Origin of the sequence: Micromonospora sp. DT68 (genome assembly GCF_049847245.1) — a bacterium.
GTDB lineage: Bacteria > Actinomycetota > Actinomycetes > Mycobacteriales > Micromonosporaceae > Micromonospora > Micromonospora profundi.
Window position 1 is genome coordinate 1 of record NZ_JBNCNZ010000013.1, and the last position, 57,671, is coordinate 57,671.

Consider the following 57,671-nt stretch of genomic DNA (forward strand, 5'->3'; position numbering starts at 1 on the left):
TTCGTCCTATCTGGAGCAGCGACACGCCGCTGAGCGCCTGCTCAGGAGCCCTTGATCACGATGAAAATGGCTCATTGTCGCAACGGTACAGATCCCGTCGGCCTGTCGGTCCGGTCGAACGCGTACCGCCTGCTCGACGGCTGGACAGGTGACCGTCTGCGGTGTCGAAAGGTCTCAGTCCTCCGCGTGACTGTGTTGCCGCTGGTTTTTCGCGGCATCGAACTCGATGTCGGGGTGGTTGTGTCCGCGGTCTGCGCAGTGCCGCCGCAGTTCGTGCAGGTGTTGAAGCATGCGGGCGGTGGCGGGGTGGGGGTGGGCGCGGCGGTGCGTGGTGATGGTGTCGGCGAGGAGGTGTCGGGCGGCGCCGCAGTGGCCGAGGTCGCGCAGGACGAGGGCGAGGGTGGCCTGCGTGGCGAGGGTGGGGTGGGCGTCCCGCCGGCGGTGACGGTGAGTTGGTCGGCGAGGTGCCGGTAGGCGTGGTACGCGCGTTGGTGATGCCCCGCCTGCCGGTGGGCGGGGGCGAGGGTGTGCAGGGCGGCGAGGACGGGCTGGCCGGAGGGGGCCGTGCTGGTCTTCGTCGGTGTCCAAGGGCGCACCGACGTGGAGTCGACGGCGGCGGTCCTGTCGGGCACTAGTCGTTGACTTCCGATAGGCCTAGCCGGAGTTCGACGCGCTGCAGTCGACCCGAAATCATCGGCTCGGCATTTGATCAGCACCCTGCGCTACACAGGGCTGACTGCAGGTGGCGCAGTTGGGTAAGGTCGGCTCCAGAGATCGCGGTCCATCGGTCCTGGGGAGACGTTGGCATGGAGTCGGTGGCGTCGGCGTTCGGTCGGGCGGTGACAGCACATCGGGAGGCTGTGTCGCATGTAGAGGCCGCCAGAGTGCGTCTGCGCGACCGCGCTGGCGAGGATGGCGTCTCGACGCAAGCCCGCGAGGAGGCGCGGCGGTTCGCCGCGAGGATGCAGCGGCTCGCTGAGGGGTTGACGCCGGGCTGGCTCGGCTGCCGGCTGTCTCATGCCGCTGCCGACCTCCCAACCGGCGCCGACGCCGCACTGGGACGCCCGATCCCCGTTCGGCTGGGAGACGCGTCGCCCGTCGTCGGCAGCGCGTTCAGTGTCGTGGTGCCGTTCGTGGGCGCCGGTCATCTGGCGGTTGACAGTGATACCCGTGATCCGTCGGTGGCGCGCTGGCTGCGTGGCTTACTGCTGCGGGTGCTCGCGGCGCTACCGGATGGCGCGCTTCGCGTCGCGGCCGTGGACGGGGCGACTCTCGGGGCGGTGTTCGGCCCGTTCCGGGCGATGGTCGATGCGGAGGCGTGGCGGCGGCCCGCAATCGACCTGCCCGGCCTTCAGCAGGTGCTGACCGAGGCGGAGGAACGGATCGAGCGCGCCCAAGCCGGCGAGACGGACCCCTCGGTACTGCTGGTGTGCTGTGCGGCCCTGCCCGAGGGCGCGGGTCGTACGGAATGGTCGCGACTGGCGGCAATCGCCCATGCCGGTCCGGCGGCCGGGGTGTTCTTGCTGCTCGCTGGCTATCCACCACCGCAGCATCCGGGGCTCAACGCGGCACCCCGCCTGGAGAGCACCACGCATCTGACGGCGGTCGGCGGCGGGTTGTTCGCCGTGTCCGACCCGCCGGGGCCTTACCGGTTCAGCTCTGACGGGTCCGGGTTGGCGGTGCCGATGCGGTTGGACGCTGGGCCTCCAGACGATCTGGTGGAGGCGGTCTGCCGCAAGTTGGCGAAGTCGGCGCGGGTGCAGGCGTCGACGGACTTCGCGGCGCTGATGCCGGCGCAGATTTGGCAGGAGTCGTCGGTCGGCGGGCTAAAGACCGTGGTGGGCCGGGACGGCCGCAACGAGTGCGTGTTGGCGCTCGATGACGCGACACCGCACTGGTTGGTGGGTGGTCGTACCGGGTCGGGCAAGACGGTGTTCCTGCTGGACGTGCTCTACGGCCTGGCGTCGCGCTACTCGCCGGACGAGCTTGGCCTGTACCTGCTGGACTTCAAGGAGGGCGTGTCGTTCGCCGAGTTCACCCCGACGGCGGTGGACCCGTCCTGGATTCCGCACGCCCGCACCGTCGGTATCGAGTCAGACCGGGAGTACGGGCTGGCGGTGCTGCGGACGCTGTCGCGCGAGATGACCCGGCGGGCAACCGAGCTGAAGCGGGCCGGGGTGACCAAACTCGCCGACCTACGCATCGGCCGGCCGGACGTGGCGATGCCGCGGCTGCTGGCGGTGATCGACGAGTTCCACGTGCTGTTCGAGGGCAACGACGCAGTCGCCCGGCAGGCTGTGGCCCTGCTAGAAGAGCTGGCGCGTAAGGGGCGCTCGTACGGCATCCACCTGATCCTGGCCTCGCAGACCATCTCCGGGGTGGAGGCGCTGTTCACCAAGACCGAGTCGATCTTCGGCCAATTCCCGCTGCGGGTCGCCCTCGCCGGCGGCGGCGGCATCCTCGACCAGCTCAACGACGGCGCGGACAACCTGCCCATCGGTGGCGCAGTCATCAACTCAGCGGCCGGGATAGCGGGGGCGAACCGGGTCATCCGCTTCCCCAACGCCGACGCAGAGTCGGTGAGCGCGCAGCGGCACCTGCTGTGGGACGCTCGGCCACCGGGCGACGCCCCGCCAGCAGTGTTCGCCGGCTACGCCGAGCAGCACCCCGACCAGGACCCCACCTTCGTCCGCCTGACGCCGGACGTGCGCCGACGGCGAGCCCTGGTCGGCCGAGCCGTGGATGTCGGCCTGCCCACTGCCGGGTTCACCCTGGACGCGACCCCGGGCAGCCACGTAGCGGTGCTCGGCACCTCGTCGGTCGGGGCCGACGTCCTCTTCGCGGCCACCGTCAGCTTGGCCCGCCAGCACGCCCCCGGCACCGCCAGGTTCCTCGTCGCGCCGTTGGTTGCCGCAGCCGACGAGGCCGCCGACGCCACTGTCGGCGCGATCACCGCAGCCGGCCACTCATACGAAACCGTCAGCGCAGCCCAGCTCCGAGCGCGACTGGCGGACCTCGCTCAGGCGACCGCTCCCGGTGGTGGGCAGACGACCTATCTGGTGATCTTCGGCGCGGACATCGCCAGTAGTCTCCTCGCCGCCAGCGACCCCACCACCTACCGCTCCGGACACGACGACCTCCGAGATGTGTTGGCCAATGGGCCCACACAAGGTGTCCACCTGCTCGGCTGGTGGCGCACCGTGAGCCGGTTCACCGACGACCTCGGGCCCACCGGTGGCAACGAGGTCGCCTGCCTCGTCGCCCTCAACCTTCCCGGGAACGACTTCGGGGCCCTGCTCGGCGACTACGCATCCGAATGGCAGTCCCGCCCCAACCGCGCTCTACTGATTGATCGGCACGACAACCGCCGCGCCCTCATCGTTCCCTACGTGCGCCCCGGCACCCTCGACCAGATCGACGACATGGAATGACAGACCAGCCCGTCACCCCGATGCCCCGCGACGGCGGCTGGGCTGCCTACACCGATCACTCCCGTCGCCTGTCCGCCCTGCTGCACGACGAACGCGTCCGCTCCGAGCACCAGGGCGCTACCAGCCGCAACGGACAGGCCGCCGTCGACCAGATCACCTACCGGCTGGGGGCTCAGCGACAACACCTTCAACAACTCGCCGTCTCCCTGCGCCTGCCCGAGCCACACATCGGAGGTATAGCGCCCGGTCCCATACCTGACCCCGCCGAGGCCCTGCGCCGGGCCGCAGCAGCCGCTGACGCGGCTGACGCCGCCGCGGAGAACGCCCACCGGCGGGCGGCTCAGCCACCGCTGTTGCCCGGGCTGACGCCGCTGGCCCGCAACGCCCTCGTCTATGCCGCTGCGGCGATGCTGGGCACCTTCGCGTCGCTGCTGATGTTTGCCGTCAGCCCCGACACCGACCTCGACCGGATCCCTTGGCAGCTCGTGCCCTGGTCCCTGTGTGGGCTGCCCGCGCTGGCCTTCTTCGCCGGCTATCTCACGATCAGCCTCGTCGGACAGCCGCGCATCGGCAGCGGTGGCACCCGGTCCGCGCGGGCCGGTGGAGTGATCTGTTTTGTCGGCATGCCGATCTTGTGGTTCATCTTCATCGCCGCGACCAGAGGCTGAACCGCAGACGCATCTGCCACCAACGGCGGTGCGTTGGACACCACGAATCAGGGGAGGAACATCCAGTGGCCACCATCGGAGACATCAAGGCGGGCCTGGCTCACGGCAAGTCCGAGGCCGAAAAGGCACTCGCCCAGCTCGCCGGCGTCAACGCCCAGGTCGACAAGGCCATCGCCGTGCTCCAGGCCCTCGCCGCCGGCACCCAGCAACCCGCCGTCATGGGTGCCATAGGCAAGCTCAGCGCCGCCAAGCAGAAGTTCGGCGAAGGCGCCGGCCTGATCCAGGCCGCATCCGCCCAGACCGACAAGTACAACGCCGTCCTCTGACACCGAATCCCGGAAGGTTCCCTCGATGCCCACCGTCATTGTTCCTGTCGGCCTCAACCTTGGCCCCTCGTACCGGTACGCCACTCCGCCTGACTCTGAGCCGGAGTTCTACCGGGTCAGGCTTGGCCAGGAGTTCGCACAGCTGACCATCGACGAGTTCAAGGTGTGGGGACGAGCTTTCCTTGACCCTGAGCGTCACTCCCGGCTTGAGATCAACCGAGGAACGCTGCGCGACGATATCGATGCGTCTGGCGACGGTCCCGCAAAGCCGGAGCACATCATCGAAGGACTCCTGGAGCGGGGATTGCTCATCGAGTTCGACCCGGACGACTCGCTCGAGAGAGCGTTTAGGCAGCTCAAGCTGTTTCCCACCGCCGAAGGCATGGGCAACACGCCGGACGAGCCTGCTTGGGAGCGCATCGGCCACAACGGGCAGCCTCTGTTGAAGGTAAGCGCGACGGTCTACGGGATCTGGGCGTTCTCCAACATCGAAGAGTCGCTCTGGGCCGCCTGCTCTGGCCTTGCTGAGGACGCCGAGCAGGGCAGAGCCGACGGCGAAGAGCTTGACGCCTTGACCGCGGACGAAGCCGCAAAGGCGATCGCCGGCAACGTGCCGCTACTCGTTTCTGCGGGCTGCGCAGTTCTCGACAAGACTTCCTAGCGATGGGATGGCGTCGGCAGACTAACCGGGCCGGAACCTCCGGTTCCCGCCTCGGCAACGTAGGACGGTCAGCCGGACGCGCGCTGGTGGATACAGCGGTGGAATCAGCGCGGGAAGGCATCACCAAGGTCAGCGAGAAGGTCGGGAAGGTGGCTGGCGCTGGGATCGCGGTGGCGGCCACTGCGGCAGTCGATGCCGCTGGCCACCAGCCCTCGCCCTTGGTCGCGGTGGGTGCGGCGTACGCCGGCATGAAGGTCGGTGGGTTGGTCGGCCGTGCCATGAACGCCGGGCTGGATCGGATCACCGCTGGGCGGGGTGGTGGTCCGATCGGTTCGGTGATGGCGGAGTTGAGCATGGTGCTGCAGACGCTCGATCAGGTGGGTCGGGGCATCGCGGAGGTTGTCGACTCGGTGAACAATGCTCAGGCCCACTTCCAGAAGGTCAGCCGGGGCGGCGGGAACAACCTGCTGAACAGCGCGGTCCGTGCGTGCCGGCAGGCGCCTGTTCGCCTTGAGGAGGGTGTAGACGAGGTCAAGCAGGCTCAGGACCTCGTCGGTAAGCACTTGGTGGCGGTGGCGACGGCTGGTGGCTGAGCGCCGCCAGCCGCCCGCCGCTTTAAAGATGTCGTCGAGCCCGAACGGTCAGTGGGCCTGCGGATCGTGTGGTGCCGACTCATCGGATTGCGAAGGTGGCTGGCCGTCGGGATGGTCGAAAATGGTTTCGCTTTGCTCGTCGTGAGTCGGCTCGACCTTCCGCTTTTCCTTGGCGGGCTGCTGAGGGAGGTCGATGCCGATTGCTCGCGCGTACTCGGCGAGGATGCCGCCTGCTTCGGCGAGCAGCCATGAGCCGTCGCGGAGCTTGACGATTCCTTGGGCGTAGTTGCCCAGTGCCCGGTTGACCAGTGGGTTGGTGGCCCCGGCGGTGAGAGCGCGGAACTCGGCTCGGGCGTTCTCGGCATCCTGGATGACGACCTTGGCAAGGTCCTGCTGCTGGCCGATGGAGACGTGCAGGTCCCGCAGCGCGGCGGCGATGTTGGGCAGGGTCACGGTTGATACCTCCGGGTGAGGCCGGCCGCGGAATCAGGGCTGGCGGTGAGTCGGCGGGCGTTGATGAGTTGTGGGCGGGTGGCGCCGGGCGTTCTGCGGGGTAGGCGGCCGTAACGCGTGAAGGTGGCGGCGGCCTGCTCGTTCGTGGGGCAGGGGCCAACCAGACGGCAGCGCAGGCAGTAGCCGGTGGCGCTGGAGGTGACGTGCTCGGCGAGCGTTCGCTGGGCGGCGGTGAGCTGATCGATGGCCGCCTCCGACAGGTAGATGGTGGCGGCCATCTCATGCCTCCGGTCGCGGGAGGGCAGCCACGCGGGCGAGCACTTGCCGGAAGCATCCTGCCTGGCTGTGCGCGTTGATCTCGATGCCTTCGAGCCACACCCACTGGCCGTCGTACCAGGTGCTTAGGTCAAGGCGGACGTGGATGATTCGCAGCCAGAGCGGACCGCAGCTGTGCTGATAGTCCTGCTCACGTAGGTGCACAGCGTCGCCGGGCGCGACCGTCACCTCGGGTATGAGGGGTGTCGGGATCACAGCCCGCCCATCCAACCCGTTTGGCCCGGATGTGGCCGGGATCTGCGGCTTCCGCAGGCGGGGCAGTTCAGCACCGAACCGCACCGTCGGCACCACCGGGATTTGATCTTGAACAGGAACAGCCCAGCGGCGAAGCCGAGTACCGCAACCGCCACCAGGGCGAGGGATGGGACCACTGCGTTGCCTCCCTGACTCGGCCCCTCAAGGGACGCAGCCCGCTTCGGGTGACGGGCTGCGTCCGTCAAGAGGCGTCCGAGACCGGACGAGCGGCGGGCCCCGGGAGCGCGAGCCCACCGCCGCACCGCGCGGCTTTCGGGCCGCACCGGCCTGACATGCTCAAGCCCATAGTGCCTATGCACTAGTGAGAATGCAAGGATTGCATTCGCAAGTAAGTCACTTGCCTGGCCTGCCTAGAGGTTGCATCCGCATGGCGGGCACACTCTGACTACGACAGGAGCGAAGGGACATGGAGTTGTCAGCTCGACGGCAGCCACCCACCGTGCGCCTCCGGCGGCTCGCTGCGGAGCTGCGTGGACTGCGCACCGCGGCCGGCCTCACCCGCGACGAGGTCAGCGAGCAGACCGGCATCAACCCCGCCACGCTCTATCGGATCGAGACGGCCAAGGTCCGCCCACAGCGGCGCACCCTGATGGCGATGCTCGACAAGTACGGCGTCACCGACGAAGACAAGCGCAGCGAACTCATCGCCCTATCGAGTCAGGCCGCACAGCTGGGATGGCTCCAGGCGTACGAGTCCGAGCTTCCCGAGCTGTACACCACGTACATCAGCTTCGAGGCCGAGGCCCGATCGGTCCGCAACTACGAGTCCCTCTTCGTCCCCGGCCTCCTCCAGACCGAGAACTACGCTCGGGCGGTGATCCGCGGCGTCCTACCGTTAGCCACGGACACTGACGTTCAGGCCCGAGTAGACGCGCGGATACAGCGACAGGTTTCACTTCGCAAGACGGAGCCGCTGCGTGTCTGGGCAATTCTCGACGAGGCCGTCCTGCACCGGCAGACCGGCGGCGCTGAGGTCATGGCCGCGCAACTGGAAGCCCTGGCGGAAGCAGCCGACCAGCCGCACGTGACTCTCCAAGTCATCCCATTCACGGCCGGCGCCCACGCCGGCATGCCGGGCTCGTTCGTCGTCATGGACTTCCCCGACCCGGCCGACCCGGCCTTGGTCTACGTCGACAGCATGGCCGGCGATCTGTTCCTGGAGCGCGAGGCAGACGTACGCCGCTACGCCACCACGTTCGAACACCTCCGCGCCACCGCGCTGGACCCCACCAACTCGATCAAACTGATCAAGGCCCAAGCCGCCGTGATCGATCAACAAGGAGGTACGGGATGAACCAAGCTGACGCGTCCCGCGCCCAGTGGAGAAAGAGCAGCCGATCGAGTGGGAACGGTCAGTGCGTCGAGGTCGCCGACTTCGACACCACTGTCGCGCTGCGTGACAGCAAGGACCCCTCGGGTCCGGTACTCGTCTTCGAGCGCGCCGCATGGGCGAGTTTCTTGGCGGGCGCAAAGAACGGCATCCCGAGGTCGTAGCAGGGCGATCCGGGTGGCAGTAGGCGCGGCACTTGCGCCACCAAGTCGGTCGTCCGTCGCACTGACCAAGATCGCGGGTAGCCCTCATGCTCCCGCTGCCATTGTCGGCTCCGCCTGAAAAGTTCAGCATCGACGGCCATCAGGTCGCCATCTTCTGGGGCCGTCGCGGGAGCTTCGCCCCGCCCCACAGGCAGCCCGGCTGAGCGGACCTGATGCCGTCCTGCTCATGGTCATCCGTAAACCACCACGCTGGAAGGCGGTACGGATCGGCCTCGCGCCCCTCGATGCTTTCGGACGTGAGAAGGCAGGCGATCGTCTGATCGACTAATTGGACGTAGGTGGCGAGGACGCTCCGGGCGATGCTTGTGTTCAACGTCCGGCCCGACCATCGCGCCTCGCCGCTCCGCCGACCGGGACCCGCGTCGCTGCCCATGCCTTCGTAGGACGCCGCTGCCATCTTGTCTGGTAAGACCCGGTGCGCCACGCCGTTGCGTAGCTCGATGAAGTCGTCCAAGCGCTTCGATATGTCGTCGTAATTCTCGACGGCGCTCAGCTCAACAGGGGATCCGAGCCGCTTCCCAGCAGCGCTGTCGAAGAAGTTGAGGATCAACGCGCCGGGAAGTTGGAGCGGGGCAGGACACTGCGCCGTTGCCTGAGCCAAGATTCGTGCGGCCTTCGACTGCTTGTTCCGCCAGCCCAGCCGGCCGACAGTCTCCCGCTCGCTCACGGGGAAGCTGACGGCGGTGCCGACCTCGTACACCAGCCGCTCCCATGTCGATACAGCCAGCATCACCACCAGCGGGTTCAGCACCCCCCGCGGCTGATCACCACCGCCCGGACGTTCATTGTGAATCAGTACGAGATCTATTGCGTCGCCCAGCGCTCCACGAGCCCTCAGGCATGCACGCACTACTGGTGGTAGAGCGTCAACCTTCTCGTTAGTCAAGTCACCACGGATCGATCCGAACGGCATCGGAACATGATTCCAGGTCGCCGCCGATCGTGTAAGCCCGTGCTCCTGCCGGCCGTGTCCGTCCTGCTGTGTTCAGTAGACGTTGGTTGTGACTCCTTGTGGCCTCACCTGACATCACCCGACTCATTACCGGCATGCCCTTATGCCACCACCACGGCCGCGAAGTCTACGGCTCCGCTTCCACCCACCCTCATCTCGATCATGGAGTACACCTTGACCACGCATCACGCCTCTTCCGCGCGAAACGCAAGAGCCCTCGCTTTCGCGAACCCCGAACCTGACGGATTCGGCCTTGACCTCCCGTTGCGGGTCCGGCCGACTCTCCCACTTGGCGTCCCGCTTCAACAGGACCCCCGAACGGACCCTCTGGTTCGGCTCACAGCCCAGGTCAAAGCCGCTGTCAGCGCCATCTGTCGTGATGCGACAGACCCTCCGACTGGGTCTCTCCCCCCTGGGATGGTGATGGCGCATGCCTGATCAGCTGCTTCGTGTGCAGTCCCAGCTCACCGGCCGCGACCTGGTCCTGCTCGGCTGGCTGGCCGATCACGGTGTTCTCACCTCCTTCCAGATCGCCGATGCCCTGTTCCCCTCGGTCGATTACGCCCAGGAACGCCTGCGGGCCCTGATGCAGAAGTTGGGGGTAGTGGACCGGTTCCGGCCGCAGAAGCCCGACGGCGGCTCCTACCCCTACCACTACGTGCTGGCGCAACTCGGCGTCGAGGTCGTCGCCGCGCAGCGCGGCGACGACCTGCCGCGCAGGGACCAGGCCCGGCGGAAGCGTTGGCACCTGACGAGGCGGGCAAACCTGCCGCATCTGCTCGGGGTCAACGGCTTCTTCACCGCCCTGGCCGGTCACGCCCGCACCCATCCCGGCAGCGAGTTAACGCGCTGGTGGCCGGCTGGACGTTGCCAGCAGACGGGGGCCTTCGCCGAGCCCGACGACGATGTCGCGGCCCGCGCTTATACGCCGAGGTCGCGGCCGGATGGGCACGGCATCTGGGTCGAAGGCGACCGCAGGGTGCCGTTCTTCCTGGAGTACGACCTCGGCACCGAACGGCCGCTTTCCCGACTGGTCGACAAGATCGACGGCTACCGGGAACTCGCGCACGCCACCGGCCGGATCTGGCCGGTCTTGTTCTGGCTGCACTCCCCGGAGCGGGAGCGGCACCTGCATCAGGAACTCGCCGCCGCCGGGACCATCTACCCGGTGGCTACCGCCGTGCACGCCGAGGTCACCGGCGTCACCCCGGCCGAGGCGATGTGGTGGCTGCACCGCTACCACGGGGCGTCGATGCGTTTGGCCAACCTCCCTGTCGGAGGCAGCCGCAGCGAACAGGCCGGCTGACCCACAGCGGCGGACCCATCCCCGGTGACCGGACACGCGCCCACACAGGCGGCGACAAGGGCCATCCCGCCGTTGACCAGGCGGCCCCGCGGCGCGCGTGCGAGCGGTAACTGTCCGCGCCGTTCTCCCGTCGAGGAAGGGCGGACGGTACCTCTGCTCTCGCCACGACAGCAAGCCTTCGAAACTGTCAGCCGCTCTCCGACCCCTGCGTGAGTTGTCGTGAGTCGCTGACAGTCCGAATCGTCTGCCGGTGACAGCGCTGCGAGCTATCGTCCGCGCCCCTCACGCCAGGCAGCCGTGACCGCCGCAGCGGGCTCTTCCACATCAATCGGATCATCGCGCGCATTCGCGCAGGAAAGGAAACCGCATGAACGAAGGACTCCGACCCCAGCAGCGACACACGCTTTTCGGAGGACCGTGGCCACCGCGCCCCATGACGACGAAAATGCCGTCCGGAGCTATCCTGACGACCCGCATTCCGGTACCGCCACCAATAACGGCGGTGCGAGAACCACCTCGACCGGCGGAAAGGAAACGACGATTCCGATGCGTATCGCACGCGTCGACACCATTCCCATGACCGCCGAAGACCTCGAGAACGCCGCCGAAGCCCTCGCCGTCCTACTCAACCAGTTCTGGCGCGAACACCCCGACCTCGCCGCCTGAAACCCTCGCCCGACACCGGGCGGCCCACCCGCGCGTGGGCCGCCCGTCGGCCGAGCCACCCCAACCCCGCACGGAGGAACCACCCTCATGTCAGGCAAGCCCACCCCCACCAGCGCACCGAAGCGACGCGGCCGACGCGCCCCCACGAGCACCCAGCCCGACACGTCGACCGGCCCGTGCCGGGTGTGCATCTACATCCGGCGCTCCACCGACGACGAGCACCAGCCCTTCAGCCTGCTCGCCCAACGCACCGCCCTGCGTAAGTACGTCGAGAGCCACCCCGACTGGGTCATCGTCTGCGAATTCGAAGATGACGCCTCCGGCGCCACCACCGACCGCCCCGGCTTGAAAAAGGCACTCGACGCGGCGAAAGCCGGCATGTATGACGTCCTACTCGTTTACCGAGTAGACCGATTCAGTCGAAGCCTCGCTCATTTCATCGATCTCGCCGCCACCCTCGACGCCGCCAACGTGCGATTCGCCTCCGCCACCGAACCCGTCGACACCGGCGGTGCGATCGGTCGCATGATGCTGCAATTCCTCGCCGTGTTCGCTGAATTCGAACGCAACATGATCATCGACCGAGTGAAGAGTGGTATGACCGCGAAAGCCAGCAAAGGCCAATGGGCCGGCGGCAACCGCCCCTACGGCTACCTCGTCGACCGCGACACCCAACGCCTGGTGCCCCACCCCGACGAGGCACCCATCCTGCGTGACATCTTTTACCTCTACACGCGCGACCGTCTCGGCACCCGCGCCATCGCCACCGAGTTGAACGCCCGCGGCGTCCCCAACCGCACCGGCAAACAATGGTCCGGACACACCATCAACCGGATCCTGGACAACCCCGCCTACCTCGGGGACATCGCCTACCGCGACATCCTCGTCCCCGACGCCCACGACGCACTCATCGACCGGGACACCTTCCGACGCGCCCAGGACATCGCCAACGCCCGAGGCGACGTCCAAACCCAGCGGGCCATGTCCGACTCGGACTACTACCTCACCGGCCTGTTGACATGTCCGCAGTGCGGACAGCGCTACATCGGCACATCCGCCAAAGGCCGGACCCGCCGCTACCGCTACTACACCTGCTTCACCCGCACCCGCTACGGCAAACACGCCACCTGCACCGCACCCCGACTCCCCGCCGACGACCTCGACCACATGATCCTGCAGGCCCTGCACGACTTCTACACCACCGCCGAACCCGTCCTCGCCGCCATGATCGACCGCGCCCACGCCCAACACGACACCACCAGCGACGACCGGCGAGCCGAACTCACCGCCATCGCCCACCAGATCACCAGCACAGAGAACGCGATCGACCGGTATCACGCGGCGTTCGAGAACGGCACCATGGATGACGCCACCGCCGGACCACGCATCCGCGAACTCCGCCAGCGACTGGCCCAACTCCAGGCCCGGCACACCGAACTCGACGCCGGCCTGACCGCCCAGCCCGAGCCCCCGCCGCCCGGCACCGTCGCCCGCATCCGCGACCACCTCAGCGCCATCATGACCAGCGGCACCGCCACCGAACGCAAAGCCGCCATCGAAACGCTCATCGCCGAAGTCCAACTCACCGACCAGGGAGTCGTACCCGTGTTCAAGATCCCCACCGACACGACAATGCCCCCGCCCGAAACGGACGAGGGCACTTCAGGAGTACCACCGGTTCGCACAATGGTGCGGTCGGTGGGGCGGGCGGGACTCGAACCCGCGACCGAGGGATTATGAGTCCCCTGCTCTAACCGGCTGAGCTACCGCCCCTGACACCGCGCCGGATCTTATCCCGCCCGGTGGATCACAGGCCAGCAGTGATCCGGCCCCACCTCATCACCGCCGCCGTCGGTTGAGCAGCACGATGGGCAACGCGAGGATAACAGTGAGCAGCCAACCAACTGCGATGACGCCCCAGAACCAATTGTCGTCCGGACTGCTGTCTGCGGCGAACATGCCGATGGTCAGCAGCAGGCAGAAGCCGCCCATCAGCAGGGTGCCCAGGCTGCTGAGCACCATCACCGGAATCTCCCACCAGGAACGTCCGGCGGGCTCTTCCTGGTGAGCGATCGGCTTCGGTTGGGGGATCTGCTCCGGCGTGCGGGCCGGCATGGTGACGTGCCGGTCGGACGGCACCGCGGCGTCGATGGCCTGGATCGTGCCCGGGGGCAGTTCGAGCATTGTCGGCTCGATGTGCAGCACGATGGCGTCCGCGCCGATCAGCTGTCGGGCGCCGTCCGGCCAGGCGAGCATTGCCGAGCAGCTGTCGTAGCGAACGGTGAGCGGCCCGCTCGGGTTCAGGTAGGTCACCCCGTCCGTGCCGACGCGGAGGCCGCCGGCGCCCTGCTTCGCCCGGTACGTGGTGCCGTCGACGGTGTCGGCGGAGTGGGTGGGCGCGGCGACGAAGCCGGCCCAGTCGGCGCGGTGGCCGCCGGGCACCATCAGCAGCGCCGACGCCATCATCTCCCCCGCCACCTCGTGCAGGTCGGTGAGGTTGACGGCCTTCAGTTCGGCCCGGTGCTCGTCGATTGTGGAGTTCGGCTGCCCGGTCAGCACGTTGAGGGCGTACGACGGCAGCCGTGCGGCGTCCACCTCCGCGATGCCGAGAAAGTCCTCCCGCTTGGCGACTGTGGCGTCGAGGTCCGCCTGCTCGATCCGCCCGACCCGCATCTTGGCGAGGACGTCGATGAAGCCGCCGAGCACGGCGTCCTGCTTCTCCGCCAGCGCGTCGGCGAGGGCCCGCAGCGACGCGTACCCGTCGCCGCGCGGCTCGTACCCAGTGGTGGTGGTGTAGGACAGGCCGGCGTCCTGGCGCAGCGATCGGTACAGCTCGCGCTCCAGCACCCCGGAGAAGATGTTGGCGGCGGTGCTGCGGCGCACCACGGAGTCGAGCACCACGGCCCGGGAGCCGCTGACGAAGTACGCCGGGGTCTGCGGCAGTGCCGACGAGGCCACCGGTACGGGCTGACGGACCCCGGCGGGCAGCGCGAGTCGAAGTCCGGCGGGCACCCGTCCGCCGGCGATCCAGAGCACCGCGTTCTCCCGGGTGAACCACCGGGCCGCCCACTCGCGCAGGTCGTCGGCGGTGAGCGCGCCGAGGCCCCACTCCGGGTAGCTGGTCAACCCGAAGTCCCGGGCACCGTGTCGCCACAGCGGGATGTCGTCTATCGCGGCGGCGCCCCGGCTGCTCCACTCGGTGCGCAGGATCTCCTTCTCGACCTCCAGCCTCGCCAGCGGCAGGTCCTGAAGGTGTGCGCAGACCGCGGTGAGGAACGCCGCGATGTCGGCTTCGGAGCCCTGGGTGTGGAACATTGTGTACGCGGGGGCGGTCATGCCGTTGATGTGGTAGTCGGCCAGGCCGAGCGGCGCGAGCGCGAGGTGCTCGATGAGGTGGGTGATGCCGGCCCGGGCGAGCGTCTCGTCTGCGGTGCCGACCCGGAAGGTCAACCCGGCGTGCATCGGCCCGCCGGTGGGGGCGAGCAGCGTGGGCACCCCGTCCACGTCCAGGTGCTGGATCACGACTGGCCACCCTTCGCGTACGCCTTGGCGCGGTACTTCGTGAATCCTTCGGCCCCGTCGACGTAGATCCAGGGGAACTCACTGCCCAGGTTGCCGAGGGCGGTGAACTGGCTCGCGGCGGCGGACCATTGCTCGGTCAGGCTGAACATCAGCGCGAACATCGAGCGGGCCCAGACCCAGTCCGACCGATCGGCGAAGTCCGGGTGCAGCACGGATTTCTGGGCGGCCTGCATGATCTCGTCCACCACTGGCGTGCTTCGCAGGTATGCCGTCTGCTCCCGCGCGCTGTCGAAGTCGAGCCAGCGTTCCAGGTGCGCGTCGGCGATCAGCGCGGCGTTGGGCGCCCCGTCGGGTGCGGCCTGGGCGCACTCGCGGGCGAACGCGAACATCCGGTCCCAGTCGCCGCTCCACTTCGGGCAGAGCTGCTGGAGCAGACTCGCCTGTGCGGGCATGTGGTGGGGGTGGTGGTGGGCGAGCCGGTCGTAGCGGCGGCGCGCCTCGTTCTGGCCGAGTTCGAGGCCCCGGGCGAGGGTGATGCGTTGGGTCCACGCGGCCGCGTCGTCGGGGTGTCGGGCGGTGACGTCGATGAGCACCTGTTCGGCGCGGCGCAGGTGGTCATGGAACTGGTCGAACTGCGACCGGCTGACGTCCTGGGCTCGGGCGCCGCTGCGGATCTGCCATTCCGCACGGATGAGGTGGGTGCCGAGCAGTACGCCGGCGAGGGCGTCGGTGGGGTCCTCGTCGTACACCCGGCGCAGGAACATGTCGGTCTTGGCGTGGCTGCCGCCTTCCCCGACGAGCAGCGTACGGCTGTCCTGGTCGCGGTCGACGAACAGCGCCCGCACGGCGGGCCAGTCGGCGGCGTCGAGCGCCTTACGCAGGTCGTTGACCTCGGGGTACGCGGCACCGGCATCGAAGGTGGGAGCCGGAAGAGGTGCGGGCATGGCGGGGATCATAGGTGATCAACTAAGCCTCCGATGTCCCGCTTTTTCTGGCCCTCCGACGCCGGGCTACGTCGCGCGCAGCTCCTCCAGAACCGCCCCGGCGGCGCGCCAACCGCTGGCGAGTGCACCCTGGACGGACGGGCTGTCCCGGTGGTCACCGGCCACGAACAGCCCCTGCCCCAGCCCCACGGGTTTGCGCAGTCGCCCCTGCGGTGGCGGCGCGGCGGGCAGCGCGTCCGGGACGGCCACTGTGGTGAGGTGGGTCCAGTCGGCGGTGGATCGACCGTACAGCCGGGTCAGTTCGGCCCGAATGGTCGGCTCGGGCGGGGCGGTCGGTCCGACCACCGACGTGGCGACGAGGTGCCGACCGTCCGGCGCGTACGTCGGGGCCGCGTTGCTGAGCACCACCGTGTTGGCGACGATCTCCCGCCGGTCGCCGTCGACGAGCAGGATCGGTTCGTCGAGCGGCGGTTCGGGCGCACTGTGGTAGTAGGTGGTGTAGCTGTGCATGCGTACCCTCGCCAGGGCCGGAAGCAGCGCGGACGCGGCGGGCGGGTCGACGGCGACCACGACGGCCCGGCAGTGGATTTCGCCGTCCCGGGTACGGACCAGGCGGGGCGCGACCTGCGTGACCGGGGTGTCCAGGTCGAGCAGGTCGGCCGGCAGCGGGTCGGCGATGGCCCGGGGCAGCGCGGCCATCCCGTCGGCGGGCAGGCCGATCCGGCCGCGGGCGAAGGAGCGCAGCACCATCGCGAGCACATGGCTGGAGGTCGCCAGCTCGCGGTCGATGAACACTCCGGACAGGAACGGGCGCAGCAACTCCTCGATGATCGCGTCGGAGAGGCCGGCGCGGCGCAGCGCCGTCTCGGTGGTGGTCTCGGGCGCGGCGAGCAGCCGGGACACGGGCAGCGTGGCGCAGCCGGTGGCGAGCGCGGCGAAGCGCACCCGGTCGAGCAGCGAGCCGACGCCGGCGAGCGCGGTGCGTGGCCCGCCGGTCGGCTCGCGCAGCGGGTTGACCAGCCGCAGCAGGTGATCGCCCTTGCGCACCAGCACGCCGGAGGTGAAGTAGCCGAGGTTCAGCCGCCCGGTGTCGATAAGTGTGCCGAGCCTCGGGTACGCGGTGTTGAGCACCTGGAAGCCGCTATCGATCAGGTAACCGTCGACGACGTCGGTGGCTACCCGGCCGCCGAGCCGGTCGCTGGCCTCCACCAGCCGCCACGGCACGCCGGCGCGGTGCAGCCGGCGGGCGGCGGCGAGGCCGGCCAGGCCGCCGCCGACGATGACCACGTCCGTATCAGCCGGCATCGCGCGCCTCCCGCTCACCGTTCGCCCGGGACAACCGGCCCGGCCACCAGACTTTCGGCCCGATGTCGTACGCGAGCGCCGGCACCAGCAGCGACCGGACGACGATCGTGTCGATGAGTACGCCGACCGCGACAGCGGTTCCCAGCTCGACGAGCACCACAAGTGGCAGGACGGCAAGGGCGGAGAACGTCGCGGCGAGCACGATGCCGGCGGAGGTGATCACACCGCCGGTGACGGCGAGACCGGCGAGCACACCGGCCCGGGTGCCGCGCTTCACCGACTCCTCGCGGACCCGGCTCATCAGGAAGATGTTGTAGTCGATGCCGAGGGCGACCAGGAAGACGAACGCGAACAGCGGAAACGACGTGTCCACGCCGGGGAAGTCGAAGACGTGGCGAAACAGCAGCGCGCAGAGGCCGAGGGTGGCGCCGAAGCTGAGCAGGACTGTGGCGATCAGCAGCAGCGGGGCGAGAAGGGCACGCAGCAGCAGGGCCAGGATGACAGCGATGACCGCAAGCACCACGGGGATGATGACGTTCTGGTCGCGTCTGGCGGCGTCGGACGTGTCCACGTTGATCGCGGTGAAGCCGCCGACCACAGCGGCCGCGCCGGGCACCTGGTGGACGGCGACGCGCAGGTTGCGGATGGTCTGCTCGGCGCCGTCGCTGTCCGGCTCGTCGGCGAGCGTCGCCTCCAACTCCACACGCCCGTCGACGACCTTCGGCGGGGCGTTCGGGTCGGGTGGGCCGGTCTGCGGGCCGGCGGTGAGCGGACGGACCGCCGCGACGCCGGGCACCCCCTGCGCCACCTGTGCCACCTGTCGGGCGGTCTGCTCAGTGGTGAAGATGGTGGCCGGGCTGCCGGTGCCGGCCGGGTAGTGCCGGGCGATGACGTCCTGGCCGTCCACCGAATCGGTGCGCTGGGTGAACAGGTCGGACTGACCGAGGGCGGTGGCGCCGAGCTGCGTGAGACCGAGCGTGAGAACGGCAAGCACGACAGCTGTGCTCAGCCAGATCGGGCGGGCGTGCCGGGCCACGAACCCGGCGATACGGCTCCAGATGCCGTGCTCGGCCCGCGGGTCGGCCTGGTCCTCCTCCGGTCGGCGGGGCCAGAACGCCCAACGGCCGCCGAGCACCAGCAGCGCGGGCAGGAATGTCAGCATCACCAGCAGGGTGGCGGCGATGCCGATGGCGGCGACCGGGCCGAGTGCCCGGTTGGAGTTGAGGCTGGACAGCAACAGGCAGAGCAGGCTGACGATGACTGTGCTGCCGGAGGCGATGATGGCGGGCGCCGCGCCCTTCCACGCCGTACGCATGGCGTCCCACGGGCGGTCGTGCCTGTGCAGTTCCTCGCGGTAGCGGGCGATCAGCAGCAGCGCGTAGTCGGTGCCGGCACCGAAGACCAGCACTGTGAGGATGCCCTGAGCCTGCCCGTTGAGCTTGATGATGTCGGCGTCGGCCAGCAGGTAGACGAAGACCGACGCGAGGGCGTACGACATGCCGGCGGCCAGCAGCGGAAAGATCCAGAGCACCGGGCTGCGGTAGACGACCAGCAGGATGATCAGCACGACCACGAGGGTGACAAGCAGCAGTGGCCCGTCGATGGCGGCGAAGACCTCGATCAGGTCGGCGAGCAGGCCGGCCGGCCCCGCGACGTCCACGCTGAGCCCGTCCCGTTCGCCGCCGGCGATGTCGCGCAACCGCTCGACGACCGAGCCGATCTCCTCGCCCTCGGCGTCGTCCACAGGCACGACTACCTGGAGTGCCTGGCCGTCCTCGCTGGGGATCGGCGGCGGCAGCGGGCCGACCACGCCGGGCACCTGGGCGAACCGGCCCGCGTCGGCGCTCACCCGCTGGCGGTCCGCGTCGGTGATCCCCGAGGTCCGCTCGTAGACGACTAGCGCCGGGACGGTCTCGCGGTCGACGAACCCGGCAGCGAGGTCCTGGGCGCGGGTCGCCTCGGCGTCGGTGGGCAGGAAGGCGGCGTTGTCGTTTGTGGAGACCTCACTCAACCGCCCGGCGTACGGCCCGGCCACGCCACCGACCACGAGCCAGGCCAGCACGACGGCCACCGCGACAAGCGTGGCCCGGCCGAAGCCTCCTCGTCCGGACATCCGCACCATCCCAAATCGACGCATCAATCGACGCAGCCGGAGTCTAGGTCGACATCGACCATCCTGCCGGCCGAGGACGCCCAGAGAGGGGCAAACCGTCCACCAGCACCGATCGAGGGCCAGGGGGTAGGGCTGGGACGCGGAAACGCCCGCCGGCTGTCGGGCCGACGGGCGTTGATGTGGAGCGAAGCTCCCCCGATTGGACTCGAACCAATAACCTGCCGGTTAACAGCCGGCTGCTCTGCCAATTGAGCTACAGGGGATCGTGCACCGCCCGGACCCGGATCTCCCGGTGCCGTGCGACGGGACAAGAGTACAGGACATCCCCCGGTGATGGTCCAGTGGGTTGCGCCCCTCAGTCATCATGATCGGGTCGGGCAGGTAAGCGACACAGCACATTCGCAATAAGGGCAAATCGCCATCCCCACACAAGCAGGCTTGAGCGGGGAGCAGGATGGGTAGTTAGCTGCGGACAGAGGACGCAGGCGCGAATTGGTCGCTCCGACGGGGCAACCCCGAGGGGCGACGGCGCGTCAGGTACGGAAGGAGCCGCCATGCGCGGAAAGATCATGTTTCTTGGCGGGCTGGCTGCGGGATTCGTCCTGGGCGCCCGTGCCGGCCGGGAGAAGTACGAAGAGCTCGTGGTTCGGGGCCGCAAGGTGCTCGACCACCCGACCGTCCAGGAGGCGGCCGGGGTGGCGCAGGCCCAGGCCAACAAGCTCTACAGCGAGGGTAAGGACAAGCTCGGCCAGACCAAGCTGGGCGAGAAGCTGGGCACCGGCAACGGCAGCCAGGAACTGACCGCTGCCGACGACGCGTTCGCCGGCACGCCCGCAACGGTGGGCGCCAAGGCGGGCTCCGGTTCGTCGGGCACCAGCAGCACGGTCGGCACGACCTCCGGGTCGCCGTCGGCCACGACCCCCCGCTCCAAGCCGTCCGGCTCGGGCACCAACGGCAGCACGCTCTGACCAACCGCACGTCGACGGGCCGGTCGCCGCAAGGCGACCGGCCCGTGGTCTGTCCGGGGTACGGCTGACCGACGCCGACGCGCTCAGTCCCCGCCGCCGGTCAGTCCTTGCTGCTGAACGCGGCGTCGAAGGCCGCGCTCGGCGCGTCGAAGGCGAGCCGGCGGACGAACTGGAGCGCCTCCGGAGCACCGACGAGACGGTCCATCCCGGCGTCCTCCCACTCCACCGAGATCGGACCGGTGTAGCCGATCGCGTTCAACGCCCGGAAGCAGTCCTCCCAGGGCACGTCGCCGTGCCCGGTGGAGACGAAGTCCCAGCCGCGACGCAGGTCCGCCCACGGCAGGTGCGAGGCGAGCCGACCGCGCCGGCCGTCGCCGGTACGCACCTTCGCGTCCTTGCAGTCGACGTGGTAGATCCGGTCGGCGAAGTCGAAGATGAAGTTCACCGGGTCCAGCTCCTGCCAGACGAAGTGCGACGGGTCCCAGTTCAGCCCGAAAGCGGGCCGGTGGCCGATCGCCTCCAACGTCCGCTTCGTCGTCCAGTAGTCGTACGCGATCTCGCTGGGGTGCACCTCGTGCGCGAACCGCACCCCGACCTCGTCGAACACGTCGAGGATCGGGTTCCACCGGTCGGCGAAGTCCTGGTAACCGCGCTCGATCATCGACGGCGGCACCGGCGGGAACATCGCCAGCGTGTGCCAGATCGACGACCCGGTGAAGCCGACGACAGTCTTCACGCCGAGCTTCGCCGCAGCCCGCGCCGTGTCCTTGATCTCCTCCGCGGCCCGCTGGCGAACCCCCTCCGGCTCGCCGTCGCCCCAGATCCGGCCGGGCAGGATGTCCTGGTGCCGCTCGTCGATCGGGTGGTCGCAGACCGCCTGACCGACCAGGTGGTTGGAGATCGTGAAGACCTGAAGGTTGTGCTTCGCGAGCGTCTCCCGCTTGCGATCGACGTACGAGTCGTCGGCGAGCGCCTTGTCGACCTCGAAGTGGTCGCCCCAGCAGGCGATCTCCAGACCGTCGTAGCCCCACTCGGAGGCGAGCCGGCAGACCTCCTCGAACGGAAGGTCGGCCCACTGGCCGGTGAAGAGCGTGATGGGTCGCGCCATTGTCCTTCTCCCCTGATGTGATGGGGATTCCGTTGTGCGGACCGAGGCGAGGGTGACCGGTCAGACCGGTACGTGAGACCGAGGCGGAACACCGGTGGGTGCCGAGCGCACCTGGGCCCGGCGGGTTGCGCCTCCCACCGGGTCACCGGCCACCGTCACGGTCGCCGCCCCCAGCCTATTTCCGCCGCACCCGTCGCGAAAGCCCCGCGACGGGATCGTCATCTGACCATTTCCTCCGGCGCCGGCAGGACGGCCCGCACGGTGAAGCCGCCTTCGGCGCGCGGGCCGGCGGAGAACGTACCGCCGAGCCGCTCGGCACGACGGCGGACCCCGAGCAGGCCCCGCCCCGCACCCCGGGTCTCCCCCACCACCGCCGTGGCGTCGGCGCCGTCGTCGCGTACCTCGATGGTGATGCCCTCGGGGTCGTAGCGGAGACGGACCACGACCGGCGCGCCCGGGGCGTGCCGGCGCGCGTTGCTGAGCGATTCCTCGATGATCCGGTACGCCGCGACGTCGACCGGGCCGGGCAACGGACGGGGTTGGCCGGCCAGGGTCCAGCGCACCGGCTGACCAGCGGCGTAACCCTCCACGAGGGCGTCGAGCCGGTTCAGGCTGGGTGCCGGCCCGTCCAGCGGATCAGGTTCCTCGGCCCGGTGCAGCAGCCGGTACCCGTGCGCCCGCACCACCCGGCGCCACTGCGCGAACCGCCCCATGCAGCCAAGGTACGGCAGCAGGCTGTGAACCCCACCCGCCCCCGCCGCACCCCGCCCCCACACCCCGCCGATCTTGCACTTTGGGTCGCCGAGATGCCCGGTATAGCGGCAATGGTCCCGGCAGCAAGTGCAAGATCAACGGGGTGAGGGTGGAGGCTAGGGCAGGGTCCACTTCTGGTTGGCGGCGGCGTTGCAGGTCCAGAGGTGCACGATGGTGCTGTCGGCGGAGTTGTTGCCGCTGACGTCGAGGCACTTGCCCGACGACGGGTTGCGGAGACTGCCGTTGGACTGGGCGGCCCAGTTCTGCGCGGCCGTGCCGTTGCAGGTCCAAAGCTGGATCTTGGTGCCGTCGGCCGACGCGCCGCCGGAGACGTCGAGGCACTTGCCCAACGCCTTGATCGTCGAGTTCGGCGTCACCGTCCACGTCTGCGCCGCACTGCCGTTGCAGCTGTAGAGCTGGATCTGCGTACCGTCGGCGGTGGCCGCGTTACGCACATCCAGGCACTTTCCGGCCAGACCCTTGATCGGGCCGACACCGGGAGTGCCGCTGCCACCGCCCTTGACGAGGGTGAAGTCGTCCACGTCGAAGAGCCCCGTGCCGCTACCGCTGAACGTGAGGTAGAGATTCTGGGCGCCGGACGGGACGCCGGACAGGGTCGTGGTGACGTTGGCGAACGTCGTCCAACTGCCGGTGTTCGGCACCGCCACCGAGCCGAGCACCGGGCCGGTGGCCGAACCGGTACGCACCTGGATGGTGCCGCCCGCGCCGCCGGAGACGACCCGGGACGTGAACGAGGTGACCCCGGTCAGGTCCACTCCGTTGTACGCGGCCCAGTCGCCCGGATCGATGTAACCGATCGTCTGACCGCCGTTGGCGCCCGCCTTGGTGAACGCGGAGACGCCGTTTGCCGAGCTGAACGCCTCGGCCTGGACCGTGACGTTCCCGGGCTGCGGGGTGGTGCCCAACTCCTTGATCCGGATGTTGCGGAACGAGGCGTCGTCGCCGGTGCCGTGGTTCTGGATGCCGATGTGGCCGGCAAGCGACCGTACCGGATCGGTGTTGGTGAAGTCGTTGATCTTCACCCCGTTGAGGAAGATCTGTAGCCGTTCGCCCTCGACCAGCAGCTCGTAGGTGTTCCACTCCCCCGGCGCGTTGAGCGCCGCGTCGCGGGCCGCGATGTCGGCGGACTTGAAGGTGTAGACCGCGCCGGTGGTGCGGTCCGCCGCGTCGGTGGCGTCGATCTGGATCTCGTAGCCGTTGTCCACCGCCGACCACGGGTCACTCGACGGCGGGAAGCCGATGAACACACCCGAGTTGTCGTCGCCGGCCAGCTTCCAGTCCAGCTTCAGCGAGTAGTTCGTGAACTGCTTGGCGTTGTACCAGTACAGGCCCATGCCGCCCACCGACGTGAGGGTGGCGTCGGAGTTGGTGAAGCTGCCCGGCCCCGCCTGGGACCAGCCGGCCGTCGAGCCGTTGAACAGCGGGGTGTAGCCGGTCTCCGGCCGGCAGTCGGCCTTGCTGCGACCGGCCGCGTACCGGATGCCGCCGAGCAGGTGGTTGCGGAACGCGGGCTCGGCGTACGACGCCTGGGTGTGGCCACCGCCGGTGTAGAACGACCGGCCACCGCTGTAGCTCTTGCACCAGGAGTGCGGGTGGTCGGCACCCATCCCGCCACCGGAGTACGACGACTCGTCGAGGGTCGCCAGCACGTGGGCGGTGGACCGGGCGTTGGTCCGGTAGTTGTACCACTCGTCGGTGCGGGTCCAGGTCTGCGGCAGGTGTCCCGTCGCCGCGTGCCCACGGTCCTCCACCTTGACGTTCGCCTGCTGGATGGCCGGGTGCGAGGCGAACCACGCGCCCACCAGGTTGCCGTAGAACGGCCAGTCGTACTCGGTGTCGGCGGCGGCGTGCACGCCCACGTACCCACGACCGGAGCCGATGTACGACTCGAAGGCCGTCTGCTGGCTGGCGTTGAGGACGTCGCCCGTGGTGTTGAGGAAGACGACAGCCTCGTACTGGGCGAGGTTGCCGGTGGTGAACGCGGCGGCGTCCTCGGTGGCGGTGACCGTGAAGTTGTTCGCCGCACCCAGGTCACGGATGGTCTGGATGCCGACCGGGATCGCGTCGTGCCGGAAGCCTGCGGTCTTGGAGAACACCAGCACGTCGTAGGGGGCGTCGGCGGCGCTGGCGGGGGTGGCCGGGGTGGTGCAGGCGATGACGGCGAGGACGGCGGTGGCCGCGCCGAGGACGGGTCGCAGGAGTCTGCGCATATCGCTCTCCTAAAGACTGTTAGGAGGGGCCCCTTGTACAACACTAGGCGTTAACAAGGGGCCCTTCCTTTCAACTCAGGGCAGGGTCCACTTCTGGTTGGCGGCGGCGTTGCAGGTCCACAGGTGCACGGGGGTGCTGTCCGCGGAGTTGTTGCCGGAGACGTCCAGGCACTTGCCGGACGCCGGGTTGCGTACCGTGCCGTCGGCCTGGGCGGACCAGTTCTGCGCGCCCGTGCCGTTGCAGGTCCAGAGCTGAATCTTCGTGCCGTCGGCGGTGGCGGCACCGGAGACGTCGAGGCACTTGCCGAACGCCTTGATCGTCGAGTTCGGCGTCACCGTCCACGTCTGCGCCGCACTGCCGTTGCAGGTGTAGATCTGGACCTGCGTACCGTCGGCGGTGGCGGCGTTACGCACGTCCAGGCACTTGCCGGCAAGACCCTTGATCGGGCCGGTACCGCCAGTGGCGGGTGTGCCGGTGACGAGGGTGAAGGCGTCGATGTCGTAGAGCGCCCCGGTGCCCGTCCCTGCGAACGTCAGGTAGAGCGTGGTGGTGGCGGTCGGCGGGTTGGTGATCGTCCCGCTGACCGTGGTGAAGGTTTCCCAGCCGCCGGTCACCGGAACGGTGGCCGAGCCCAGGACGGTGCCCGTTGCCGAACCGGCGCGGACCTGGAGGGTGCCGCCCGCGCCCGCCGAGGAGACCCGGGCGTTGAACGCTGTCACGTTGCCCAACCGGTACGGCTGGAACGCGATCCAGTCGCCGTTGTTGATGTCGCCGACGGTCTTGCCGCCCTCGGCCGGGGTCTTGCTGAACACGTTTACCCCTGACGAGGTGCCGAAGAACTCGGCCTGCCGGTGACGCGGTGGCAGCGTGTGCTGGGTGTGCGTGGTCAGACCGCCGGCGTCGGTGTACTCCGCGTCGAAGATCGCGAAGATGTTCGCCGCGTCGTCGTGCTCACCGTCGACCGGGATGGTGATCGTGCCGGAGCAGCCGGTCTTCGAGGTGATCTGGTGCCCGTGCTGGTCGTGCCCGAGCACGTAGGTCATCTTGACCTTCGTGCAGTCGATGGTGCCGTCCTCCGGGTCGGTGACGGTGATGCTGTACGAGACCGTGTCACCGAAGCTGAACAGTTGCCCGTTGCCGGGGCTGTTGATCGTCACAGTGGGCGCGGTGTTGCCGACGTTGATCTGCACGCTGCTGCTGCCTGTGGCGCCCTGCGGGTCGCGCACTGTGAGCGTGGCGGTGTAGGTGCCGTTTGTGTTGTAGGTCTTCGTGGGGTTCGCCGCAGTGGAGGTGGTGCCGTCGCCGAAGTTCCACGAGTAGGTGAGCGCCCCACCCTCGGGGTCGGACGAGCCGGCCGAGGAGAACACGACAGTCAGCGGCGCCGCGCCGGAGGTCTTGTTGGCGCTCGCCGAGGCGCTGGGCGCCCGGTTGCCGCCACCGACGTAGTCGAAGCGGTAGAGCGCCGAGTTGGCGTCCCCGTTGAAGTAGCCGGTGCCGTAGTCGAGCACGTAGTACGCGCCGTCCGGCCCGAACGCGGAGTCCATCACCTGCTTGCCCACCCAGGGGAAGGTGTCGATGGTGCCCCGCGAGCCGTCGGCGTTGACGTGGATCGGCTTGATCCAGCCGCGACCGAACTCGGTGGCGAAGAACTGCCCGTCGAACGACTGCGGGAACTTGGTCGTGGAGGTCGACGAGGCGTTGTAGCGGTAGACCGGGCCGCCCATCGGCGACTCGGAGCCGCCGCCGAACTCGGTGGGGGTGCCGGCGTCGCCGGCGTACCGGATCCAGGCGGGCTGGGCCGGCGGCAGGGTGGCGAGGCCGGTGTTGCGGAAGGAGTTGTTCGTCGGCCCGCCTGTGCAGTTGTACTTCGCCCCGCTGGCGTTTGTGGCGAAGTCCCACTCGTTGTACGTCTCGGTGGTGGTGTTGGTGCCGGTGCAGTACGGCCAGCCGTAGTTGCCCGGTGCGGCGACCCGGTTGAACTCCACCTGCCCGGACGGGCCGCGCGTGGAGCTCGTGGAGCCGGCGTCCGGACCGTAGTCACCGACGTAGACGACGCCGGTGGCCTTGTCGACGCTGATCCGGAACGGGTTGCGGAAGCCCATTGCGTAGATCTCCGGCCGGGTCCTGGCCGTGCCCGGCGCGAACAGGTTGCCCGACGGGATGGAGTACGTCCCGTTGGCGTTCACCTTGATCCGCAGGATCTTGCCGCGCAGGTCGTTGGTGTTGCCGGCGCTGCGCTGCGCGTCGTACCCCGGGTTGCGGTTGGTCCGCTCGTCAAGGGGCGAGTAGCCGGCGGATTCGAAGGGGTTGGTGTCGTCGCCGGTGGACAGGTAGAGGTTGCCGCTGGCGTCGAAGTCGATGTCCCCGCCGACGTGGCAGCACAGGCCGCGGTCCGCCGGTACGTCGAGCACGTCGACCTTGCTGGCCTGGTTCAGTGTGAAGTCGGCGTTGAGGGTGAACCGGGAGAGGCGGTTCACACCCTGCCAGGCCGACCAGCTGGTGCCGGTGGCGGGCGCGTCGCCGGTGGGGGTGGACAGCGGCGGTGCGTAGTAGAGGAAGATGTGCCGGTTGCTGGCGAAGTTCGGGTCGACCCCGACGCCCTGCAACCCCTCCTCGTCGTGGGTGTAGACCGGCACTGTGCCGACAACTGTTGTGGTTCCGCCCGCGTCGGTGCGGCGCAGTGTGCCGTTGCGGGCGGTGTGCAGGACCGAGCGGTCCGGCAGCACGGCAAGTGACATCGGCTCACCCATTTCGGCGACACCGCGGGCCAGCTCGACCTGCTGGAAGTCGGTGGCGTTGATGGTGTGTGCCTGGGCCGGCGTGGGGCCGCCGAGGGCTGCGGGGCCGGCGCCGAGCGCCACAGTGCCGGCAGCGGCCACCAGGAGCAGCGCCGAGCCTGCGGAGAACCATTGTCGGGATCGATGTGTGGGAGCGTCCTTTGTGGGCATGGGCTGTCCCTTCCTGACGAAATGGCTGCCAGGCCGGGCGCGCGCCGTCGCGCCGGATGCCGTAGCGGTGGTGATGGGTCGATGGGTTACCGCGCCGCCGGTTCACATCGACGAAACACTGTCGTGTTGGGCACGACACTAAGTTGTGGACGTCGATGTGTCCATAGCTTCCGGTGACTTGCCATCAACTTTCGTCTATTCGATCGAAAGTTGGTGGTCAGGCGCGGCGATCGATCGTCTGTCCCGCCAGCGCCACAAGCGCGGCCCGTGACTCCTCGGTCAGCACGGCGTCACGCAACGCGGTCAACGCCGCGTCCGTCCGGACCCGGATCATCTGCTCGATCCGCTCCCGCGCACCCGTCACCTCGATGATCTCGCGCAGCTCCGCCGCGCCGTCCGCGTCCAGGGAGGGATTGCCGAACAGCTCCCGCAGCCGGGCCGTCTGCGACCGGTCAGCAGCGCTGCGGACCAGCGCCATCATCACCGTCGGCTTGCCCTCGCGCAGGTCGTCGAGCACCGACTTGCCGGTGACCGCCGGGTCACCGAAGACACCCAGCACGTCGTCCCGCAGTTGGAACGCGTCACCAAGTGGGTCACCGAACTCGCCAAGCGCGGCGAGCAGCTCCGGCCCGGCGCCCGCCAGGGCCGCGCCGATCTGCAACGGCCGGGTCACCGTGTACCGGGCGGCCTTCATCCGGATCACTGTGAGCGCGCTTGCCACCGAGCCGTCACCCACACCGGACACCAGGTCCAGGTACTCCCCCGCGATCACCTCGGTACGCATCAACGCGAACACGCCGTAGCCCCTGTGCACCTGCTCCGTGCTCAAGCCGCACTCGTGGAACATCTGATCCGACCACGCCGCGCACAGGTCCCCGCAAAGCAGCGCCGTATTGCGCCCGTACGCCTCGGGGTCGCCGCGCCAGGACGAGCGGGCGTGCAGGTCCGCGAAGAGGCGGTGCACCGACGGCTCGCCCCGGCGACGGTCACTGCCGTCCAGGATGTCGTCGTGGATCAGCGCGAACGCGTGGAACAGCTCCAACGCGGCAGCCGCCACCACGATCGGTGTGCCGTCGGCAGCCCCGGCCCCACGCCAACCCCAGTAGCAGAAGAGCGGACGCAGCCGCTTCCCGCCGGCGAGCACGAACCGTTGCAGTGCGGTGAACACCCCGCGCGGCGCCCCGTCCGGCCAGTCCGGGCCCTGCCGGTCGAGGAAGGCGGCCAGCTCCGCGTCGAAGCGCGCCCGCAGTCCACTCGTGTCGGTCGGGGTGACCGTTACCGTCACGACCCCTCCCCCGGCCGCTCCACTGAGCCGTCGCCGGCGCTCAGCCCGGCGAGTTCCAGCAGCAGCGCCTTGACCTCGGTGGCCTCGATCCGCTCCCGGGCAGCGGCCGGATCCGAGCAGAGCAGCACGGGGGCGTCCGCCGGATCGGTGGGCAGCCGCCCGTGCGAGCCGCGTACCGCGCGTGCGCCGGCGTCCAGCCCGATGGCGTTCATCAGGTAACGCATGCCGAGCTTCTTGCGGGCCAACGCCACCCCGGCGCGGCCTTTGGCGGCGAGCGGCGCGGCCGGGTCGAAGAACAACTCCGCCGGGTCGTACCCGGGTTTGCGGTGGATCTCGACGAGGCGGGCGAAGTCCGGTGCGCGGGCGTCGTCGAGCCAGTAGTAGTACGTGAACCAGGAGTCGGGCTCGGCCACGAGCACCAGCTCACCGGCGCGCGGGTGGTCCAGCCCGTACGAGGCTTTGCCGTCGGCGTCGAGCACCTCGGCCACACCGGGCAACCCGGCGCAGAGCTTTGCCACAGCCGGCACATCGGCCGGGTCCTTGACGTAGACATGCGCGACCTGGTGGTCGGCGACAGCGAACGCCTTCGACGTCCACGGGTCGAGGTACTCCATGCCGGCCTGCGTGTGGACCCGCAGCAGCCCTTCGGCGCGCAGCAGCCGGTTGACGTCCACCGGCCGGGACACGTCGGTGATGCCGTACTCCGACAGCACCACCACTGTCGCGTCCCGGGCACGGGCGGCGTCCAGCAGCGGACCGAGCACCGCGTCCAGCTCAGCCGCAGCCGCGGCGGCCTGGGCTGACGACGGGCCGTACCGTTGCAGGTCGTAATCCAGGTGCGGGACGTAGACAAGTGTGAGGTCAGGTGACACGTCGGCGAGGATCTGCTCGGCCGCCTGGCAGATCCACCGCGACGAGGGCAGCCCTGCCGTCGGCCCCCAGTAGGTGAACAGCGGGAAGGTACCCAGCCGCCCGGTCAGCGCGTCGTGCAGCTCCGGCGGGTCGGTGTAGCAGTCCGGTTCCTTGCGCCCGTCGGCGTAGTAGACCGGGCGCGGGGTGACGGTCCAGTTGACGTCCGCGCCCATCGCGTACCACCAGCACACGTTTGCCACCGTGTAGCCGGGCTCGGCACGGCGGGCCGCCTGCCAGAGCTTGTCCCCGCCGACAAGCGCGTTGTGCTGGCGCCACAGAAACACCTCGCCCAGCTCTCGGAAATACCACCCGTTGCCGACGATGCCGTGCCCGCTGGGCTGCTCGCCGGTGAGGAATGTGGACTGCACCGAGCAGGTCACCGCTGGCAGCACGGTGCCCAGCTCGGCCCGGAAGCCGCCGTCGGCGACCCCGCGCAGTCGTGGCATGTGGGCCAGCAGTCGTGGGGTCAGCCCCACCACGTCGAGCACCACCAGTCGTCGGCTCATCGCGTCTCTCCCGTGGTCACGGCCCGCTCGGTGTGCAGGCCAAGGCCAATCAGCTCGTCCCGGGCGAATGCCAGCTCGGCGGCGATACCCGCAGCCAGCTCCGCATCGGTGCCGGGCCGTCGTGCGGCCGGCAGCACCCCCCAGGTGTACGTCTCGACGTCCAGGTGGTCACAGCCAGCGGTCGGACCCCCGAACAGCGCGGCGAGGGCGGCACGCAGCACCGGCAGGGTGGAGCCGAGTGGCTCCTCGGGTGGGGCGTGCAGGGGTACGTGGTAGTGCACCCGCCAGGGACCGGGCAGTTCCGCGTCCAGCGCCGCGTCCAGGTCGTCGGCGGCGTACGCCGGGTCGGCCGGGTCGGCCACCCCCGCGCAGCCGGCACCCCGGGTCTGGTGCAGGAAGCGCGGCTCCACCCAGCGGCGCAGCGCGTCGGCGCTGCCGGTCGGGTCGGCCGCCTCGACGGCGGCGGAGACCTGCACCTTGACCACTGGCAGGTCGGCCGAGCGCAGCCGGGCCAGCGCCGCCGTCGGCTCCTCCCACGCGCAGGCCAGGTGGGCGAGGTCCAGGCAGATGCCCAGCCGGTCGGTGTCCATACCGGACAGCAGCGCGGCGGCCTGACCGGTGCTCTCCACCACGCAGCCGGGTTCCGGCTCGAAGCCGACCCGCACCTCCCGGCCGGTGTCGTGTTGCACGGCGGCCAGGCCGGCGGCGAGCTGGTCCAGTCGGTGCCGCGCGGCGTCGGCCCGTTCGGCGTCCCAGGGGTGCCGCCAGGCAAGCGGCAGTGTGGAGATCGAGCCCCGGGCGGCGTCGTCGGGCAGCAGGTCGGCGAGCACCCGGGCCAGATTCAACGTGTACGTCAGTCGCTGCTCGGTGGTCCAGTCCGGGTGGTACACGTCGTGTTTGACCACCGGCGCCTGGAAGGCCGCGTACGGGAAGCCGTTGAGGGTGACCACCTCCAGCCCGCGCGCGTCCAGCTCGCCGCGCAGCCGACGGCGCAGCGCCGGGTCGGCGGCCAGTTCGGCGGCGACCGGGGCGGCGAGCCACAGGCCGAGCCCGAGCAGGTCACTGTCGAGCGCCGCGCGGACCGGCACGGCGTAGGTGTCCAGTTGACCGAGGATGCCGGCGAGATCCTCGGCGGGGTGCACGTTCGTGCAGTAGCCGAGGTGGATGGTGTCGCCGCCGGCATGTCGCAGCCGCATCAGCTACCGCCGCGCAGGATCGAGTTGCCGGTCTGCGGGTCCACGGCGGCGGGGTCCTCCAGGTCGGTAAGGTCGAGCCGGCCGGACTGCCCATAGAACGCCACAGGGTTGCGCCACAGCACGCGGTCGACGTCGTCGTCGCCGAACCCGGCCTTCAGCATCGCCTCGCCGGTGGCCCGGGTCAGCAGCGGATCGGAGCGCCCCCAGTCGGCGGCGGAGTTGACGAGCATCCGGTCGGTGCCGTACTCGCGCAGCAGCTCGACCATCCGCAGCGGGGTCATCTTGGTGTCCGGGTAGATCGAGAAGCCCAGCCAGCAGCCGGTGTCCCTGACGAGTTTGACCGTCACCTCGTTGAGGTGGTCGACGACGACGCGACCGGGGTCGATGCCGGATTCGGCGACCACTGCGAGGGTGCGCTCGACACCCCGGGCCTTGTCCCGGTGCGGGGTGTGCACCAGTGCCGGAAGGTCGTGCGCCACGGCGAGGGCCAACTGCGCGGCGAACGCCTCGTCCTCCTCGGGCGTCATCGAGTCGTACCCGATCTCGCCGACCGCCACCACCGCGTCCTTGTCCAGGTAGCGGGGCAGCAGATCGAGCACCGGACGGCAGCGCGGGTCGTTCGCCTCCTTGGGGTTGAGCGCGATCGTGGCGTGGTGGCGCACCCCGAACTGCCCGGCCCGGAACGGCTCCCACCCGATCAGCGAGTCGAAGTAGTCGACGAACGAGGCCGCGCTTGTACGCGGTTGGCCCAGCCAGAACGCCGGCTCCACGACGGCGCGGACACCGGCGGCGGCCATCCGTTCGTAGTCGTCTGTGGTGCGTGAGGTCATGTGGATGTGGGGGTCGAAGATGCGCATTCACGCCTCCCGGGGCAGTGCGGCGGTGAGCCGGTCGAGCAGGTCGGTGGCGTCGGCGGGCAACTCCCGGCCGGCGGCGTGCCGTTCGGCGGCGAGCGCGGCCAGCATCGCGGCCAACTCCCCGTCAGCGCGGCTGTCCAGGTCGGCGACGGCGGCCAGCGGCACGCCGCTGAACACGCACTTGAGCACCGCCTGCCGCCAGGCGGCCGGGTCGAGGTGCCGGGCGTACGGGCCCAGGGCCGCGGCGACGAGCCGGGTGTCGTTGGTACGGATCGCGTCGTGCAGCAGCGGCACCGCCTCGGCGCCGATCGGCAGCAGCGGCAGGGCCCGCAGCACGGCACGCCGTTCGGCCGCGTCGCCATGCTGGTAGAGGGTTTCGGCGTAGGCGGCGTGCTCGCCGGGCAGGGCGGTGAGCAGCAGCACCCGGGCCGCGTCGTCGGCGGTCCAGCCGGGCGCGTCGGGCAGGGCGGCCCGGCCGCAGCGCCTGCCGACCGCCGGAAAGAGCCTGTTGATCGCGGTGGGCTCGGCCGCGACCCGGTGCAGCGCCGAGTCCAGCCATTCGGGATCGGGTACGCCTCGAAGCGCGGCCCGCAGTGAATCCGGTGTCATCCCGTCTCCTCCCCTTGTGCTGCTCCGCAGGGCACCCCAGGCACGCCCTTTGCTCTGCTTCAACCCACGCGACGGCCCGTGTCCGGAGAGCGGACGGTCGCTGGTGCGTCTGTTGAAGCAGAGCAAAGGGGGCCGGCGGGTACCTCGGCCTCGGTGTCGCCGCCAGCCGCCGCGCGCAGGAACTCGATGGACCGGGCGGCGACGGCGGGCGCGGCGTGCGAGTCCCGGGGCAGCTCGACGGCTACCAGCCCGCCGTAGCCGGCCTCGGCCAGGGCGGCCAGCACCGGCGGGAAGTCGATCTCGCCGGTGCCGAACTCCAGGTGCTCGTGCACACCTCGGCGCATGTCGTCGATCTGCACGTTGACCAGGTGCTCGGCAACCTCGGCAACGCACTGCGGCACCGGCCACGGCTCCAGGCAGCGGCAGTGTCCGATGTCGAGGGTGATGCCGAAGCGGGCCGGGTCGCCGAGCGCGGCGCGCAGCCGGCGCCAGCCGGCGATGTCCTCGACAAGCATCCCCGGTTCCGGTTCGAAGCCGAGGGTGACGCCAGCGGCGTCCGCGGCGTCGAGGACTGTGGCGCAGCCGGCCACGAGCCGATCCCAGGCGATCTGCGGTGCGACGTCGTCGGGGCGTACGCCGGACCAGAAGGAGACCGCCTCCGCGCCGAGGTCGGCACCGATCCGTACGGCCCGGCGCAGGAACTCGATCCGCCGGGTCGGGTCGTCGTGCAGCAACGTCGGAGCGTGCTTGTGCCACGGGTCGAGCAGGTAGCGGGCGCCGGTCTCGATCACCAGCCCGAGACCCAACGCGCTCAGCCTCCGACCGAGCACGGCGATCCGGCGGGTGAGCCCCGGCGCGAACGGGTCGAGGTGGTCGTGGTCCAGGGTGAGGGCCACTCCGTCGTAGCCGAGGTCGGCGATGACGGCGAGCGCGTCGTCGAGCCGGTGGTTGGCGAAACCGTTGGTGCCGTACCCGAGGCGCAGGGTGGTGGCGTCGCCGCTCGGCGCGACCGGTCGGGTCGCTTCGGGCGCACTGCGTGGCGACTGCCGGGGATGCGGAACCGTCATGTCGGGGAGACCTTCCGGGCCAGCCGGCGACCCAGTGGCGCCGCCGCCGCGACGGCCAGCCCGAGCAGCCCGGCTCCGCCGCGCGCGGTGAGCGCTCCCTGGAGGGCGGGCAGGCCGGTGATCCCGGCGCCGACCGCAGCGCGGACCTTTCCGGCCGAGGGGTCCTGGACCACCCGCACCTGTGCCGCGCCGTACCGGGCGGCGTACCACCCGGCCAGCACGGCAGGCAGCGCGGGCGCGATCCCGGCCCACCGGGTCCGGCTCGCGGGCACACCGGCAGGGTCGGCGGTTCGCCTCGCCACGCGCCGGACGCCCGGGGAGGCGACCACGGCGCTGGCGGCGACCACTGCGGTGCCGGCCAGCGTACGCAGCGGCAGGGCGGCGTCGGCGCCGCTTACCTCCCGGCGGGACAACTCGGTGACCGTCCAGGTGTGCGCGGCGACGGTGATCGCCGAGGGCAGTGCCCGCGCCAGCCGACCACCGGACGCGCCGAGCAGCACGTCAAGCCCCCGACAGGCGGCCATTACCGCGGGACCGGCCGCTGTGTTCTTTGCCAGCAGGTCGTACCCCCAGATGGTGGCGGCCAGCGGCACCGCGAGCGCGGCCGCGCGGCGACCGCCCACGGCGGCGGCCAGGCCCACACCGGCGGCGGTGAGACCTGCGGCGAGACCGACAGCGGCGGCCGGGGTGACACGACCGCTGGGGATCGGGCGTTCGGGCCGTTCGACGGCGTCCAACCGCCGGTCGGCCCAGTCGTTGGCGGCCATGCCGGCCCAGTAGAGAAGCACCGAGGCTCCGGCAAGTGCGGGGGTACGCGGGCTCAGCGTGCCGGCCGCCGCCGCGCCGGCGACGACGTCACCGGGAACCGAGAGCGCGGCCGGTGCCCGGACCAGTTCGGCGAGGTCAGCCAGCGTGGTCATCGGAACCATCCGGGCCGGTGTGCAGCCGCTTGGCGAAGTCGGTGAGCCGGGCCCACTGCTCGGCCAGCGAGTGGGTCGACGCGCCGAGCGGGTCCTTGAAGAAGAAGCCCAGCTCGACAAGCGGCCCGACGCGCCCGGCGGCGTGCGCCGCGGCGGTGAGCCGGGCCAGGTCGAGCACCAGCGGCGCGGCAAGCGCGGAGTCACAGCCGTGCCAGGTGAACTCCATCCGCATCCCGGTGCCGAGGAACCCGGCGAACGTGATCAGATCCCAGGCGGTCTTGAAGTCGCCCAGCTCCTCGACGTACTCGATGCGGGTGCCGCCCTGCGGCACGTAGCCGAGCGTCTCGCCGAGCACCCGCTGCTTGCTCTGCACCTTCGCCGCGTTGGCGGCCGGGTCGGCGAGGGTCGCGCCGTCGCCACCGCCCAGCAGGTTGGTGCCCGACCAGGAGCGCACCGCCAGGTTGCGCATCGCGAACATCGGCGCGAGGACCGACTTGACGAGCGTCTCGCCCGTCTTGCCGTCATGCCCGGCGTACGGCAGCCGCGCCTCTTCGGCCAGCGCCGTCAGCGCCGGAAGCCGCAGCCCGGTGGACGGGGTGAAGTCGACGTACGGGCAGCCGGCAAGCAGCGCGGCGTAGCCGTAGAGGGAGCTGGGCGGCAGCACCTCGTCCGGGCCGGCGACGGCGTCGCGCAGCGCGGCCGGGTCGGCGTGCCCGGGGTGCGGTTGGGGCGTCGCCTCGGTGGCGGAGACGTTCACCATCACCACCCGGTCCAGCCGGTGCCGCGTACGGAAATCGGTGAGGTCACCGACCACGGCGGCGACCCGGTCGGCCTGGGTGACGCCGGTCGGGGCGGGGCGCAGCTCCTGCTCGACGGCTGCCAGCTCGTCGCGGAGCGCGGCGACCAACCGGCCGGGTATCACGCCGCTTTCAGCAAGCGCCTCGGCGCGCTTGCACAGTGGCGTGGTTGCCAGGTCGTGCCCGCCGAAGACCAGGTCGGCGAAGGCCGGCAGCGCGGGACCGCGCAGCTCCGGCAGCTCGGTGACGCAGCCGGTGGGCCCTGCCAGGCCGGCTCGCAGCGCGAGTCCTCCGACGATGCTGGTGGTCGCGACCGAACCGCGCGCTCCCACCAGCCAGACACCTGTTCGCATGGTGCTCCTTCCCCGTCCAGGAGGAACCGTCGGTGGCGATGCAATCAAATATAGGAATATCAGAATGCTTTTCGTAAAGATACAACCTTTGTGGATGGGCCCCGTCCACCCGACCCGCACCGGAAACGACGCCGGATTCCGGCGTCGGCGTCGGCGGCGACGACGACGGACCGGCTCCCGATACGGGTACGGGCAGACGGGGCTGGCAGGCAGGGTCGGTCGGCGTCTCGACCCTGCCTCCCCCGCATCCGGCCGGGCGGGGCGTTGGCACGCCCCGACCGGACGTCTCAGGTCGCCGCGTCCACCGGATCCTCGGCTGGGGCACGGCCCGCCGGACATCGGCGGACGACAGCGGTACGGGTGGGGGCAGCGGCGAACGGTGCCATCGGGTCCTCCCGATCTCCGGGGTGGTGGCGGTCCTCCGGTGTGGCCGGGGAATCCCGGTCCGGCCACACCGGACAACCGTCCTGCTCGTGCGCACCGGGCCATCAGGCCCGGCCGCACACCTTCCGGTGCCGACCTCGTCCCGACCGCGGGGCGCAAACCGCTGTCGGTCCCTCGCCGGTCGGCTCCGGAAAGCCGGTCGGGCGACGGCGGCGCGAGCACCGCCGTCGCGGAATGGTCACTGTCAGACGGCCACCGCGGTCAGCGCCGGCTCCACCTCGGTCCAGGTGGATCCGACCTCTGCCGAACGGGTCACCGCGTCCAGCACCAGCTGGACCTGCAACGCGTCGGCGAAGGACGGTGCCGGGTCGGTGCCCGTGGCGATCGCCTCGATGAAATCGCGCATCTGGTGGGTGAAGGAGTGCTCGTAGCCGATGATGTGGCCGGGCGGCCACCACGCCGACATGTACGGGTGCTCGCCCTCGGTCACCAGAATCCGGCTGAACCCCTGCTCCAGGGTCGGCCGGGTGGCGTCGTAGAACTCCAGCTCGTTGAGACGCTCCAGGTCGAACACGACACTGCCGAGCGAGCCGTTGATCTCGACACGCAGAGCGTTCTTCCGGCCCGTGGCGAACCTGCTCGCCTCGTACGTGGCCAGGGCGCCACCGTCGAGCCGGGCCACGAAGATCGCGGCGTCGTCGACGGTGACCGGCCCGGTGGCCGAGCCGTTGCCGTCGGCCGAGCCGTCCACAGTGGCCGCCAGCCCGCTCGACCCGGCGGGCAACGGCCGCTCCTTGACGAACGTCTCGGTGACCGCGCTGACGCCTGTGATCCGCTGACCGACGACGAACTGCGTCAGATCGATGATGTGCGCACCGATGTCACCGAGCGCGCCGGAGCCCGCCCGTTCCTTCTGCAACCGCCAGACCAGCGGGAACTGCGGGTCCACGATCCAGTCCTGCAGGTACGTCGCTCGGACGTGCCGAATCACCCCGAGTCGTCCGTCGGCGACCATCTGGCGCATCATCGTGACCGCCGGCACCCGGCGGTAGTTGAACCCGCACATCGACCGCGCCCCGGCGGCCCGTGCGGTGTCCGCCGCAGCGGTCATCGCCCGTGCCTCGGCAACCGTGTTGGCCAGCGGCTTCTCGCACAGGACGTGCTTGCCGGCGGCCAACGCGGCGAGGGCGATCTCGGCGTGACTGTCACCCGGCGTGCAGATATCGACCACGTCGATGTCGTCCCGGTTGATCAGGTCACGCCAGTCTGTCGTGTACGCGTCCCAGCCGAGCCGGTCGGCGGCCTGCGCCACCTGCCCGGAGTCCCGGCCGCAGATCAGCGCCATGCTGGCCCGCGCCGGCAGGTCGTACACGCGGTTCACTGTGCGCCACGCCTGCGAGTGCGCAGCGCCCATGAACGCGTAACCGACCATGCCGATCCGCAGTTCTCTGTCTGTCGTGGACAAGGTGGGTCTCCCCCCAGATGTCAGAACCCGAGCTTCTCGTAGCTGCTCGCGTTCTCCTTGGTGATCGTCTCGGAGGCGAGCGTCACTTCCTTGGGCACCTGCAGCTCCGTCAGGTCGCCCATGCCGCGACCCTGCGCGACGAGCCGCGCCAGGGAGATCGCGGACGAGGCCATCGACGGGTTGTAGGTGACCGTCGCCTTGAGCACGGTGTTGTCGGCCTTGATGGCGTCGATGGCGAGCTTCGACCCCGCACCGCCGACCATGAAGAACTCCGACCGGTTGGCCTGCTTGATGGCGGCCAGCACGCCGATTCCCTGGTCGTCGTCGTGGTTCCAGATCGCGTCGATCTTCGGCAGGGCCTGGAGCAGCTGGGCCGCCTCACGCTGACCACTGTCTGATGTGAACTCGGCCGAGCGGCGGTTGGCGACCTTGAACCCGTACGTCGCCAGGGCCGCCTTGAAGCCCTCGCTGCGCTCGACGGTCAGCGGGATCTCCAGACCGGCGATCTCACCGATGATCGGGTTGGCGACGCCCTTGTCCTTGAGCTGCTTGCCGATGAAGTGCCCGGCCGACACGCCCATGCCGTAGTTGTCGCCCTTGATCACCAGCCGGGAGGCAAGCGCGTCGGGGAAGATCCGGTCGAGGTTGACGATCGGGATGCCCGCCTGCATCGCCTGGAGGGCAACAGCGTTGACCTCCTTGCCGTCGTGCGGCAGCACGACGATGATGTCCGGCTTCTGGGCGATGAGCGTGCCGAGCGTGGACCGCTGGGCCTCGGACGTCGTACCGCCGTCGACCTCCTTGAACTCCACATCGGAGTACGCGGCCGCCTGCGCCTTGGCGTTGGCGTGGATCGCGCCCATCCAGCCGTGGTCGGCGGCCGGCGCCGAGAAGCCGATGACGACCTTCTTACCCGGTGCGTTGTTGCCGGCGCCATCGCCGGCGGCCTTGGTCTGGGTGCTGGCCGCCGGGGTCTCGTTGCTGGTGCAGGCGGTGAGCAGGGTGGCGGCGCCGACAGCGGCCCCGCCGAAGAGCAGCCGGCGGCGCGACAGGTCGCGGCTGTGCTGGGTCATGACGACCTCCTGGGAGCGGATGGAGTGGTGAAGGGTGTGCGAGGCCCGGCCACTGTCGAAAGAAGCTCGACGTCGCCAGGTGCAAACGGTGCGGTGCGTCAGGTTGCGGTGGTGACCCTGTTCCGCGCGAGGAACCGTGTGAAGGACTTGAACTGAAACTGCTGGACCAGGACGGCCGCGACGATGATGCCGCCCTTGACCATGTTCTGCGCCTCGATGGAGAGGCCGTTGATGGCGAAGAGATTCGTGATCGTGGCGAAGATGATGACGCCGAGCAGCGAGCCGACGATCGTGCCCCGGCCACCGCTGAGCAGCGTGCCGCCGATGATCGCGGCGGCGATCGCGTCCAGCTCGTAGAGGTTCGCCATCGCCGCCTGGGCCGAGGTCGCCTGGGAGGTGAGCATGATGGCGGCGATACCGCAGCAGAGGCCGGACAGCGCGTACAGCAGCATCGTGTGCCGGCGGACGTTGATGCCAGCCAGCCGCGCCGCCTCCGGGTTGCCGCCGACCGCGATGGTCCGTCGGCCGAACGTCGTCCGGTTGAGCAGGATCCACCCGGCCAGCACCACAGCGCCGAGGATGTAGACCAGGATCGGGATGCCGAGGACCTTACGGGCGGCGATGTCGTTGATGAAGGTGCTGCTCGACACCTGGGTCTGCTTGTTGGAGATCGACGCGGCGAGGCCACGGGCGGCCACGAGCATTGCGAGCGTCGCGATGAACGGCACCAGCCGCCCGTACGAGATGAGCACGCCGTTGACAAGGCCGACGCAGATGCCCACCACGATGGCCGTGAAGATCATGCCGCCCGCGCCGTAGCTCTGGGTCGCCACAGTGGTGCACCAGACCCCGGCCAGCGCAACGATCGCGCCCACCGACAGGTCGATCCCACCACCGATGATCACGAAGGTCATGCCGACCGTCACCACACCCACCACCGAGGCGAGCTGGAGGATGGCAAGCACGTTGTTCCAGACCCAGTTCGGATCGCCGTACAGGTCCGGTTTGGTGACCACGCCCACCACGATGAGCGCGGCGAGTACACCGATCAGACCCAGGTTGCGCTTGGCACCGTCGCCGCCGTCGCCCTGCCACCAGGAGAGTCGGCCCGTCGATGCCGCCTTGTCGCCGGCCACTGCCGTCTCCGCCGGATCCACCGGCGGCGACTGGGCCGGAAGCTGCGGGCGCTCCGGTGTCGCTGTGGGACTGGGAGTCGCGTCGCTCATGCCGGTGCGCCTTCCATCAGGGACCCCGCCATCACGAGGTCGAGCACAGTGTTCTCGTCGAGTTCGCCGGCCGGGGCCTCGCGGACGACCCGCCCCTCCCGCATCACCAGCACCCGGTCTGCCAGGCCGAGCACCTCGGGCACCTCACTGGAGACCAGCAGGACACCGACGCCCTGCGCCGCCAACCCGCGGATGACCTGGTAGAGCTCCGCCCGGGCACCCACGTCCACGCCCCGAGTGGGCTCGTCGAGCAGCAGCAGCTTGGTGCCGCCGAGCAGCCAACGCCCGACCACAACCTTCTGCTGGTTGCCGCCGGACAGGGTGCGCACCGGCCGGTTGACGTCCCGGGGCCGCAGCTCCAGGCTCTCGGCGATCCGGTTCGCCTCGGCGCGTTCCCTGCCCGCGTCGGTGAAGCCGAGCCGCGCGTACCTGCCGAACGTGGCAAGCGTGACGTTGCGGAAGATCGGCTCACCGAGCAGCAGCGCCTGGCTCTTGCGCTCCTCCGGAGCCATCCCCATTCCGGCGCGGACCGCCGCGCCGACACCGGGCCGCAGCGCACGCCCCTCCATCCGCACCGTGCCGGCCTCCGGGAGGCGGGCGCCGTAGATGGTCTCCAGCAACTCCGAGCGGCCGGAGCCCACCAGGCCGGCGATGCCGACGATCTCCCCGGCACGCACGGTGAGCGAGACGTCGGCGAACTCGCCCGGACGGGTCAGCCCCTCCACCTGGAGCAGTTCGGCGCCAGTGGCGTCGTCGGCGGGCCGGTCGGGGAAGACGTACTCGATGGTGCGGCCCGTCATCCGGCTCACCAGGTCGCGGGTCGGGGTGTCGCGCGCCTGCAGGTTCGCCGCCGTGGTCCGGCCGTCCTTGAGTACGGTGACCCGGTCGCCGATCTCGCGGATCTCCTCCAGGCGGTGGGAGATGTAGATGACAGCGATGCCCTGTGCCGTCAGCTCGCGGATGATCCGGAACAGGTTGCCGACCTCGTCGTGGGCCAGCACGGCGCTCGGCTCGTCCATGATGATCAGTCGGGCCTCGTGCGAGAGCGCCCGCGCCATGCTGACGATCTGCTTACCTGCGGCCGGCAACGACCGGACCATCCGCCCCGGCGGGATCTCGCCGTGGCCGAGCCGACTGAGAATCTGCCGGGTGTGCCGGGCCATCCGGCCACGCCGCACGAAACCGAAGCGGCGGTGCTCGTGACCGAGGAATGCGTTCTCCGCCACCGACAGATCCTCGACAAGGTCGAGCTCCTGGTAGATGGTGGCGATGCCGGCGCGCATCGCGGCCTGCGGGTTGGCGAACGTCACCGGCTCACCGCGCCACTCGACAAGACCCGAATCCGGTCGGTGCACCCCGGAGAGCACCTTGATGAGCGTGGACTTGCCGGCGCCGTTCTGACCGAGCAGGCAGTGCACCTCGCCGGCCCGCACCTCCAACTGCACGCCGTCCAGGGCGCGTACACCCGGGAAGGTCTTGACGACGTCGGTGAGGCGCAGGACCACCTCGCCCGCGACGGTGTCGGCGGGGGCCTCGACCAGCGGCGCCCCGGCGTCGGCGTCCGCGGACCCGGTGGGGGCGTTCTCCTCGGGCTGGGCCACAGTCTCCTCCTCGCTCACGACTGTTGCTCGGTTGACGACCGCGGCGTCGCGGGCGGCGGGATGACGGATGGCATCTCGGGTCGCGGGCTCATGACGCTTCCCCGAATGCGACATCGCTGGCGAGCACCGCCGCGCCGGCGACACCGGCCCGGTTGCCCAGCTCGGACAGCACGACGGGCAGGTTGCCGGTGGCAAGTGGCAGCGAACGGCGGTAGACCACGCTGCGGATCTCGGCGAGCAGGATGTGCCCGAGCTGGGCCAACCCGCCGCCGATGACGATCATCGACGGATTCGTGAAGCTGACCAGGCCGGCGAGCACCCCACCGACCCGCCGGCCGCCGTCGCGGATCAGCTGGATACAGGTCATGTCACCCTCGATGGCGCCCTCGGCGACGTCCAGGGCCGTCACCGCGCCGCGCAGGCTCAACCGCTCGGCAAGTGCCGGCGACACGCCACTGCGGGCGGCGGCGGTGGCGTCCTTGGCCAGAGCGGCGCCGCTGAACAGCGCCTCCAGGCAGCCGACGTTGCCGCAGGAGCACATCGGCCCGTGCGAGTCGACCTGGATGTGGCCGATGTCGCCGGCGCAGCCGTCGGTGCCCCGGTAGACGTCGCCGGTGAGGTAGATGCCGCAGCCGATGCCGGTGCCGATCTTGATGAAGAGGAAGTCGTCGACCGAGTGGGCCACGCCGCCGTGACGCTCACCGATCGCCATGATGTTGACGTCGTTGTCGACCACCGCCGGGCAGCCGTGCTCCCGGCTGAGCAGCTCGCGCACCGGGAAGCGGTCCCAGCCGGGCATGATCGGCGGTGAGACGGGGACGCCGTCGCGGAAGCTGACCGGCCCCGGCACACCGACGCCCACCGCGTCCAGCCGCTCGTACGCGCCGTCGACCCGGGCCTTGTGCAGCAACTCGTTCACCCGTTGCAGGGTCACCTTGGGTCCATTGCGGATGTCGGCCGGCTCGGCGTAGTGGGCGACCGGTTCGAGTCGGCCGTTCACCACCTCGATGTCCATCGAGCTGGCGCCCAGGTCGACGGCCGCGAAGCGCAGCTTCGGGTTCAGCTCGACGAGTGTGGAGCGACGCCCACCCCGGGACGCGGCGAGGCCCGCCTCGGCGACGTAACCCAGGGACACCAGGCGATCCAGCTCGGCAAGCAGCCGGGGGCGGGGCATCTGGAGCCGGTCGCCCAACTCGGCGCGGGACACGGCCCCCTCGTCGCGGAGCAACCGCAACAGTCGGACATGCAGGGGCTCGACGGTCCGCACCGGGACTCACCTCTTCATCGAACTCGTTCACATCGACGCAATGTCGAGGTGTTGTGTCCGACACAGTAGGAGCGTTCCGCGCCGCCTGTCCAGAGCTTCGGCCGTTCTGTTCTCAACTTTTGTCCGAAGGAACAAAAGCTACTAGTCGATCAAGGAAAGGATGACCGAGTGCCCTCGCCCGCTCGCGGCGCGTACCGATCGGCGGGCAAAAAGCCGCCCCACCACCCGTTATGCGGGCGGCGGGGCGACAGAGGACAGGTCAGTGACTGCCGGCGGCGTTCCGCTTCTTGCGGAGCTTCCGGTCGTCACGCAGCTCGACGTACGGCTCGTCGTCGGCCGGGTGGCCCGCCGAGATGGCCCGACCGCGCTCCAACTCGGCGTCGAACTCGGCACCCAGCAGGATCGCGATGTTGCTGAGCCAGAGCCAGATCAAAAAGATGATCACGCCGGCCAGTGCCCCGTACGTCTTGTTGTAGGAACCGAAGTTGCTCACGTAGAAGGCGAACAGACCGGAGATCACCAGCCAGATCACCACGGCCAGCACGCCACCCGGGCTGACCCAGCGGAACCCGCCGTGCCGCGCGTTAGGCGAGGCCCAGTAGAGGATGGCGAACATCAGGCTGACGAGGACCAGCAGCACCGGCCACTTGGCGACGTTCCACACCGCTACCGCCGTCGAGCCGAGGCCGATAGCGTTTCCGACGAGCTCGGCGAAGCGGCCGGTGAAGACCACGATCACCGCGCAGGCAAGCAACAGCACGCCGATCACGGCAGTGACGCCGACCCGGATCGGCAGCGTCTTCCAGATCGGCCGGCCCTCCGGCACGTCGTAGATCGTGTTCGAGGCACGCATGAACGCCGCGATGTAGCCGGACGCGGACCAGAACGCCGCAAGCAGACCGATGATCGCCGCGATGCTGGCCAGCCCCCCGCTGCCCTGCGCCTGGGTGATCGCGTCCTCGATGATCTTCTGGATGTTGCCCTCCGGCACCGCCTGGTTGACGGTGTCCTTGACGCCCTCGGTGGCGCTCGTGCCGAGCAGGCCGAGGATGGAGATCAGCACCAGCACCCCGGGGAAGATGGACAGCACGCTGTAGTAGGTGAGCGCCGCCGCCCAGTCGGTCAGACTGTCGTCCTGGAACTCGCGGACCGTCCGGCGCAGCGCCGCCTTCCAGTCGCTGCCGGGCAGATCGGTGGGGCTGTCCGGCCCGGCGTCGGGGCTGACCGGCCGGCTGGCGTCCGCACGCCCACTCTCGCTGGCATCCTCGCGCCCGGGCCGGCCGGCACGCTCGCGCTCGGTCCCGTCGGCGTCCGTGCGCCCGGTCCCGCTGCGGGCGGATGACTCGTCGGAGGCCATCGCCCCTCCTCATCGTCGGTGGTGTCACCTCCGACATGCCCCGTGGGCGGCAGCCGGTAACCCCTACCTGTAGAGCAACCTGCCCATCCGGCGCGAGGCCACCAGCAGGCCGACCGACAGCATCACCAGCAGGTAGAGAACGTCGAGCAGCCAGGACCACCCGACACCGCCGAGCGTGACGCCCCGGATCAGGTGCACCGCCCGGTACAACGGCGTGATCTCGATCAGCCAGTGCAACAGCGTCGGGTACGCCTGCGCCGGCACGAACGTCCCCGAGAAGAGGAAGAGCGTGAACTGGGCCGAGCCCATCAGGTCGAAATCCTGCCAGCTGCGCATGAACGTGGACAGCGCCATGCCGAGGCCGCCGAACGCGAACCCGACAAGCACCGCCGCCGGAAAGGCCGTCACCGCGTGGGCGACGCTTGTCAGATCCAGCGCGACCATCACGGCCAGGAACGCCGCCGAGTAGGCGCTGCCCCGCAGCATCGCCCAGCTCAGCTCACCAACGGCGATCTCGAAAGGCCGTACCGGGGTGGCGATCATCCCGTCGTACAGCTTCATGTATTTCATCTTGCCGAAGAAGTTGAATGTGGTCTCCGCGAGCGCCCCGGTCATCGCCGACGAGGCGAGCATCGCCGGAGCGACGAACGCGGCGTACGACACGAGACGCCCGTCGGGCAGCGACAGGTCACCGACCAGCGAACCGACGCCCACCCCGATGGACAGCAGGTAGAGCAGCGGCTCCACGAAGCCCGAGATCAGCAGCAGCCAGTAGACCGACTTCAGCGCCGCGACGTTGCGCTCGACCACCGAGCCCGACCGCCGGGACGCGGCCGACACATCGACCATCCGGGGCAGCATCAGCGTGACCACGAAACCTCCCCTTAGACGACGAGCTTGCGGCGGAAGGCACGCAGCGCCAGCAGCCAACCGGCGACCGCCCACGCCCCCAGGTACAGCAGGTGCCCGGCGACCGACCACTGTGGGGCGACACCGAGAGTGGCCGCCCGGCACAGGTCGACGGCGTGCCACAGCGGCGTCGCGTACGCCAGCAAGCGCAACGCGTCGGGCAGCGACTCGACAGGGAAGAAGACCCCGGCGAACAGCGTCATCGGGATGACAGCGAACCGGAACAGCATCGCCAGCCAACTGTCGGTGGACACCGACGCGGAGAACGCGAAGGTCGGCCCGGCCACCGCCAGCGCGAGCAGCGCCACCACCGGCAGGGTGGCCACCGCCCACGGCGACCGCAATGCCCCGAACAACCCGGTGACCAGCAGGAACGCAACGATCGTGGTGAGCACCCGGAACAGCACGAAGGCCAGGTGCCCGGCCAGGATGTCGCCCACCCGCAGCGGCGACGCGCTCTGCGCGAAGTAGGTCTTGACCCATTGGAAGTTGCTGAACACCGGCCAGGTCGAGTCACCGACAGTCACCTGGAGCGCGGTCGAGGCGATCAGCCCCGGGACCAGCCAGTCGAGGTAACGCACACCGCCGACGCCCTGGTCGATGTACGCGCCGACGCCGAGCCCGAAGCCGAGCACCGTCAACACCGGCAGCAGGAACGAGGAGAACACCCCCGCCCGCCAGGTGCGTCGCAGACCGACCAGATAGTGCTCGAACACGGCGTACGCCGGCACCCAGGGAGCCCGCGCCCGCCCCGCCACACTCACAATGACCACCCCCGTGTCCCGACCTTTCCTACCCCGGGGGTACGACAGGCCGCGGTCACCCTACGGCGACGCCATCGACGTGTCGCCCGGGTTTCGGGCTGTCGATCGACTCGGGTTCCAGGAACTCGGGGTGTCCAGGTCGCCACGACACCCCGATCTCACGGAAAGCGAGTGGATCTTGAAGCGGCACGGACGGCATCGACCGCCGCCACCCATCCCGGTCAGTCGACAAGGGTGCGGCCGGTCAGGTGCAGGAAGACATCTTCCAGGCCACTGCGCCGCACCAGCACGTTTGCCGGGGTGAGCCCCGACGCGGAAACCTCGACGACCGCCGCGTCGCCGTCGGGCACGTAGAGCAGGACCCGGTCGGGCAGCACCTCGACCCGCTCCCCCAGCCCGGCGAGCTTGCCGGCGAACGGCTCCTGCGACTCGGCGGCGAAGCGCAGCTCGACCACCTCGCGGGTGGAGTGCTGCTCGATCAGCTCCCGGGGTGAGCCTTCGGCGACGATCCGCCCGCCGTCCATGACCACCAGCCGGTCGCAGAGCTGCTCGGCCTCGTCCATGTAGTGCGTGGTGAGCACCAGCGTGACGCCCTGCTGCTTGAGCCGGAACAGCCGCTCCCACACCAGGTGCCGGGCCTGGGGGTCGAGGCCGGTGGTCGGCTCGTCGAGCAGCACGATCTCCGGATCGTTCACCAGCGCGCGGGCGATCGTCAGCCGGCGCTTCATCCCGCCGGAGAGCGGCTCGACCTTGCTGTCGGCCCGCTCGGTGAGCTGGACGAAGTCGAGCAGCTCGGCGGCCCGCTCCTTCGCCACCCGGCGCGGGATGCCGAAGTAGCGCGCGTAGACGGTGAGGTTTTCCCGAACGGTCAGCTCCGGGTCGAGGTTGTCCATCTGCGGGCACACGCCGAGCCGAGCCCGGATGGCCGGACCGTCAGCCACCGGATCCATGTCGAGGATGCGCAGCTTCCCGCCGCTCGGTGGGGAGATGCAGCCGATCATCCGCATGGTGGAGGACTTGCCGGCGCCGTTGGGCCCGAGGAAGCCGAACGCCTCACCGGAGCGCACCTCGACGTCGATGCCGTCCACGGCGGTGAAGTCACCGAACCGCTTCACAAGCCCACGAGCCTGAATCAGTGATCGCCCCGAAGTCACCGCCCGACACTAACCGCCGGGTCCGACACCCCTCCACGCAAATACGCGTACCGGGCAGGCTGCGCCGGGCACCAGCGGTGAGAATCGGCACCACCGCCCGAGCCGTGACAGCCAAACGTCGATCGATGCCCCACGGCCGCACGATCGACGTGTATCGTCCCCTCGTGCCGCCGCCCACCAGCTTGCCCGACGGTTCGTTTCCACCTGCCCGAACAGCCAATTCTCCCGCCGAGGAGCCCGCGTCGGGCACGGGCGGCCTGCCGCCCCGACCTCGGCCGACAGCCGAGCCCACCCCCAGCGCCGACACGACCGCGCAAAGCACCACAACGGCACCCAGCACCGACACGAGCGACGCGAGCACCGACACGACAGCGCGTGACGCCGACGACGACAGCTCCATTGCCGAGCGGGCGACTCGGGACCTGGCCGCCCAGTTCGAGGACGAGAAGCCGGGCCGAGTTTTGTCCGGGCCAGCGGGTTGGCTCCTCACCGCCGCGACGTTGGCGATCGGCGGGCTCGCCCTCTGGCAGGTGTTCCGCCCTCTGTCACAGGGCAGCAAGTATTACTTGATCATTTTCCTGGCCGGCGTGCTCCCGCTGGTTTTCCTGGCCTACCCAGCCGACCTGCGGCTGCCGGCCCGCCTGCGCTCGCGACGAGGCGACGGGGACCGCACCGTCGCGCTGCCGGCTTCGTCGGGACCCACCGTGCCGGACTGGGTCCTGGTCGTCCTGGCGGTGGCCGCCTGCCTCTACCCCGTCCTGCCGGTCACCATCGGGTCGGGCGGCGGTGGCTACAACGCGTTCCTCGACCGGCAGGGCCTGCTGGCACCAATGGATCTGGTGCTGGGCACCGTGCTGCTCCTGCTGCTGCTGGAGGCGTGCCGACGCACCACCGGGTGGATCCTGCCGGCGGTCTGCCTGCTGTTCCTCGGCTACGGCTACTACGGAGGGCTGCTACCGCAGTCCTGGCCGATCGCCCACGGCGGGCTCGACTTCAGTCAACTGGTCGACGCGTTCTACAACTCCGACAGCGGCTTCTACGGCACCCCACTGGACGTGGCCGCCTCGTACATCGTGCTGTTCACCATCTACGGCGCGGTCCTGGAGCTGTCCGGGGCCGGGCGGTTCTTCGTCGAGTTGTCGGCCGCCGCGTTCCGCCGCTCGCGTACCGCAGCCGGTCGGACGGCGGTGGCCTCCGGGTTCCTGCTCGGCACCGTCTCCGGTTCCGGTGCGGCGACGACGGTGAGCATCGGCGCGGTCACCTGGCCGCTGCTACGCCGCGCCGGCTATCCCGCGGAGAGGGCCGGCGGCATGCTGGCCGCAGCCGGAGTGGGTGCGATCCTCTCCCCGCCCACCCTGGGTGCGGCGGCGTTCATCATCGCCGAATACCTGGGCGTCTCGTACCTACAGGTGCTGGGCTGGGCCACGGTGCCGACGGTGCTCTACTACCTCGGCATCCTGCTCTCCGTGGAGATCGACGCTCGCCGTTCCGGCGTCCGCCCGGTGGTGATCGACGTCGGTTCGCCCTGGCGTCTGCTGACCCGGTTCGGCTACCACTTCGCCTCGCTGATCGCCATCATCGTGTTCCTCGCTGTCGGCGTGTCCGCGACGAGGGCGGTCGTCTTCGCCACCGTCCTCGCCGCCGCGCTGTCCTTCCTGGACCGTGCGCACCGGCTCACTCCGGCGCGGCTCGTGACCGCGCTCGTCACCGGAGTACGCGGCGTGCTCGCGGTGACGGCGGTCTGCGCCGCCGCCGGCATCATCACGGCGACCACCACGAAGACCGGCCTCGGGCCGCAGGCGGCGGCGCTGCTGATCGGCGGCGCAAAGGCGGCCACCTCGGACCCGACGTTGGTGCTGGTGCTCACCGCGCTGCTCGCCGCCGTCGCGCTCAGCCTGTTGGGTCTGGCCGTGCCGGTCACCGCCTCGTTCGTGATCGGTTGGGTGATCGTCGGTCCGGCCCTGCTCGACCTGGGCGTGACCGCGCCCGCCGCGGCGATGTTCGTCTTCTACTTCGCGGTCCTGTCCGAGGTGTCCCCGCCGACCGCGCTCGCCGCGGTGGCCGCCGCCGCGGTCACCGGCGGCCGGCTGGTGCCGACAATGTGGCAGACCCTGCGGTACGCGCTGCCGGCCTACCTGACCCCGATCGCGTTCGTCATCACGCCGGCCGGGCTCGGTCTGCTCGGCATCGGTGGCGTCCAGCGGATCGCCTTCGCCGCCGTGGTCACCGCGCTCAGCGTGGCGGTGCTCGCCGTCGCCGCCGGTGGCTGGTTGCCGGGTGTGGGCCCTGCCGGCGCACCGGAGCGCGTGCTCGGTGCCCTCGCTGGCGTCACGTTGCTCTGGCTCGAACCCGCGCCGGTCACGGTCGGCGTCGCACTGGCCGCCGTCGCGGCGGCGGGTGTGTTCGTCCGACGCGGATCCACCGGTCGCCCAACGTCCGAATCACCAGCCAGTCCTGTGGAGGAGAAACTGTGAGACGAATCGACGTACGGCTCGCGGCGGGCCTGAGCGCGCTCGCCATCGTCACGGTCGGCGCCACGGGTTGCGGCGGTCAGCAAGGCGGCGCGGCCAAGGACGACGCGGCCAGCGAGGTCACCTGCGAGGTGACCCGGGAGACCCGCGTCGGCATCGCCACCGGCAACGCGACAGGCGTCTACTACGTGGTCGGCAATGCCCTGGCCGGGCAGTTGTCCGAGGCGACCGGCGGCAAGCTCAGCGGCACCGCCGCCGAGACCGGCGCGTCGGTGCAGAACGTCGAGCAACTGGTCAATGGGCAGTACGACGTGGCGTTCTCGCTGTTCGACACGGCGGTAAACGCGGTCGAGGGCAAGGGCAACTTCAGCGCGCCGCAGCCGGTCGAGGCGCTCGCACGCATCTACGACAACTACACCCAGGTGGTGGTCCGCAAGGACTCCAAGATCACGTCGGTGGCTGACATGCGCGGCAAGAAAATCTCCACCGGCTCGCCGAAGTCCGGTACGGAGGTGATCGCCAACCGGCTGCTGGAGGCCGCCGGCCTCGACCCGGCCAAGGACATCCGGGCACAGCGGCTGGACCTGACCAAGACGGTCGAGGGGGTCAAGGACGGCAGCGTCGACGGTTTCTTCTGGTCCGGCGGTCTGCCCACCGGGGGCCTGACCGACCTGTTCACCACCGCCGGCGACTCGGTGAAGTTCGTCGACATCGCGCCGTTGCTGCCGAAGATGACCGCGTCGAGCCCCGGCTACCAGGAAGGCACGATCGGGCGGGACGCGTACGGGACGGCAACCGACACCCCGACCATCGTCGTGCCGAATGTGCTGTTGGTCCGCAAGGATCTGGACGCCAATGTCGCCTGCGCGATCACCCGGACGGTGTTCGAGAAGCGCGACGCCCTGGCCCAGGCCAACCCGGCGGCCAAGGGGATCTCGCTGGAAAAGGCCCGCAGGACCCTGCCGGTGCCGCTGCACCGCGGCGCGCAGAAGGCGCTGGAGGACCTCGGCGCCAACTGACCCGACCGGTCAGAGATCGGCCGGCGCGGTGGCGGCACGGGCCGCACCGACCAGGCGGTCGGTCTCGGCGAGCAGAGCCTCGTCGTCCGCAGGGGTGCCGGGGTCGAGTCGGACCGTCCAGGTCAGACCGTCGGCCCCGGCCACGCGGCGGGCCGCGACCCGCACCGCGCCGCCGGGCAGTCGGTGGTGCTCGGTGTACGCGACCGAGCGGGTCACCCGCGCGCGTACCTGATGCGGCAGCTCACCCGGGTCGAGCAGCAGGTACGTCTCGGCCGGACCGTCGACGACCACCGTGTAGCCGTCGCGCTCGGCGACACGCTCGGCGAGCGTGACTGTCAACTCCCGACCTGACCACACCGCCTTGAGGATGTCGTGCCAGCCGATACGGTGCCCCCGGCCGGGCAGCCACAGCCCGAGGTTGCTGGCCACCACCACGCCGTCGCCCTCGCCGTTGCCCACCGCCGCCCAGGCGAGCACCCGCTCGTCGCGGACCAGCGGCGGCCGGTCCGCCGGGGGCAGTTTCGGCTTACGACTGAACAGTCCCATCACAGCCCTCCCGCGGCCTGCTCGCGCAGCGCCCGGGCGTGCTGCTCCAGTGACAGCAGCTCGCCGAAGGCGGCGAAGTACTCGTCCTTGTTGTTCACCGGGTTGATGCGTTGGATCCGGGACTTGAGGTCCCGGATCCGGGCGGTCACCGACCCGAACTGCACCCGCGCCATGGTGATCGACACGTAGCGGGGGTCCGGCTCGCCATCGATCCGCAGCGGCTCCACGGCCAACTCGCCGACCAACGCCGCCGACGCCAGGTCGTCGCAGGCGTCGCGCACCGACTCGATCCAGACCGCGCCGCCGGTCGCCGACACGACCCCACCGGCGGCTGCGATTGCCGTACGCACCGCCACGTGCACCGGGTGCCGGTATTCGGTCGCCTCGACGGCGTCGAACATCGGCCCGGCCAGCACCGGCTGTTGCAGGGCGAGCTTCAGCGCCTCCCGCTCGACCATCGACTGCGGGCTGTCCACGGCAGGTTCGGGGCGGACCGGCGCGGGGCGGGCCGCAGGCGCGGACTCCCGGGCACCGGGCGGCGGGGCGTTGGCGGCGGCCAGGACCGCCCGCTGCACAGGTTCGATCTCCATACCGAGATCCATTGCGAGCTTGCGGACGTACTCGGGACGCTTTTCCCGGTCCTTGAGTTGCGCGACAAGCGGCGCGGCCCGGCGCATGGCCTCGACCCGGCCGTCGACGGTGTCCAGGTCGTAGCGGCTGATCACGTGCCGCAGGGCGAAGTCGACGAGCGGCTCACGGCGGGCGACCAGGTCCCGCACGGCCAGGTCGCCCTTGGCGAGCCGCAGCTCACACGGGTCCATGTTGTCGGGGCTGACGGCGATGAACGTCCGGCCGACGAAGCGCTGGTCGTCGGAGAAGGCGCGCAGCGCGGCCTTCTGCCCGGCGGCGTCCCCGTCGAATGTAAAGATGATCTCGCCGGCCACCGAGTCGGTGTCCAGCAGGAGCCGGCGCAGCACACCGATGTGGTCCGCGCCGAAGGCGGTGCCGCAGGTCGCGACGGCTGTGGTCACGCCGGCCAGGTGGCAGGCCATCACGTCGGTGTAGCCCTCGACGATCACCGCCCGGCCCTGCTTGGCGATCTCCCGCTTGGCCTGGTCGATGCCGTAGAGCACGTGCGACTTCTTGTAGATCGGCGTTTCGGGGGTGTTCAGGTATTTCGGGCCGTCGTCGTCGTCGAACAGCTTACGCGCGCCGAAGCCGATCACGTCGCCGGTGAGGTCGCGGATCGGCCAGAGCAGGCGGCGGCGGAAACGGTCGATGAGCGTGCCGGAGCGGGACTCGCGGGACAGCCCGGCGGTCACCAACTCCTGGTGGGTGAAGCCCTGCTGGCGCAGGTGCTTGGTGAGCAGGTCCCAACCCTCGGGCGCGAAGCCGCAGCCGTAGCGCTCGGCGGCGGCCCGGTCGAAGCCCCGCTGGGCCAGGAACTCCCGGGCCGGCCGGGCACCTGCCGTGCTGAGTTGGGCCCGGTAGAACTCCACGGCTGCGGCGTGCGCGGCGACCAGGCGCTGCCGCTGGCCCTGCTGTGGGCGCGGGCGCGGGGTGTTGCCGTCGTCCTGCACGTAGCGCAGTTGGATGCCGGCCCGCCCGGCCAGCCGCTCCACGGACTCGACGAAGCTGAGGTGCTCGGCGTCCATCAGGAACTTGATCGCGTCGCCGCCCGCCCCGCAGCCGAAGCAGTACCAGACGTTGCGGGCCGGCGAGACGTTGAACGACGGGCTCTTCTCGTCGTGGAACGGACACAGGCCCTTGAGGTTGCCGCCACCTGCCGACTTCAAGGTGACCGTCTCGGAGATCACATCCGAGATCGAGGTGCGTTCCCGGACCAGTGCGATGTCCTCGTCCCGGATCCGCCCAGCCATGCGCCACCCCCTCCGCGTACATCCTGCCCTGCGGGACCGACGACGCGCCGGGCGGGGGACGGTCGCGCAGACCGTCCGGCTCGTCTCGCCGGCCGCCTCAGGCGGCGGCCGCGTCCTCGGCGGCCACCTGCCGGTTCCAGTCCGGCTTCGTGGAGCGCCAGCCCTCGTCGTCCATGCCGCGCCGCCAGTAGCCGGAGATGGACAGCTGGCCGGCCGGTACGCCCCGTTCGGTGCGCAGCAGTCGGCGCAACTCCCGGACGAATGTCGCCTCGCCGTGCACGAAGGCGTGCACCTGACCCGGCGGGAACTCCAGCGCCCGGACCGCCGCCACGAGCGCCTCGCCCACCGGACGGTCGCCCCGGTGCAGCCAGGTCAGCTCGACCGCACCCGGGCTCAGCAGCTTCTGCTCGTCGGCCGGGTCGGCGATCTCCACGAAGACGTGGGCCAGCGCGCCGAACGGCAGCCGCTCCAGGGCGGCGGCGATGGCCGGCAGCGCGCTCTCGTCGCCGACCAGGAGGTGCCAGTCCGCGTCCGGGCTCGGCGCGTACGCCCCGCCCGGCCCGACGAAGTGCACCGGGTCACCCGGCCGCAGCGCGGCGGCCCACGGCCCTCCCAGCCCTTCGTCGCCGTGGTGCACCACGTCCACGGTGAGTTCACCGGCGATGGGATCCCAGCGCCGCACGGTGTACGCGCGCAGCCGGGGCCAGTGTTGCGCGGGCAGGTCGCGGCGGATCGCGGCAAGGTCCAGCGGCCGGGGATATTCCACCCCGGGCACCGGAAAAACGATCTTGATGTAGTGATCGGTGTGCTCCCCGACCGGCAGTCCGGCCAGGTCCTGGCCACCGAGGACCAGGCGGATCAGGTGCGGGGTCGGCCGCTCGGTCCGCACGACCATGGCGGACGTGACTGCTTTAGGGCGCTCCGTCATCTGGTTAGGCTAACCTAATTAATATTCGGTCACCAGACAGACCTCCCGTTGCCGACCCGCCTGGCCCCGGTCCGCCGCCGGGCGCTGAGGTACCCGGCAAGCCCGTCGTCGAGCTGCCGGGCCCGTTCCGTCAAGCCACCATCGGCCACCGCCCGGATGGCCTGTGTCATGCCGGCCAACTCGGTGTCCATCCAGCCGATAGCCGCGGCCTCGTCGGTGAACGCGGCGGTAACCACCAGGTCCGCTGGCGCCCATGCCAGATCGGGACGCATCACACGCAGGGCCGCCACGACCCCTTCGGTGTACCAGTCGAGCAGCCGGCCCAACCCGGCCGACCGGTCCCGCTCCGCGTCCTCGCGCCCGGCCCGCCGCTCGGCGTAGAGGCGCAGCAGGTCGTGGTACCGGAAGCGGCCCTCGGCACCTACCTGCACGAGGTTGCCGTCCACCAGTTCGTGCAGTGCCTCCTCCACCCGCGCCTCGTCCTCGTCCACCATCCGTGCCGCAGCCGCCACACCGAAGCCGGATCCGGGCAACAACGCCGACAGACGAAACGTTCGCGCGGTGGTGACGGACAGCTCCGCGTAGCTGAGGTCGAAACTCGCCTCCACTCCCACGTCGCCGATCCGGAGCAGGTCGAGCCGGTGCCGCTGGTCGGCCAGCCGTTCCATGGCCGCCCGCACCGTCCACGCCGGCAGGCTGGCCAACCGGCTGCCCGCCACCCGCAACGCGATCGGGAGTCGTCCGCAGGCCCGTACGACGCCGACGGCAGCCTCGTGCTCCGCCGCCACGCGCGCCGGACCCACCGACGCGGCCAGCATGTCGAGCGCTTCGCCGGCCGAGGGCACGGCCAGGTCGACGGTCGTGGCACCGGCGAGGTCGGCAAGCCTGCGGCGGCTGGTGACCAGCACCGCGTTGCCGCCCGTGCCCGGCAGGAGAGGGCGCACCTGCGCGGCGCTGTGCGCGTTGTCCAGCACGATCAGCATGCGCCGGTCGGCCAGGACGCTGCGGAACAGGGCCGCGCACTCCGCCTCGTCGCGCGGTATCCGTCGGCCGTTCATGCCCAGCGCCCGCAGGAAACCGGCAAGCGCGTCCAGCGGCGGTACCGGCAGGCGACCAAAACCTTGGAGGTCGACATAGAGCTGCCCGCCCGGGAACGACTGCCGCAGCAGTTGCGCGGCGCGCAGCGTCAGCGCTGTCTTGCCGACACCGGCGGCACCGGAGACCACGCACGTGGTGACCGGCTCCGGCACCGGGCTTCGCGGGTCCCGGCCGAGCAGGTGGCGGAGCCGGCGAAGATGATCCACGCGGCCGGTGAAGTCGGCAGGTGGCGCCGGAGTCTGCAACGGCACCGCCCGCGTCGTGGGTGATCGGACGTCGACCGTCTCGCACGGGCCGGCCCGCCCGAGCACCGACCGGTACGCCTCGGCCACATCGCGGCCGGGATCGATACCGAGGTCGTCGGCAAGCCTCCGACGAATTTCCTCGTACGCCTGCAGCGCGGCGGCCTGCTGACCCACCTCAGCGAGGGTCGTGATCAGTTGGGCGTGCAGTGGTTCGTGCAGCGGGTGCTGGGAGGCCACGTCCCGCAGGACCGGCAGAGCCCTGTCGCAACGGGCAAGCGAGCCGGCCAGCCTGGCGTGGCGGATCGTCGCGGCGATCCGCTCCTCCTCGATCGCGATCAGCAGCGGATCACCGTGTAACTCCGGCACGTCCGCGAGGAGGACTCCCCGCCACTGCCACAGCGCATCGTCGAGGAGGCCGAACGCCGCCGGTCCGTCGTCGAGCGCCGTGGCCCGGGACAGCAGGCGCTGACCGACGAGCAGGTCGAGTTGTTCGGTGGCGACTGTGAGGCGGTAGCCACCGGGAACCAGCGCCAGAGCCTGGTGGGGCCGCCCCGGCGAATTTTCGCCGGGCAGGACCCGACGCAGCCGGCTCACATAGGTCTGCACCAGGTTGACAGCGGTGCCGGGCACGTCCTGACCCCACAGCAGGTCGATCAGTTCGTCGCGGGACACCGCCGCGTTGGGCGTCAGGGCCAGCCGGGCGAGCACCAGCCGGTGCCGGCCGGCGGCGAGCGGCACGGCCCGGGAATCCTCGTACAGCGAGAGCGGGCCGAAGAGTTTCACCCTCATCGACGTCGTCCGGTCGTCCTCCGCCGGCGGGGCGGCGGTCGCCCGGACGGCCAACGCCGAATCTCGCAGGGTCGCGGCCTCACTGCCGGACAGGCCCAGCGCCACGCTCAGGGCCCGTACGGAGCGTGGCCTCGGCTGGCGGCTGCGGCCCTGTTCGAGGTCTCGGATCGCGGCCCCGCTGAGCCCGGACCGATCAGCCAACTCCTGCTGCGTGAGGCCGCTTCGCTCTCGAAAATGCCGCAGACGTAGACCGAAACTGACAATTTCCCTGTTGATTTGATCGTCCATTGTGATCACCCCCGTGAATCGACGTGAGTCTAATACGGGGGCACGGCGCACGCCGTACCGTCGCAAAGCGTCACGGCGGCCCGCAGCAGCGGAAACCGGGTGTCCACGGGCAGGCCGCGGACACCCGGTCTCCCGGTGCTCACTACGGTTTATCAGCCACCGAAGGGCGCGGCGGACAGGAGCGTCTGCGTCCACCCCGACTCGTCGACGGCGCCCATGCCGAACAGGTCGCCGCCCTTGCGGTCATACGGGTTGCGGTCGGTGTAGCGGAAGAGCCCGCCACTCTCGGTACGACCGAAGTAGGTGCCCGCGCCCGGCGAGACCAGGTTGGTCATGCCCTGCCAGGTGCTGGCCTTCAGCTCGCCCGAGGTCCAGGAACCCACGCCACTGATCTTGTAGGACAGCAGCCGGCCGTCGGAGGTCGTGCCCAGGATCCAGTCCTCACCAGTCGTCGTCATCGTCTTCAGGGTGAACCCGCTGTCGATCGTGGTGCCGTTGAGGATGTGGTTGCCTGTCGGCTTCGTCGACGTCACGTCGTAGCGCAGCAACTCCCCCAGGGAGTTGAGGCCGTACAGGTTGCCGTGACCGTCGTAGCTGAGCTGGGTGTGCGTCCACCCGCCGACCTTGATCTTCGACGGCGTGTTGAAGGCAAGCCCTGTGTTGTTGGTGATCACATCCACCCGGTAGAGGTCACCGCTCGTGGAGGTGAGCAGGATCGTGTTGAAGTTGACTGTTGCCATCGTCTTCGGCGTGAAACCAAGGGTCGCCTCCGACACCACGGTCTTCAGGCGACGGCCGGTACCGGACTCGATCGCCGAGTACGTCAGGCGTCCGTCGGCGAGCGCCCCGTAGACCGAGACGTTGCCACAGTTGGCACTCACCGCGCGCACCTCGGGCGACTTCGGCTCACCGCTGGGCGAGCCGTCGGTGGTGATACCGGACGGTGCGCCGTTGAAGTGGGACTCCACCTTGTTGCCGTCACGTCGTTGCTCGTGGTGCAGGTGTTCGCCGCTGGAGTTCCCGGTGGTGCCGACCTTGCCGAGAAGCTGGCCCTGGTCGACCTGCTGCCCGGTCCGTACCACCGGAGTCGAGACCATGTGCAGGTACAGCGACTCCCAGCCGCCGCCGTGGTCGAGCTTGACGTAGTTGCCCGCACCGCTGTCGTAGCCGGCGTAGGCGACGGTGCCCGCCGCCGAGGCGAGGATGGGCCGTCCGGCCGTACTGCCGCTGGTGGCGAACATGTCGATGTCGTAGTCGTCGTGACCGGGATAGGTGGACATCCGCCACACGTCGTCGCAGGCGAAGGGGAGTTGGAAGTTCGGCCGGACGCCGGCGGCGTGGGCGGCGCTCGGGTCGGCGACGTCCAGGGCCGCGACACCGGTGCCGGCGAGCGCCAGGGCGGCCAGGGCGGCCGAGGCCAGGCGTCGTACCGGGTGGGGTTGGGTCATGTGTCGTCGCTCCTCGTTGGCGGAGGTCGGGAGGTGCCGGAAGTTGGTCGTCGTCGGGCGCATCAGTTGCCGAAGGGCTGGGCGGACAGCAGGGTCTGGGTCCAGCCGGAGTCGTTGACGGCGCCCTGGCCGGACAGGTCGCTGCCGTCGCGGTCGAACGGGT

The 57,671-nt window shown here is 70.0% G+C and carries 47 protein-coding genes, 2 tRNA genes and 1 pseudogene (1 of these 50 running past the window's edge); 14 read left to right on the top strand and 36 right to left on the bottom strand.

Annotated elements, in window-relative coordinates; all coding sequences use genetic code 11:
* Positions 1 to 186 precede the first annotated feature (186 nt).
* From ACPXB1_RS21860 to ACPXB1_RS21885, 6 genes are all read left to right on the top strand, one after another.
* Positions 187 to 474, top strand: coding sequence for a hypothetical protein (locus ACPXB1_RS21860; RefSeq protein WP_425735727.1), 288 nt, complete (start codon positions 187 to 189; stop codon positions 472 to 474).
* Positions 475 to 806: 332 nt separating this feature from the next.
* Positions 807 to 3,431 carry an FtsK/SpoIIIE domain-containing protein gene (locus tag ACPXB1_RS21865; protein WP_425735728.1) on the top strand — a complete coding sequence of 875 codons (2,625 nt, stop codon included), beginning with the start codon at positions 807 to 809 and terminating at the stop codon, positions 3,429 to 3,431.
* Complete coding sequence (locus tag ACPXB1_RS21870; RefSeq protein ID WP_357410502.1) at positions 3,428 to 4,099, top strand: hypothetical protein; 672 nt, start codon at positions 3,428 to 3,430, stop codon at positions 4,097 to 4,099. Before ACPXB1_RS21865 ends, ACPXB1_RS21870 begins: the two co-directional genes overlap by 4 nt.
* A 65-nt stretch (positions 4,100 to 4,164) precedes the next feature.
* Entirely contained in the window at positions 4,165 to 4,425 is a 261-nt protein-coding gene (locus tag ACPXB1_RS21875) for a hypothetical protein (RefSeq protein ID WP_203173648.1), read from the top strand.
* Positions 4,426 to 4,450: 25 nt separating this feature from the next.
* Positions 4,451 to 5,086, top strand: coding sequence for a hypothetical protein (locus ACPXB1_RS21880; RefSeq protein ID WP_357410504.1), 636 nt, complete (start codon positions 4,451 to 4,453; stop codon positions 5,084 to 5,086).
* A gap of 164 nt (positions 5,087 to 5,250) precedes the next feature.
* Positions 5,251 to 5,679 (top strand): hypothetical protein, encoded by a 429-nt coding sequence (locus tag ACPXB1_RS21885; RefSeq protein ID WP_357410533.1) that lies wholly within the window; start codon positions 5,251 to 5,253, stop codon positions 5,677 to 5,679.
* Between the two features lie 48 nt (positions 5,680 to 5,727).
* On the opposite strand, the gene ACPXB1_RS21890 is transcribed toward ACPXB1_RS21885, so the two are convergent.
* On the bottom strand, positions 5,728 to 6,132 hold the full coding sequence (locus ACPXB1_RS21890; RefSeq protein ID WP_425735729.1) for a hypothetical protein: 405 nt from the start codon (positions 6,130 to 6,132) through the stop codon (positions 5,728 to 5,730).
* Complete coding sequence (locus ACPXB1_RS21895) at positions 6,129 to 6,410, bottom strand: hypothetical protein (RefSeq protein ID WP_357410508.1); 282 nt, start codon at positions 6,408 to 6,410, stop codon at positions 6,129 to 6,131. Before ACPXB1_RS21895 ends, ACPXB1_RS21890 begins: the two co-directional genes overlap by 4 nt.
* A gap of 719 nt (positions 6,411 to 7,129) precedes the next feature.
* Between ACPXB1_RS21895 and ACPXB1_RS21900 the strand changes: the two genes are divergently transcribed.
* Together ACPXB1_RS21900 and ACPXB1_RS21905 are read left to right on the top strand one after the other, a co-directional pair.
* Positions 7,130 to 8,017: a helix-turn-helix domain-containing protein gene (locus ACPXB1_RS21900; protein ID WP_357410512.1), complete on the top strand. Its 888-nt coding sequence runs from the start codon at positions 7,130 to 7,132 to the stop codon at positions 8,015 to 8,017.
* Positions 8,014 to 8,217, top strand: coding sequence for a DUF397 domain-containing protein (locus ACPXB1_RS21905; RefSeq protein WP_203173654.1), 204 nt, complete (start codon positions 8,014 to 8,016; stop codon positions 8,215 to 8,217). Before ACPXB1_RS21900 ends, ACPXB1_RS21905 begins: the two co-directional genes overlap by 4 nt.
* Positions 8,218 to 8,356: 139 nt before the next feature.
* On the opposite strand, the gene ACPXB1_RS21910 is transcribed toward ACPXB1_RS21905, so the two are convergent.
* Positions 8,357 to 9,028 carry a hypothetical protein gene (locus ACPXB1_RS21910; RefSeq protein WP_357410515.1) on the bottom strand — a complete coding sequence of 224 codons (672 nt, stop codon included), beginning with the start codon at positions 9,026 to 9,028 and terminating at the stop codon, positions 8,357 to 8,359.
* A gap of 631 nt (positions 9,029 to 9,659) precedes the next feature.
* Here ACPXB1_RS21910 and ACPXB1_RS21915 point away from each other — a divergent pair.
* The 3 genes from ACPXB1_RS21915 (at position 9,660) to ACPXB1_RS21925 (ending at position 12,941) form a co-directional block, all read left to right on the top strand.
* Positions 9,660 to 10,535 (top strand): replication-relaxation family protein, encoded by an 876-nt coding sequence (locus ACPXB1_RS21915; RefSeq protein ID WP_425735730.1) that lies wholly within the window; start codon positions 9,660 to 9,662, stop codon positions 10,533 to 10,535.
* A 417-nt stretch (positions 10,536 to 10,952) separates the two neighbouring features.
* The gene (locus tag ACPXB1_RS21920) at positions 10,953 to 11,201 is read left to right on the top strand and encodes a hypothetical protein (RefSeq protein WP_425735731.1); all 249 of its coding nucleotides are present in this window, start codon (positions 10,953 to 10,955) and stop codon (positions 11,199 to 11,201) included.
* An 87-nt stretch (positions 11,202 to 11,288) separates the two neighbouring features.
* Positions 11,289 to 12,941, top strand: coding sequence for a recombinase family protein (locus tag ACPXB1_RS21925; protein ID WP_425735760.1), 1,653 nt, complete (start codon positions 11,289 to 11,291; stop codon positions 12,939 to 12,941).
* On the opposite strand, the gene ACPXB1_RS21930 is transcribed toward ACPXB1_RS21925, so the two are convergent.
* The 6 genes from ACPXB1_RS21930 to ACPXB1_RS21955 form a co-directional block, all read right to left on the bottom strand.
* Positions 12,901 to 12,974, bottom strand: a tRNA-Ile gene (locus ACPXB1_RS21930). The two genes, ACPXB1_RS21925 and ACPXB1_RS21930, sit on opposite strands and share 41 nt — an antisense overlap.
* A gap of 66 nt (positions 12,975 to 13,040) precedes the next feature.
* Positions 13,041 to 14,723 (bottom strand): M16 family metallopeptidase, encoded by a 1,683-nt coding sequence (locus ACPXB1_RS21935; RefSeq protein ID WP_355596128.1) that lies wholly within the window; start codon positions 14,721 to 14,723, stop codon positions 13,041 to 13,043.
* Positions 14,720 to 15,667, bottom strand: coding sequence for a hypothetical protein (locus ACPXB1_RS21940; protein WP_355596126.1), 948 nt, complete (start codon positions 15,665 to 15,667; stop codon positions 14,720 to 14,722). Before ACPXB1_RS21940 ends, ACPXB1_RS21935 begins: the two co-directional genes overlap by 4 nt.
* A 66-nt stretch (positions 15,668 to 15,733) precedes the next feature.
* On the bottom strand, positions 15,734 to 16,972 hold the full coding sequence (locus ACPXB1_RS21945; protein WP_355596124.1) for an NAD(P)/FAD-dependent oxidoreductase: 1,239 nt from the start codon (positions 16,970 to 16,972) through the stop codon (positions 15,734 to 15,736).
* Positions 16,962 to 19,085 carry an MMPL family transporter gene (locus ACPXB1_RS21950; RefSeq protein WP_355596122.1) on the bottom strand — a complete coding sequence of 708 codons (2,124 nt, stop codon included), beginning with the start codon at positions 19,083 to 19,085 and terminating at the stop codon, positions 16,962 to 16,964. The genes ACPXB1_RS21945 and ACPXB1_RS21950 overlap by 11 nt, the downstream gene beginning before the upstream one ends.
* A gap of 190 nt (positions 19,086 to 19,275) precedes the next feature.
* Positions 19,276 to 19,348 (bottom strand) — tRNA-Asn (locus ACPXB1_RS21955).
* 291 nt (positions 19,349 to 19,639) lie between these two features.
* Here ACPXB1_RS21955 and ACPXB1_RS21960 point away from each other — a divergent pair.
* Positions 19,640 to 20,053: a hypothetical protein gene (locus tag ACPXB1_RS21960; protein WP_355596120.1), complete on the top strand. Its 414-nt coding sequence runs from the start codon at positions 19,640 to 19,642 to the stop codon at positions 20,051 to 20,053.
* Between the two features lie 100 nt (positions 20,054 to 20,153).
* Here ACPXB1_RS21960 and ACPXB1_RS21965 read toward each other — a convergent pair whose 3' ends face one another.
* The 21 genes from ACPXB1_RS21965 to ACPXB1_RS22065 all read right to left on the bottom strand — a co-directional run bounded on the left by ACPXB1_RS21965 (position 20,154) and on the right by ACPXB1_RS22065 (position 46,796).
* Positions 20,154 to 21,161, bottom strand: a complete 1,008-nt coding sequence (locus tag ACPXB1_RS21965) for a sugar phosphate isomerase/epimerase family protein (RefSeq protein WP_053653341.1) — start codon at positions 21,159 to 21,161, stop codon at positions 20,154 to 20,156.
* Positions 21,162 to 21,379: 218 nt separating this feature from the next.
* On the bottom strand, positions 21,380 to 21,874 hold the full coding sequence (locus tag ACPXB1_RS21970; RefSeq protein WP_355596118.1) for a sensor histidine kinase: 495 nt from the start codon (positions 21,872 to 21,874) through the stop codon (positions 21,380 to 21,382).
* 156 nt (positions 21,875 to 22,030) lie between these two features.
* Positions 22,031 to 24,145, bottom strand: a complete 2,115-nt coding sequence (locus ACPXB1_RS21975; protein WP_355596116.1) for a ThuA domain-containing protein — start codon at positions 24,143 to 24,145, stop codon at positions 22,031 to 22,033.
* Positions 24,146 to 24,220: 75 nt separating this feature from the next.
* Positions 24,221 to 27,094 (bottom strand): PQQ-dependent sugar dehydrogenase, encoded by a 2,874-nt coding sequence (locus ACPXB1_RS21980; protein WP_355629420.1) that lies wholly within the window; start codon positions 27,092 to 27,094, stop codon positions 24,221 to 24,223.
* A gap of 217 nt (positions 27,095 to 27,311) precedes the next feature.
* Entirely contained in the window at positions 27,312 to 28,379 is a 1,068-nt protein-coding gene (locus tag ACPXB1_RS21985) for a polyprenyl synthetase family protein (RefSeq protein ID WP_355596112.1), read from the bottom strand.
* Positions 28,376 to 29,797, bottom strand: a complete 1,422-nt coding sequence (locus tag ACPXB1_RS21990) for an alkaline phosphatase family protein (protein WP_355596110.1) — start codon at positions 29,795 to 29,797, stop codon at positions 28,376 to 28,378. Before ACPXB1_RS21990 ends, ACPXB1_RS21985 begins: the two co-directional genes overlap by 4 nt.
* Positions 29,794 to 30,993, bottom strand: coding sequence for a metabolite traffic protein EboE (eboE, locus tag ACPXB1_RS21995; RefSeq protein WP_355596108.1), 1,200 nt, complete (start codon positions 30,991 to 30,993; stop codon positions 29,794 to 29,796). The genes ACPXB1_RS21990 and eboE overlap by 4 nt, the downstream gene beginning before the upstream one ends.
* Positions 30,993 to 31,850 carry a TatD family hydrolase gene (locus tag ACPXB1_RS22000; RefSeq protein WP_355596106.1) on the bottom strand — a complete coding sequence of 286 codons (858 nt, stop codon included), beginning with the start codon at positions 31,848 to 31,850 and terminating at the stop codon, positions 30,993 to 30,995. Before ACPXB1_RS22000 ends, eboE begins: the two co-directional genes overlap by 1 nt.
* The gene (locus ACPXB1_RS22005) at positions 31,851 to 32,459 is read right to left on the bottom strand and encodes an EboA domain-containing protein (protein WP_355596104.1); all 609 of its coding nucleotides are present in this window, start codon (positions 32,457 to 32,459) and stop codon (positions 31,851 to 31,853) included.
* A gap of 59 nt (positions 32,460 to 32,518) precedes the next feature.
* Positions 32,519 to 33,526: a sugar phosphate isomerase/epimerase family protein gene (locus tag ACPXB1_RS22010; protein ID WP_355596102.1), complete on the bottom strand. Its 1,008-nt coding sequence runs from the start codon at positions 33,524 to 33,526 to the stop codon at positions 32,519 to 32,521.
* Positions 33,523 to 34,446, bottom strand: coding sequence for an SCO3242 family prenyltransferase (locus ACPXB1_RS22015; protein WP_425735732.1), 924 nt, complete (start codon positions 34,444 to 34,446; stop codon positions 33,523 to 33,525). Before ACPXB1_RS22015 ends, ACPXB1_RS22010 begins: the two co-directional genes overlap by 4 nt.
* Positions 34,430 to 35,596, bottom strand: coding sequence for an inositol-3-phosphate synthase (locus ACPXB1_RS22020; RefSeq protein WP_355596098.1), 1,167 nt, complete (start codon positions 35,594 to 35,596; stop codon positions 34,430 to 34,432). Before ACPXB1_RS22020 ends, ACPXB1_RS22015 begins: the two co-directional genes overlap by 17 nt.
* A 628-nt stretch (positions 35,597 to 36,224) precedes the next feature.
* Positions 36,225 to 37,412: a Gfo/Idh/MocA family protein gene (locus tag ACPXB1_RS22025; RefSeq protein WP_425735761.1), complete on the bottom strand. Its 1,188-nt coding sequence runs from the start codon at positions 37,410 to 37,412 to the stop codon at positions 36,225 to 36,227.
* A 53-nt stretch (positions 37,413 to 37,465) separates the two neighbouring features.
* Entirely contained in the window at positions 37,466 to 38,518 is a 1,053-nt protein-coding gene (locus tag ACPXB1_RS22030) for a substrate-binding domain-containing protein (RefSeq protein ID WP_355596094.1), read from the bottom strand.
* A gap of 98 nt (positions 38,519 to 38,616) precedes the next feature.
* Positions 38,617 to 39,744 (bottom strand): ABC transporter permease, encoded by a 1,128-nt coding sequence (locus tag ACPXB1_RS22035; RefSeq protein ID WP_053653353.1) that lies wholly within the window; start codon positions 39,742 to 39,744, stop codon positions 38,617 to 38,619.
* Entirely contained in the window at positions 39,741 to 41,249 is a 1,509-nt protein-coding gene (locus ACPXB1_RS22040; protein ID WP_355596190.1) for a sugar ABC transporter ATP-binding protein, read from the bottom strand. The genes ACPXB1_RS22035 and ACPXB1_RS22040 overlap by 4 nt, the downstream gene beginning before the upstream one ends.
* A gap of 184 nt (positions 41,250 to 41,433) precedes the next feature.
* Complete coding sequence (locus ACPXB1_RS22045; RefSeq protein ID WP_355596092.1) at positions 41,434 to 42,612, bottom strand: ROK family protein; 1,179 nt, start codon at positions 42,610 to 42,612, stop codon at positions 41,434 to 41,436.
* Between the two features lie 259 nt (positions 42,613 to 42,871).
* Positions 42,872 to 43,969, bottom strand: coding sequence for a YihY/virulence factor BrkB family protein (locus ACPXB1_RS22050; RefSeq protein ID WP_425735733.1), 1,098 nt, complete (start codon positions 43,967 to 43,969; stop codon positions 42,872 to 42,874).
* Between the two features lie 63 nt (positions 43,970 to 44,032).
* Positions 44,033 to 44,842, bottom strand: a complete 810-nt coding sequence (locus tag ACPXB1_RS22055; RefSeq protein ID WP_425735734.1) for an ABC transporter permease — start codon at positions 44,840 to 44,842, stop codon at positions 44,033 to 44,035.
* A gap of 11 nt (positions 44,843 to 44,853) precedes the next feature.
* On the bottom strand, positions 44,854 to 45,651 hold the full coding sequence (locus ACPXB1_RS22060; protein ID WP_355596087.1) for an ABC transporter permease: 798 nt from the start codon (positions 45,649 to 45,651) through the stop codon (positions 44,854 to 44,856).
* Positions 45,652 to 45,863: 212 nt separating this feature from the next.
* A complete protein-coding gene (locus ACPXB1_RS22065) occupies positions 45,864 to 46,796 on the bottom strand; it encodes an ABC transporter ATP-binding protein (protein WP_355596085.1) in 933 nt (310 codons plus the stop codon).
* Positions 46,797 to 46,960: 164 nt separating this feature from the next.
* Here ACPXB1_RS22065 and ACPXB1_RS22070 point away from each other — a divergent pair, with 164 nt between their 5' ends.
* Complete coding sequence (locus tag ACPXB1_RS22070; protein WP_425735735.1) at positions 46,961 to 49,270, top strand: TRAP transporter permease; 2,310 nt, start codon at positions 46,961 to 46,963, stop codon at positions 49,268 to 49,270.
* Complete coding sequence (locus tag ACPXB1_RS22075; RefSeq protein ID WP_355596081.1) at positions 49,267 to 50,286, top strand: TAXI family TRAP transporter solute-binding subunit; 1,020 nt, start codon at positions 49,267 to 49,269, stop codon at positions 50,284 to 50,286. The genes ACPXB1_RS22070 and ACPXB1_RS22075 overlap by 4 nt, the downstream gene beginning before the upstream one ends.
* A gap of 9 nt (positions 50,287 to 50,295) precedes the next feature.
* Here ACPXB1_RS22075 and ACPXB1_RS22080 read toward each other — a convergent pair whose 3' ends face one another.
* The 6 genes and pseudogenes from ACPXB1_RS22080 to ACPXB1_RS22105 form a co-directional block, all read right to left on the bottom strand.
* Positions 50,296 to 50,832 (bottom strand): hypothetical protein, encoded by a 537-nt coding sequence (locus ACPXB1_RS22080; RefSeq protein WP_355631722.1) that lies wholly within the window; start codon positions 50,830 to 50,832, stop codon positions 50,296 to 50,298.
* Positions 50,832 to 52,734, bottom strand: a pseudogene (gene dnaG, locus ACPXB1_RS22085) (DNA primase). Before dnaG ends, ACPXB1_RS22080 begins: the two are co-directional and overlap by 1 nt.
* A gap of 75 nt (positions 52,735 to 52,809) precedes the next feature.
* Positions 52,810 to 53,640, bottom strand: a complete 831-nt coding sequence (locus ACPXB1_RS22090) for a siderophore-interacting protein (protein WP_355596077.1) — start codon at positions 53,638 to 53,640, stop codon at positions 52,810 to 52,812.
* A gap of 29 nt (positions 53,641 to 53,669) precedes the next feature.
* Entirely contained in the window at positions 53,670 to 56,060 is a 2,391-nt protein-coding gene (locus ACPXB1_RS22095) for a BTAD domain-containing putative transcriptional regulator (RefSeq protein ID WP_355631716.1), read from the bottom strand.
* Positions 56,061 to 56,212: 152 nt separating this feature from the next.
* Complete coding sequence (locus ACPXB1_RS22100; protein WP_355596188.1) at positions 56,213 to 57,466, bottom strand: M23 family metallopeptidase; 1,254 nt, start codon at positions 57,464 to 57,466, stop codon at positions 56,213 to 56,215.
* Positions 57,467 to 57,570: 104 nt separating this feature from the next.
* Positions 57,571 to 57,671: the end of a tachylectin-related carbohydrate-binding protein gene (locus ACPXB1_RS22105; RefSeq protein WP_355596073.1), read on the bottom strand. 1,237 nt of this gene lie beyond the right edge of the window; the window shows 101 of its 1,338 coding nt (coding positions 1,238-1,338); its start codon lies off the right edge, out of view; it ends in the stop codon at positions 57,571 to 57,573.

Coding starts and splice junctions, on each gene's coding strand:
- ACPXB1_RS22015 (WP_425735732.1), bottom strand. CDS start 34,446: ATGACCACGCTGGCTGACCTCGCCGAACTGGTCCGGGCACCGGCCGCG.
- ACPXB1_RS21870 (WP_357410502.1), top strand. CDS start 3,428: ATGACAGACCAGCCCGTCACCCCGATGCCCCGCGACGGCGGCTGGGCT.
- ACPXB1_RS21950 (WP_355596122.1), bottom strand. CDS start 19,085: ATGTCCGGACGAGGAGGCTTCGGCCGGGCCACGCTTGTCGCGGTGGCC.
- ACPXB1_RS22095 (WP_355631716.1), bottom strand. CDS start 56,060: ATGGACGATCAAATCAACAGGGAAATTGTCAGTTTCGGTCTACGTCTG.
- ACPXB1_RS21965 (WP_053653341.1), bottom strand. CDS start 21,161: ATGGCGCGACCCATCACGCTCTTCACCGGCCAGTGGGCCGACCTTCCG.
- ACPXB1_RS22050 (WP_425735733.1), bottom strand. CDS start 43,969: ATGGCCTCCGACGAGTCATCCGCCCGCAGCGGGACCGGGCGCACGGAC.
- ACPXB1_RS22090 (WP_355596077.1), bottom strand. CDS start 53,640: ATGACGGAGCGCCCTAAAGCAGTCACGTCCGCCATGGTCGTGCGGACC.
- ACPXB1_RS22080 (WP_355631722.1), bottom strand. CDS start 50,832: ATGGGACTGTTCAGTCGTAAGCCGAAACTGCCCCCGGCGGACCGGCCG.
- eboE (WP_355596108.1), bottom strand. CDS start 30,993: ATGCGGCTGCGACATGCCGGCGGCGACACCATCCACCTCGGCTACTGC.
- ACPXB1_RS21945 (WP_355596124.1), bottom strand. CDS start 16,972: ATGCCGGCTGATACGGACGTGGTCATCGTCGGCGGCGGCCTGGCCGGC.
- ACPXB1_RS22005 (WP_355596104.1), bottom strand. CDS start 32,459: ATGACACCGGATTCACTGCGGGCCGCGCTTCGAGGCGTACCCGATCCC.
- ACPXB1_RS22025 (WP_425735761.1), bottom strand. CDS start 37,412: ATGGTCGGTTACGCGTTCATGGGCGCTGCGCACTCGCAGGCGTGGCGC.
- ACPXB1_RS22010 (WP_355596102.1), bottom strand. CDS start 33,526: ATGACGGTTCCGCATCCCCGGCAGTCGCCACGCAGTGCGCCCGAAGCG.
- ACPXB1_RS21960 (WP_355596120.1), top strand. CDS start 19,640: ATGCGCGGAAAGATCATGTTTCTTGGCGGGCTGGCTGCGGGATTCGTC.
- ACPXB1_RS22030 (WP_355596094.1), bottom strand. CDS start 38,518: ATGACCCAGCACAGCCGCGACCTGTCGCGCCGCCGGCTGCTCTTCGGC.
- ACPXB1_RS21915 (WP_425735730.1), top strand. CDS start 9,660: ATGCCTGATCAGCTGCTTCGTGTGCAGTCCCAGCTCACCGGCCGCGAC.
- ACPXB1_RS21925 (WP_425735760.1), top strand. CDS start 11,289: ATGTCAGGCAAGCCCACCCCCACCAGCGCACCGAAGCGACGCGGCCGA.
- ACPXB1_RS21970 (WP_355596118.1), bottom strand. CDS start 21,874: ATGGGGCGGTTCGCGCAGTGGCGCCGGGTGGTGCGGGCGCACGGGTAC.
- ACPXB1_RS21895 (WP_357410508.1), bottom strand. CDS start 6,410: ATGGCCGCCACCATCTACCTGTCGGAGGCGGCCATCGATCAGCTCACC.
- ACPXB1_RS21975 (WP_355596116.1), bottom strand. CDS start 24,145: ATGCGCAGACTCCTGCGACCCGTCCTCGGCGCGGCCACCGCCGTCCTC.
- ACPXB1_RS21905 (WP_203173654.1), top strand. CDS start 8,014: ATGAACCAAGCTGACGCGTCCCGCGCCCAGTGGAGAAAGAGCAGCCGA.
- ACPXB1_RS21865 (WP_425735728.1), top strand. CDS start 807: ATGGAGTCGGTGGCGTCGGCGTTCGGTCGGGCGGTGACAGCACATCGG.
- ACPXB1_RS21900 (WP_357410512.1), top strand. CDS start 7,130: ATGGAGTTGTCAGCTCGACGGCAGCCACCCACCGTGCGCCTCCGGCGG.
- ACPXB1_RS21990 (WP_355596110.1), bottom strand. CDS start 29,797: ATGAGCCGACGACTGGTGGTGCTCGACGTGGTGGGGCTGACCCCACGA.
- ACPXB1_RS22035 (WP_053653353.1), bottom strand. CDS start 39,744: ATGAGCGACGCGACTCCCAGTCCCACAGCGACACCGGAGCGCCCGCAG.
- ACPXB1_RS21940 (WP_355596126.1), bottom strand. CDS start 15,667: ATGCCCGCACCTCTTCCGGCTCCCACCTTCGATGCCGGTGCCGCGTAC.
- ACPXB1_RS22020 (WP_355596098.1), bottom strand. CDS start 35,596: ATGCGAACAGGTGTCTGGCTGGTGGGAGCGCGCGGTTCGGTCGCGACC.
- ACPXB1_RS22000 (WP_355596106.1), bottom strand. CDS start 31,850: ATGCGCATCTTCGACCCCCACATCCACATGACCTCACGCACCACAGAC.
- ACPXB1_RS21980 (WP_355629420.1), bottom strand. CDS start 27,094: ATGCCCACAAAGGACGCTCCCACACATCGATCCCGACAATGGTTCTCC.
- ACPXB1_RS21880 (WP_357410504.1), top strand. CDS start 4,451: ATGCCCACCGTCATTGTTCCTGTCGGCCTCAACCTTGGCCCCTCGTAC.